53 protein-coding genes and 2 pseudogenes (2 of these 55 only partly in view) are annotated in these 56701 nt (G+C 63.6%); 33 read left to right on the top strand and 22 right to left on the bottom strand.

Translation table 11 applies throughout. The annotated features are described in order from the left end of the window. The 4 genes from A9K65_RS03810 to A9K65_RS03795 all read left to right on the top strand — a co-directional run. On the top strand, positions 1 to 18 hold the 3' end of the coding sequence (locus A9K65_RS03810; protein ID WP_064992726.1) for a hypothetical protein. 354 nt of this gene lie to the left of the window's left edge; 18 of the gene's 372 nt are visible here — the last part of the coding sequence; its start codon lies off the left edge, out of view; the stop codon is at positions 16 to 18. Between the two features lie 114 nt (positions 19 to 132). Then, the gene (locus tag A9K65_RS03805; RefSeq protein ID WP_064992727.1) at positions 133 to 759 is read left to right on the top strand and encodes a CDGSH iron-sulfur domain-containing protein; all 627 of its coding nucleotides are present in this window, start codon (positions 133 to 135) and stop codon (positions 757 to 759) included. 121 nt (positions 760 to 880) lie between these two features. Then, the gene (locus A9K65_RS03800) at positions 881 to 2923 is read left to right on the top strand and encodes a hydantoinase/oxoprolinase family protein (protein WP_064992728.1); all 2043 of its coding nucleotides are present in this window, start codon (positions 881 to 883) and stop codon (positions 2921 to 2923) included. Between the two features lie 98 nt (positions 2924 to 3021). Next, complete coding sequence (locus A9K65_RS03795) at positions 3022 to 5190, top strand: malate synthase G (protein WP_064992729.1); 2169 nt, start codon at positions 3022 to 3024, stop codon at positions 5188 to 5190. 66 nt (positions 5191 to 5256) lie between these two features. Here A9K65_RS03795 and A9K65_RS03790 read toward each other — a convergent pair whose 3' ends face one another. Beyond that, entirely contained in the window at positions 5257 to 5796 is a 540-nt protein-coding gene (locus A9K65_RS03790; RefSeq protein ID WP_013528603.1) for a J domain-containing protein, read from the bottom strand. A gap of 275 nt (positions 5797 to 6071) precedes the next feature. After that, positions 6072 to 7007, bottom strand: a pseudogene (locus A9K65_RS03785) (ATP-binding protein); the annotation flags it as partial. On the opposite strand from A9K65_RS03785, the gene A9K65_RS03780 reads away from it, so the two are divergent. The 3 genes from A9K65_RS03780 to A9K65_RS03770 are packed head-to-tail and all read left to right on the top strand — an operon-like array spanning position 7008 to position 9833. Then, the gene (locus A9K65_RS03780) at positions 7008 to 8561 is read left to right on the top strand and encodes a recombinase family protein (RefSeq protein ID WP_064992730.1); all 1554 of its coding nucleotides are present in this window, start codon (positions 7008 to 7010) and stop codon (positions 8559 to 8561) included. A 47-nt stretch (positions 8562 to 8608) separates the two neighbouring features. Continuing rightward, entirely contained in the window at positions 8609 to 9310 is a 702-nt protein-coding gene (locus tag A9K65_RS03775) for an SOS response-associated peptidase (RefSeq protein WP_064992731.1), read from the top strand. A gap of 7 nt (positions 9311 to 9317) precedes the next feature. Continuing rightward, positions 9318 to 9833, top strand: coding sequence for a DUF4145 domain-containing protein (locus tag A9K65_RS03770; protein ID WP_064992732.1), 516 nt, complete (start codon positions 9318 to 9320; stop codon positions 9831 to 9833). Between the two features lie 21 nt (positions 9834 to 9854). On the opposite strand, the gene A9K65_RS03765 is transcribed toward A9K65_RS03770, so the two are convergent. After that, on the bottom strand, positions 9855 to 10175 hold the full coding sequence (locus tag A9K65_RS03765; protein WP_064992733.1) for a hypothetical protein: 321 nt from the start codon (positions 10173 to 10175) through the stop codon (positions 9855 to 9857). Positions 10176 to 10276: 101 nt separating this feature from the next. On the opposite strand from A9K65_RS03765, the gene A9K65_RS35585 reads away from it, so the two are divergent. Next, positions 10277 to 10459 (top strand): hypothetical protein, encoded by a 183-nt coding sequence (locus A9K65_RS35585; RefSeq protein ID WP_064993011.1) that lies wholly within the window; start codon positions 10277 to 10279, stop codon positions 10457 to 10459. A 429-nt stretch (positions 10460 to 10888) separates the two neighbouring features. Continuing rightward, entirely contained in the window at positions 10889 to 11152 is a 264-nt protein-coding gene (locus A9K65_RS03750) for a hypothetical protein (protein WP_064992735.1), read from the top strand. Between the two features lie 21 nt (positions 11153 to 11173). Here the strand turns inward: A9K65_RS03750 and A9K65_RS03745 are convergent, their stop codons facing one another. Then, on the bottom strand, positions 11174 to 11431 hold the full coding sequence (locus tag A9K65_RS03745; protein ID WP_064992736.1) for a DUF982 domain-containing protein: 258 nt from the start codon (positions 11429 to 11431) through the stop codon (positions 11174 to 11176). Between the two features lie 490 nt (positions 11432 to 11921). Between A9K65_RS03745 and A9K65_RS35075 the strand changes: the two genes are divergently transcribed. From A9K65_RS35075 to A9K65_RS03720, 6 genes are all read left to right on the top strand, one after another. Next, positions 11922 to 12083, top strand: a complete 162-nt coding sequence (locus A9K65_RS35075; RefSeq protein WP_157678446.1) for a hypothetical protein — start codon at positions 11922 to 11924, stop codon at positions 12081 to 12083. Between the two features lie 123 nt (positions 12084 to 12206). Next, positions 12207 to 12845 (top strand): recombinase family protein, encoded by a 639-nt coding sequence (locus A9K65_RS03740; RefSeq protein ID WP_064992737.1) that lies wholly within the window; start codon positions 12207 to 12209, stop codon positions 12843 to 12845. Between the two features lie 110 nt (positions 12846 to 12955). Continuing rightward, positions 12956 to 13642 carry a hypothetical protein gene (locus A9K65_RS03735; protein WP_245321972.1) on the top strand — a complete coding sequence of 229 codons (687 nt, stop codon included), beginning with the start codon at positions 12956 to 12958 and terminating at the stop codon, positions 13640 to 13642. A gap of 29 nt (positions 13643 to 13671) precedes the next feature. Next, positions 13672 to 14496 carry a ParB/RepB/Spo0J family partition protein gene (locus tag A9K65_RS03730; protein ID WP_064992738.1) on the top strand — a complete coding sequence of 275 codons (825 nt, stop codon included), beginning with the start codon at positions 13672 to 13674 and terminating at the stop codon, positions 14494 to 14496. A 76-nt stretch (positions 14497 to 14572) separates the two neighbouring features. Beyond that, complete coding sequence (locus tag A9K65_RS03725; protein ID WP_348629602.1) at positions 14573 to 15070, top strand: very short patch repair endonuclease; 498 nt, start codon at positions 14573 to 14575, stop codon at positions 15068 to 15070. A 48-nt stretch (positions 15071 to 15118) separates the two neighbouring features. Then, entirely contained in the window at positions 15119 to 16432 is a 1314-nt protein-coding gene (locus A9K65_RS03720; RefSeq protein WP_064993014.1) for a DNA cytosine methyltransferase, read from the top strand. Here A9K65_RS03720 and A9K65_RS03715 read toward each other — a convergent pair whose 3' ends face one another. The 3 genes and pseudogenes from A9K65_RS03715 to gshB form a co-directional block, all read right to left on the bottom strand. Then, a complete protein-coding gene (locus A9K65_RS03715; RefSeq protein ID WP_157678444.1) occupies positions 16433 to 17287 on the bottom strand; it encodes a hypothetical protein in 855 nt (284 codons plus the stop codon). A gap of 140 nt (positions 17288 to 17427) precedes the next feature. Further along, positions 17428 to 18075: pseudogene (locus A9K65_RS03710) on the bottom strand (magnesium chelatase domain-containing protein); the annotation flags it as partial. 174 nt (positions 18076 to 18249) lie between these two features. Continuing rightward, a complete protein-coding gene (gene gshB / locus A9K65_RS03705; RefSeq protein WP_027161179.1) occupies positions 18250 to 19191 on the bottom strand; it encodes a glutathione synthase in 942 nt (313 codons plus the stop codon). 300 nt (positions 19192 to 19491) lie between these two features. Here gshB and A9K65_RS03700 point away from each other — a divergent pair, with 300 nt between their 5' ends. The 6 genes from A9K65_RS03700 to A9K65_RS03675 all read left to right on the top strand — a co-directional run bounded on the left by A9K65_RS03700 (position 19492) and on the right by A9K65_RS03675 (position 25543). Further along, the gene (locus A9K65_RS03700; protein ID WP_013528600.1) at positions 19492 to 20841 is read left to right on the top strand and encodes an EAL domain-containing protein; all 1350 of its coding nucleotides are present in this window, start codon (positions 19492 to 19494) and stop codon (positions 20839 to 20841) included. A gap of 267 nt (positions 20842 to 21108) precedes the next feature. After that, positions 21109 to 21876 carry an SDR family oxidoreductase gene (locus A9K65_RS03695; protein WP_063169668.1) on the top strand — a complete coding sequence of 256 codons (768 nt, stop codon included), beginning with the start codon at positions 21109 to 21111 and terminating at the stop codon, positions 21874 to 21876. Beyond that, positions 21873 to 22826 (top strand): 2-dehydro-3-deoxygalactonokinase, encoded by a 954-nt coding sequence (locus A9K65_RS03690; RefSeq protein ID WP_064992740.1) that lies wholly within the window; start codon positions 21873 to 21875, stop codon positions 22824 to 22826. The genes A9K65_RS03695 and A9K65_RS03690 overlap by 4 nt, the downstream gene beginning before the upstream one ends. Further along, on the top strand, positions 22823 to 23464 hold the full coding sequence (locus tag A9K65_RS03685) for a 2-dehydro-3-deoxy-6-phosphogalactonate aldolase (RefSeq protein WP_063173488.1): 642 nt from the start codon (positions 22823 to 22825) through the stop codon (positions 23462 to 23464). The genes A9K65_RS03690 and A9K65_RS03685 overlap by 4 nt, the downstream gene beginning before the upstream one ends. Further along, positions 23461 to 24342: an SMP-30/gluconolactonase/LRE family protein gene (locus A9K65_RS03680; RefSeq protein ID WP_024502161.1), complete on the top strand. Its 882-nt coding sequence runs from the start codon at positions 23461 to 23463 to the stop codon at positions 24340 to 24342. The genes A9K65_RS03685 and A9K65_RS03680 overlap by 4 nt, the downstream gene beginning before the upstream one ends. A 127-nt stretch (positions 24343 to 24469) precedes the next feature. Next, positions 24470 to 25543, top strand: coding sequence for a D-alanine:D-lactate ligase-like protein (locus tag A9K65_RS03675; RefSeq protein ID WP_064992741.1), 1074 nt, complete (start codon positions 24470 to 24472; stop codon positions 25541 to 25543). A gap of 43 nt (positions 25544 to 25586) precedes the next feature. Here A9K65_RS03675 and A9K65_RS03670 read toward each other — a convergent pair whose 3' ends face one another. From A9K65_RS03670 to dnaK, 9 genes are all read right to left on the bottom strand, one after another. Beyond that, positions 25587 to 25997 (bottom strand): GFA family protein, encoded by a 411-nt coding sequence (locus A9K65_RS03670; protein ID WP_027161173.1) that lies wholly within the window; start codon positions 25995 to 25997, stop codon positions 25587 to 25589. Between the two features lie 41 nt (positions 25998 to 26038). Then, the gene (locus A9K65_RS03665; protein ID WP_063169674.1) at positions 26039 to 26506 is read right to left on the bottom strand and encodes an SRPBCC family protein; all 468 of its coding nucleotides are present in this window, start codon (positions 26504 to 26506) and stop codon (positions 26039 to 26041) included. Next, on the bottom strand, positions 26503 to 26823 hold the full coding sequence (locus A9K65_RS03660; protein ID WP_064992742.1) for a helix-turn-helix domain-containing protein: 321 nt from the start codon (positions 26821 to 26823) through the stop codon (positions 26503 to 26505). The genes A9K65_RS03665 and A9K65_RS03660 overlap by 4 nt, the downstream gene beginning before the upstream one ends. A gap of 245 nt (positions 26824 to 27068) precedes the next feature. Next, the gene (locus tag A9K65_RS03655; protein ID WP_013528591.1) at positions 27069 to 27356 is read right to left on the bottom strand and encodes a DUF1330 domain-containing protein; all 288 of its coding nucleotides are present in this window, start codon (positions 27354 to 27356) and stop codon (positions 27069 to 27071) included. Between the two features lie 32 nt (positions 27357 to 27388). Further along, positions 27389 to 28087 carry an orotidine-5'-phosphate decarboxylase gene (gene pyrF, locus A9K65_RS03650; protein ID WP_013528590.1) on the bottom strand — a complete coding sequence of 233 codons (699 nt, stop codon included), beginning with the start codon at positions 28085 to 28087 and terminating at the stop codon, positions 27389 to 27391. Further along, positions 28084 to 28680, bottom strand: coding sequence for an NADPH-dependent FMN reductase (locus tag A9K65_RS03645; protein ID WP_064992743.1), 597 nt, complete (start codon positions 28678 to 28680; stop codon positions 28084 to 28086). Before A9K65_RS03645 ends, pyrF begins: the two co-directional genes overlap by 4 nt. Before the next feature lie 145 nt (positions 28681 to 28825). After that, positions 28826 to 29431, bottom strand: a complete 606-nt coding sequence (gene pmtA / locus A9K65_RS03640) for a phospholipid N-methyltransferase PmtA (protein ID WP_013528588.1) — start codon at positions 29429 to 29431, stop codon at positions 28826 to 28828. A gap of 167 nt (positions 29432 to 29598) precedes the next feature. Then, the gene (gene dnaJ, locus A9K65_RS03635) at positions 29599 to 30729 is read right to left on the bottom strand and encodes a molecular chaperone DnaJ (RefSeq protein ID WP_013528587.1); all 1131 of its coding nucleotides are present in this window, start codon (positions 30727 to 30729) and stop codon (positions 29599 to 29601) included. Positions 30730 to 30941: 212 nt separating this feature from the next. After that, positions 30942 to 32858: a molecular chaperone DnaK gene (dnaK, locus tag A9K65_RS03630; RefSeq protein ID WP_024502156.1), complete on the bottom strand. Its 1917-nt coding sequence runs from the start codon at positions 32856 to 32858 to the stop codon at positions 30942 to 30944. 213 nt (positions 32859 to 33071) lie between these two features. Here dnaK and A9K65_RS03625 point away from each other — a divergent pair, with 213 nt between their 5' ends. The 5 genes from A9K65_RS03625 to A9K65_RS03605 all read left to right on the top strand — a co-directional run bounded on the left by A9K65_RS03625 (position 33072) and on the right by A9K65_RS03605 (position 42912). After that, positions 33072 to 35315 carry a hypothetical protein gene (locus A9K65_RS03625; protein ID WP_064992744.1) on the top strand — a complete coding sequence of 748 codons (2244 nt, stop codon included), beginning with the start codon at positions 33072 to 33074 and terminating at the stop codon, positions 35313 to 35315. 10 nt (positions 35316 to 35325) lie between these two features. Next, positions 35326 to 39171 carry a DUF11 domain-containing protein gene (locus tag A9K65_RS03620; protein WP_064992745.1) on the top strand — a complete coding sequence of 1282 codons (3846 nt, stop codon included), beginning with the start codon at positions 35326 to 35328 and terminating at the stop codon, positions 39169 to 39171. Positions 39172 to 39393: 222 nt separating this feature from the next. After that, complete coding sequence (gene rpe, locus A9K65_RS03615; protein ID WP_027161168.1) at positions 39394 to 40071, top strand: ribulose-phosphate 3-epimerase; 678 nt, start codon at positions 39394 to 39396, stop codon at positions 40069 to 40071. 408 nt (positions 40072 to 40479) lie between these two features. Beyond that, positions 40480 to 41220, top strand: coding sequence for a GntR family transcriptional regulator (locus tag A9K65_RS03610; protein WP_013528582.1), 741 nt, complete (start codon positions 40480 to 40482; stop codon positions 41218 to 41220). A gap of 177 nt (positions 41221 to 41397) precedes the next feature. Further along, a complete protein-coding gene (locus tag A9K65_RS03605; protein WP_064992746.1) occupies positions 41398 to 42912 on the top strand; it encodes a malonyl-CoA synthase in 1515 nt (504 codons plus the stop codon). 27 nt (positions 42913 to 42939) lie between these two features. Here A9K65_RS03605 and A9K65_RS03600 read toward each other — a convergent pair whose 3' ends face one another. From A9K65_RS03600 to A9K65_RS03580, 5 genes are read right to left on the bottom strand one after another with little or no spacing between them, the layout of a single operon-like run. Continuing rightward, entirely contained in the window at positions 42940 to 44979 is a 2040-nt protein-coding gene (locus A9K65_RS03600; protein WP_013528580.1) for an ABC transporter ATP-binding protein/permease, read from the bottom strand. A gap of 51 nt (positions 44980 to 45030) precedes the next feature. Then, positions 45031 to 46209 (bottom strand): N-acetylglucosamine-6-phosphate deacetylase, encoded by a 1179-nt coding sequence (gene nagA / locus A9K65_RS03595; RefSeq protein ID WP_064992747.1) that lies wholly within the window; start codon positions 46207 to 46209, stop codon positions 45031 to 45033. Then, positions 46206 to 47240, bottom strand: coding sequence for an SIS domain-containing protein (locus A9K65_RS03590; RefSeq protein ID WP_064992748.1), 1035 nt, complete (start codon positions 47238 to 47240; stop codon positions 46206 to 46208). The genes nagA and A9K65_RS03590 overlap by 4 nt, the downstream gene beginning before the upstream one ends. 17 nt (positions 47241 to 47257) lie before the next feature. After that, positions 47258 to 48040 (bottom strand): GntR family transcriptional regulator, encoded by a 783-nt coding sequence (locus tag A9K65_RS03585; RefSeq protein WP_063169682.1) that lies wholly within the window; start codon positions 48038 to 48040, stop codon positions 47258 to 47260. Next, complete coding sequence (locus A9K65_RS03580; RefSeq protein ID WP_064992749.1) at positions 48037 to 48918, bottom strand: N-acetylglucosamine kinase; 882 nt, start codon at positions 48916 to 48918, stop codon at positions 48037 to 48039. Before A9K65_RS03580 ends, A9K65_RS03585 begins: the two co-directional genes overlap by 4 nt. A gap of 199 nt (positions 48919 to 49117) precedes the next feature. Here A9K65_RS03580 and A9K65_RS03575 point away from each other — a divergent pair, with 199 nt between their 5' ends. From A9K65_RS03575 to A9K65_RS03545, 7 genes are all read left to right on the top strand, one after another. After that, positions 49118 to 50077 (top strand): N-acetylmuramic acid 6-phosphate etherase, encoded by a 960-nt coding sequence (locus A9K65_RS03575; RefSeq protein ID WP_064992750.1) that lies wholly within the window; start codon positions 49118 to 49120, stop codon positions 50075 to 50077. A 2-nt stretch (positions 50078 to 50079) separates the two neighbouring features. Then, a complete protein-coding gene (locus tag A9K65_RS03570) occupies positions 50080 to 51339 on the top strand; it encodes an ABC transporter substrate-binding protein (protein WP_013528574.1) in 1260 nt (419 codons plus the stop codon). Positions 51340 to 51580: 241 nt separating this feature from the next. Beyond that, on the top strand, positions 51581 to 52510 hold the full coding sequence (locus A9K65_RS03565; protein WP_027161161.1) for a sugar ABC transporter permease: 930 nt from the start codon (positions 51581 to 51583) through the stop codon (positions 52508 to 52510). A 10-nt stretch (positions 52511 to 52520) separates the two neighbouring features. Continuing rightward, entirely contained in the window at positions 52521 to 53360 is an 840-nt protein-coding gene (locus tag A9K65_RS03560) for a carbohydrate ABC transporter permease (protein WP_064992751.1), read from the top strand. Beyond that, positions 53357 to 53824 (top strand): DUF4304 domain-containing protein, encoded by a 468-nt coding sequence (locus A9K65_RS03555; RefSeq protein ID WP_064992752.1) that lies wholly within the window; start codon positions 53357 to 53359, stop codon positions 53822 to 53824. Before A9K65_RS03560 ends, A9K65_RS03555 begins: the two co-directional genes overlap by 4 nt. Position 53825: 1 nt before the next feature. Next, on the top strand, positions 53826 to 54881 hold the full coding sequence (locus A9K65_RS03550; RefSeq protein ID WP_064992753.1) for a Gfo/Idh/MocA family oxidoreductase: 1056 nt from the start codon (positions 53826 to 53828) through the stop codon (positions 54879 to 54881). Between the two features lie 15 nt (positions 54882 to 54896). Continuing rightward, on the top strand, positions 54897 to 55895 hold the full coding sequence (locus A9K65_RS03545) for an ABC transporter ATP-binding protein (RefSeq protein ID WP_063173499.1): 999 nt from the start codon (positions 54897 to 54899) through the stop codon (positions 55893 to 55895). Positions 55896 to 56061: 166 nt separating this feature from the next. Here A9K65_RS03545 and A9K65_RS03540 read toward each other — a convergent pair whose 3' ends face one another. Continuing rightward, positions 56062 to 56701, bottom strand: partial view of a fumarylacetoacetate hydrolase family protein gene (locus tag A9K65_RS03540; protein WP_013528568.1) — the 3' portion only. 206 nt of this gene lie beyond the right edge of the window; the window shows 640 of its 846 coding nt (coding positions 207-846); its start codon lies off the right edge, out of view — the gene reads right to left on this strand; its stop codon occupies positions 56062 to 56064.

Here is a 56701-nt window from a genome sequence, read left to right as displayed (position 1 = left end):
ATCGAACTGGTCCCCTGACCGGTTTGCCAGCTTGACGGTCTTCGGGCCGGAGCCATAGCCTGTGCAAATACCCAGCGCGCGCCGCCTCGAACTGTTCAGACGCGACGTGCTTCAGGCAAAAGGAGCTCAGCTATGGCCGGCATGGTCGAAAGCGACAAGATCGACGTCGGGTTTTCCGGCAAGCGCTGCATCCATTCGCGCAACTGCGTGCTCGGCGATCCGCACGTCTTCGTGCCCAACGCGCCGGGCCAATGGATCCATCCCGAGGCGGCCAGCGTCGAGAAGATCGTGGCCATCGCCGAAAGCTGCCCGTCGGGCGCCATCACCTATGTCAGGAAGGATGGCGGGCCGCAGGAGCAAGCACCAGTGGTCAACACGGTGCGGCTGCGGGAAAACGGCCCGCTGGCAGTACACGCCGAAATCGTTCTCGACGGCGAGACTTCTTATCGTGCCACGCTCTGCCGCTGCGGCGCTTCGGAAAGCAAGCCGTTCTGCGACGGCAGCCACAACAAATCCGGTTTTGCCGCCACCGGCGAGCCGCAGCTGAAGGACACGCCGGCGCTCGAAGCGAGAAATGGTCCGCTGAAAGTGACGCCGACCACCAATGGCCCGCACAAGCTTGAGGGCAATCTCGAGATCGTCACCGGAACCGGCCATACGGTCGACCGTACGCAACGCGCCTTCCTCTGCCGCTGCGGCCATTCCGCCAACAAGCCGTTCTGCGATGGCACGCACAAGAAAGTGGGGTTTGTCGGGTAGGTTGGCGCTTCGGCCAACGCTGCCAATCTCCGCCTTGGCCCAGCGCTCGCAGCTTTATCGACCCGCCCGCATCGGCTAAAGGCAGGGGCAGACAGACTCCCCAGCCGGACCGCCGCCAAAAATGACAGCCAAGACCAAGCCAAAACCGTTGTTCCTCGGGATCGACACCGGCGGCACCTATACCGATGCCGTGTTGTGGTCTGAAACGGAAGGCCCGCAAGAAGGGCCGAACAAGGGCAAGGTGCTGGCCAAGGCCAAGGCGCTGACCACCAGGCATGATCTTGCCGTCGGCATTTCCGGCGCCGTCGACGCGGTGCTGCAGAAAGCCGGAACCGATCCGGCTGATATCAAGCTGGTGTCGATGTCGACGACGCTTGCCACCAACGCGCTCGTCGAGGGCCAGGGCGGCCGCGTCGCGCTGGTGATGATCGGCTTTTCCGAGGGCGACCTCGCCCGCGACGGGCTGAAGGCCGCGCTCGGCACCGATCCGGTGGTTTTTTGTCCGGGCGGCCACGACGTGCATGGCAATGCCGCCAAGCTCGATCTGTCCGGACTGGAAGCGGCGCTGCCGGAACTCGGCGCCTCGGTGTCCGGCTTTGCCGTCTGCGCCTACTTCGCCACCCGCAATCCGGCGCATGAGATCGCCGCCCGCGAGTTGATCCGCGACAAGTCCGGCCTGCCGGTCACATCGAGCCACGAGCTGTCGGCCAAGCTCGGCGGCCCGCGCCGGGCGCTGACCACTTTGCTCAACGCCAGGCTGATCTCGATGATCGACCGGCTGGTGGCAGCAACCGAAGGCTTCCTCGAGGCGCGCAACATCGCAGCACCGCTGATGGTGGTGCGCGGCGATGGCGCGCTGGTTTCAGCCGCTTTTGCCCGCCAGCGACCGATCGAGACCATCCTGTCCGGCCCGGCCGCCAGCCTGGTCGGCGCCCGCCACATGACCGGGCTCGACAATGCTGTGGTGTCCGACATCGGCGGCACCACCACCGACGTCGCCGTGCTCGACGGCGGCCGTCCCAGGCTAGATCCGGAAGGCGCCACCGTCGGCGGCTTCCGCACCATGGTCGAGGCCGTCGCCATGCGCACCTTCGGCCTCGGCGGCGATTCCGAAGTGGCGCTGGAGGATGGCGCGCTCAACCCCAGGATCCTGCTCGGGCCGCGCCGCCTGGTGCCGCTGGCGCTGGCCGGCATGGCGCATGGCGTAGCGGTGATTTCAGAGCTGGAGCGTCAGCTGCGGGCACCCAATCCCGGCCGTATGGACGGCCGCTTCGCGGTGCGCACCGGCGTGCCGGACCGGCTCGCCGCCGGCCTGACCGGCGCCGAAGCCAAGCTCTACGAGCTGATTGGTGCCGTGCCGCTCGCCGTCGACAGGCTTTTGACCTCGAACGCGCAGAACGCGACGCTGAACCGGCTGGTGTCGCGCGGGCTGGTGCATGTCGCCGGCTTCACCCCGTCGGACGCCGCCCACGTGCTGGGCAAGCAGGCGAACTGGGATCCCATCGCCGCGCGCCTCGGCGCCGAACTGTTCGCCCGCAAGCGTGACGGCCGTGGCCAGAACATCGCCGCTTCGCCGGAAGCGATCTCGGAACGGGTGCTGGTGACGCTGACGCGCTGGTCGGCCGAATATATCCTCGAGACCGCCTTTGCCGAGGATGGGCTCGACGGCGCCGCGACGGTGGCGCACGCCCTGGTGCAGCGCGCGGTCGACGCGCATCCCGGCATCGCCCGCCTGAGCGTTGCGCTCGACCGCCCGGTCATCGGCCTCGGCGCCTCGGCGCCGCTGCACTATGCCGGCTTGGCCGAGCTGATCGGCAATGACTGCGTGGTGCCCAGGGATACCGATGTCGCCAACGCGCTCGGCGCCGTCGTCGGCCAGGTCAGGGTTTCGGCCGAGGCGCGGGTCAGCCAGCCCATAGAAGGGCTGTTTCGTCTCGCCTCGGGCGAGACCGTACGCGATTTCCTCGACGAGGCAGCGGCAATCGCGGCGGCCGAGGCCGATGTCCGCGCCATCGTCGCGGAGCGCGCCAGGGATGCCGGCACCGACAGCGCCGAGATCGACGTCGCCACCGAATTCCGGGTCTCGACCGTCGAGGCCCAGCGCATGTTCATCGAGGCGCATGTCGTGGCCGTGGCCTCGGGTAGGCCAAGGATTGCGGTTTGAGCGACGCGGCGAAATACGCCACCTTCACCCTAAGCTGAATTGACCCGGCAAACCTGACATGCCAAAGGCCCGCAAAGCCTTTCATCTGGAGTAGCCTGATGACCGACCGCATCGAGATCGCCGGATTGCGGATTGCCCGCGAGCTGCATGAGTTCGTGGCCACGGAAGCGCTGCCGGGCACGGGGATCGAAGCGGACGCCTTCTGGAACGGTTTTTCGGCCATCGTCCATGATCTGGCGCCGAAGAACCGGGCGCTGCTGGCAAAGCGTGACGCCATCCAGGAACAGATAGACGGCTGGTATCGCGATCACGGCGCGTCGGTCGACATGGAGGCCTACAAGGGCTTCCTGAAAGAGATCGGCTACCTCGTTCCCGAAGGCCCGGCCTTCAGCGTGTCGACCGACAATGTCGACCCGGAAATTGCTGATGTTGCCGGACCGCAGCTGGTCGTGCCGGTGATGAATGCGCGCTATGCGCTCAACGCTGCCAATGCGCGCTGGGGTTCGCTCTACGATGCGCTCTACGGCACCGATGCCATCCCCGAAACGGATGGCGCCGAAAAGGGCAAAGCCTTCAATCCGGCACGCGGCGCCAAGGTCGTCGCCTGGACGAAGACCTTTCTCGACGAGGCTGCCCCGCTCACGTCCGGCAAATGGGCCGGCGTCAATGGCCTGTCGCTGGCGCAAGGTGCCTTGCGGCTGAGCGCCGGCGCCGGCTCGACGACGCTGGCCGACCCCAGGCAATTCGTCGGCTATCGCGGCGATGCCGCCAATCCCGATGCCGTGCTGCTTGTGCGCAACGGCCTGCACATCGAGATCGTGATCGACCGCAACAACCAGATCGGCCGCACCGATCCGGCGGGCATCGCCGATGTCATCCTGGAATCGGCGTTGACCACCATCCAGGACTGCGAGGATTCGGTCGCGGCGGTGGATGCGCCAGACAAGGTCATCGTCTACCGCAACTGGCTCGGCCTGATGAAGGGTGACCTAGCAGAAGAGATCACCAAGGGCGGCAAGAGTTTTGTCCGCAAGCTCAATCCCGACCGCGCCTACACTGCGCCCGCCGGCGGCAGGCTGACCGTGCCCGGCCGCTCGCTGATGCTGGTCAGGAATGTCGGCCACCTGATGACCAGCCCGGCGATCCTCGACCGCGACGGCAATGAGGTTCCGGAAGGCATCATGGATGCGGCGATGACGGCGCTGATCGCGCTGCACGATGTCGGGCCGAACGGCCGCCGCGCCAATTCCCGCGCCGGCTCGATGTATGTCGTGAAACCCAAGATGCATGGGCCGGAGGAAGTCGCTTTCGCCGTCGAGATCTTCGACCGCGTCGAAGCGCTGCTCGGCATGGCGAAAAATACCATCAAGATGGGCATCATGGACGAGGAGCGGCGCACCACCGTCAACCTCAAGGAGGCAATCCGCGCCGCAAAAGAGCGCGTCGTGTTCATCAACACCGGCTTCCTCGACCGCACCGGCGACGAGATCCACACCTCGATGGAAGCCGGCCCGATGATCCGCAAGGGCGACATGAAGCAGGCCGCCTGGATTTCCGCCTACGAGGCCTGGAATGTCGACACCGGGCTGGAATGCGGCTTGGCCGGCCACGCCCAGATCGGCAAGGGCATGTGGGCGATGCCGGATCTGATGGCTGCGATGCTGGTCGAGAAGATCGCCCATCCCAAGGCCGGCGCCAACACTGCCTGGGTGCCGTCGCCGACGGCGGCGACGCTGCATGCCACGCACTATCACAAGGTCGATGTTCACGCCGTGCAGGCGGCGCTGAAGAACCGGCCCAAGGCGAAGCTTGACGACATCCTGTCGGTGCCCGTTGCCGTGCGGCCGAACTGGTCGCCCGAGGATATCCAGAAGGAACTCGACAACAACGCGCAGGGCATTCTTGGCTATGTCGTGCGCTGGATCGACCAGGGCGTCGGCTGCTCGAAAGTGCCTAACATCAACGATGTCGGCCTGATGGAAGACCGCGCCACGCTGCGCATCTCCTCGCAACACATCGCCAACTGGCTGCACCACGGCGTGTGCAGCGAGGACCAGGTAATGGCGACGATGAAGCGCATGGCTGACATCGTCGACCGCCAGAACGCGGGCGACCCGCTCTACCAGCCCATGGCGGCCGATTTCGACGGATCGATCGCCTTTCAGGCCGCCTGTGATCTGGTCTTCAAGGGCCGCGTCCAGCCCAATGGCTACACCGAGCCGGTGTTGCACGCGCGGCGGCTGGAACTGAAGGCGCAGCAGGGCTGAAGAGGCCAGTCCCTGCCGTGAATGGGGCGGCAGGTCTTCGGCCTGACTTCCTCCGGAGGTGAGGCGTCAGGAAGCTGTATGGTCCAGGAGCCGGATGGTGGGATCGCGACGGTGTTCGGAGTTGACCCTATCGACGCCTTCCACCGTAATCGCGATCGTCCCGTTTTCCACTCTTGCTATCCAGCCCTTCGCTTTCAGATACCAGAGATGAAACTCGAGATGCTCTCGCGGACAGTCTGACAGGCGTTCGAGCTCCACATCCCCGATCCCGGGATTGCTGACGTCGTGCCGGCGCTTCGCGTAAAGCAGCGACAGCAGCCTGGCCTGGATCACGACATCCCGCTCGATGCCTTTGCTGTTGCTGGCTTCCTCGGTCAATTCGCGGCGAAGGCCGGCATGGTCCCTATACGCGATGTCGTATTGAGCGCGTTTGACCGGATCCTTGAGCGTGTTGTGGGCTTCCACGATTTCACTGAAGCGGGCTTCATCGCCGGTTTCGCGATTGTCGGGATGATAGCGCATCGCAAAATAGCGAAATATGCGCTCCAGCGTTTCCGAGTTGGCGTTCGGGCTGACTTCCAAAACTTCGTAGTAGTCAACGAACATAGCGGGCTCCCCGACCGCAATCATATTCACATTATCTAAATAAGGAATTCCCAATGCGGAGACCAAGACTTTGGTCCGATGCGATGACGTCCACGCCCCCGAAGACGGAGAAACGGCCGGCGCCCGGTCGGTGGGGGCAGTTGGGTGGTGAGGACGTCGACCAAGCGGACAATCAGGTCCGCGGCAGTGCGGAGATGGCCGATTCGTCGGATGACGGTTATGGCGTGATTGCGGAAGGTGGCGTGGCAAGGTCGGCTTGTCGGGCGGCGAGTGATCTACGCCGCCTGCGCCACCCGCTCCGAGCTCATGCGATAGGAAATCGCTTCGGCCAGATGGATGCGGCCGACGGTTTCGCTGGCGTCGAGATCGGCGAGTGTCCGCGCCACCTTCAGCACCCGGTGATAGGCTCGCGCCGAAAAGGCGAGCTTTTCGCTGGCGTCCTTGAGCAGCGACAGGCCGGCGGCGTCCGGCATGGCGATCTCCTCGATGACCGAGGGCGCGCAATGCGCGTTGGTGGTGGCGCGGGTGGCGCCGAGCCGCTCGAAGCGCTCGCGCTGGATGGTGCGGGCGCGTGCCACGCGCATCGCCACATCGGCACTTTTCTCCGCCCGGTCGGGCCGGATCAGGTCGCTGGCCGAGACCGCCGGCACTTCGATCCTGAGATCGATGCGGTCGAGCAGCGGGCCCGAAATGCGCGCCTGATAGTCGGTGCGGCAGCGCTCGCCGCGCAGGCAGCGATAACCAGGCTCGCCGGCCATGCCGCAGCGGCACGGGTTCATCGCCGCCACCAGCTGGATACGCGCCGGATAGGTGACGCGATGGTTGGCCCGCGCGATCATGCAGTCGCCGGTCTCCAACGGCTGGCGCAGCGCATCGAGCGTCTGCGGCGTGAACTCGGGAAACTCGTCGAGGAACAGCACGCCGTGATGGGCCAGCGACACCTCGCCCGGCCGCGCGCGGATGCCGCCGCCGACCATCGCCGCCATCGAGGCCGAGTGGTGCGGCGCGCGGAACGGCCGCCGGTCAGTCAATTTGCCTTCGCCGAGCTCTCCCGCCACCGACGCGATCATCGAGACTTCGAGCAATTCCTTCGGCGCCAGCGGCGGCAGGATCGACGGCAGCCGCTGCGCCAGCATCGATTTGCCCGAGCCCGGCGGGCCGATCATGAGCATGGTATGGACAGAAGACCTCCACCCTTGTAAGGCCCGTTCATGACGAAACATACCGCTCGCACCAACCGTCCTAAAGCCTACTCCTACATCCGGTTCTCGACCCCCGAGCAGTCGAAGGGAGATAGCTTGCGCCGTCAGATAGCCGCAGCCGAAAGGTACGCTGCGCTGCACGACCTCGCCTTGGACGACAGGCTGACTTTCCGAGACTTAGGCAATAGCGCCTATCGCGGAGCCAACGTGGAGACCGGACACCTTGGTGAGTTTCTGGCCTTCGTTGAGAGCAGGGACATCGAGCAGGGGAGTTACTTGTTGGTTGAGAGCCTTGATCGGCTTAGTAGGCAACCACCTATGAGGACACTGAAGCTCCTTAGCCGGATTTGCGAGGCAGGGATCACAGTCGTCACGCTTGATGACAGCCGAGTTTACACTGAAGAGGTTTTGGAAAGGGACGCGACGTCACTCTTGGTGGCGCTGATGGTCGCCGTAAGGGCGAACGAGGAGAGTGCGACAAAGGCGAGGCGGCTACGGGAGGCATGGGCGAACAAGCGGAACGGAGTTGCCGACCGTCCCCTATCATCACTCTGCCCCGGGTGGCTGCGCCTCAGGGAGGACAAGAAGGGTTTTGACCTCATACCAGAGCGGGCCGAGGTCGTGCGCCGTGTCTTTGACATGACGTTGGCAGGCAAGGGGCAGCATTCGATTGCCGAGGCGTTCAACAGGGAACGTGTTCCAATGTTTGGCCGTGGCAGTCATTGGCACCGGAGCTACATCAAGAAGATGCTGGCCGACGCCTCGACCATCGGAGCATTCACGCCCCACCGCGTCGAAACTGTGGGAGGCAAGAAGCGGCGCATTCCGACCGAAGCCGTGGAACGGTATTTCCCGGCGGTGATCGACCGCGAGGTGTTCGACAGGGTCAACGCTCTCTCCAGCGGGCGAGCCGTCAGGGAGACCAGCGGCGGCGGCATGGCGAACATCCTCGCCGGCCTCGCCAAGTGCCCGAAATGCGAGGCGACCATGACGCGCGTGAATAAGGGTGGCAAGAAGGGCGGCAAGCCCTACTTGGTATGCACCACGGCGAAGGCGGGAGCCGGCTGTGAGTATCGTCAGGTTCGCATGGGCGACGTTGAAGAAGCGATCATCAAGAACGCCGGATGGCTGAATGCATCATTGCCGGCCACGGATGGAGCCTTGCAGATGGAGCTGGAGGGGGCGACCAATCTAGACATGGCGGTGAGTGACGAGATTGAGAATGTGGTTGAGGCCATTGGGCAAGCGGGGCACTCGCCGGCATTGCTCGACCGCCTTTGGCAGAACGAAGCGGCACGGGAAGATGTCAGGCGAACCATTGCCGACCTTGAGCGGCGCATAGCGGACACCCTGACGAACCGCGTTCAGATGACTGCGGGGCAGTTTGTCGACGCTGCTGAGGCAGACGAACCGCGAGACGTGGCGCTGATCAACTCGACCCTCAGACAACTCTTCAGCAAGGTCGAGGTGAATTGGCCGAGCGGCCACTTGATGTTCCATTGGAAGCACGCCCCCGGGGAGACGACTGGGATCATGTACGCTTGGCCTAAGGAAGAGGGTTAGGCCTTGCCATGGCATCTAGGGCAGCCGTCTGTTGCACACTCACGATCATGTGCAACCTCTACAACATCACCACCAGTCAAGACGCGATCCGCGAGTTGACCCGTGCAATGCGGGACATCACGGGCAACCTTGAGCCCTCACTGGATGTCTATCCCAACATGCCCGGCCCCGTGGTCCGTAACGCCTCCGATGGTCAGCGCGAGCTTGCCAAGCTGCTCTGGGGGATGCCTACGCCGATAGAGCGGGTGAAGGGCAAGGCGGACTATGGCACCACCAACATCCGCAATCCTCAGTACGGCCATTGGCAGCAATACGTTGGCGCGGAGAACCGCTGTGTGGTGCCCGTGACCAGCTTCGCAGAGCCGAGCCCCAAGCCGAACGATAAGGACCCAGAGACGGGCATTCAGCGGAACTACTGGTTCGCCCGGAGTGGGGACCGTCCGCTGTTCTTCTTTGCCGGCCTTTGGACGCGCTGGCAGGGAGTTCGGAGGGTCAAGGATGGGCCGGGGGACTTCGAGCTGTACGGGTTCCTCACGACCAAACCTAACGCCCTCATCGCGCCGATCCACGAGAAGGCTATGCCGGTGATCCTGACGACGGGGGAAGAGGTGGAGGCTTGGTTGACGGCCCCGTGGTCCGACGCACGGCAGATGCAGCGGACAGCGCCAGACGATGCCTTGGTGATTGTCGATAAGCCGGCCACACAGATCAAGTTCCCCGCAGCACCCGCACAGGGCTCATTGTTCTAAGGCGCGCATGTCCGACGATCCCCACTTCAACCCGATCCGCAACATCATCCTTCCGGACGCCAAGAAGCAGCCTGACCGTTCGCTCGCCATCGTACTAGCTGCTGTAGTGGAGGATCAGCTTGGTGGGATGCTCCAGGCGAAAGTCGTGGACGACAAGAAGACCATCGAGAAGATGTTCTCAGGCATGGGTCCGCTTGCGACGTTCTCAGCTCAGATCGACCTTGGCTTCCTGCTTGGCTTCTACGGTGACGAGATACACAAGCTGCTGCATGCGATTCGCGTCGTGCGGAACACCTACGCCCATGAGATGAGACCACTCGACTTCACTTCCAACGTGATCACGACCAAGATGGGACCGTTTGAGTTCATCAACAGCTTCTCGCCGCACAGACCAAAACTCGGCAGAGAACTATACATCTTTGGGTGCGAGTTCTGTCTTGGAGCCACCTACACCGTCCGGACGGATGAGGGTCGCTTTCGCAAGCCGATAACGGGGCAACGGCCAACCGGTGCAACCTCGTAGCAGGGCAGCAGTAGTCTAACCTCAGTCCTCATCCTTCCACACCACCCGCCGAACCGTCCTGATCTCAGCAAGCCGGGTCACCCGAATGCCCTGCCGTTCTCGTGCCGATGGGTTTTGCGTCTCGGCGTGCATGTACTCGTTCTTGCCGCATCGTTTGCAGCTCATTTTGCTGCCCACCAAATCGGCCTCAACGTCCCCGAAGATTTCCCTTAGGTCACTCGGCAGGTACCAGCGTTTGACGTTACAAATGCCACAGCGGACGAGCACGAGCTGCCCGATCTCATGGGCATTGCCGAGCTTCCATTCCCCGCCGCGCTTTCGTCTTCCACCAGTATCAGGCATGGCCCAAAATAGGAACTCATTCCTCTCCGGGTCAATCCGTACTTGACATTCCTGTTCTCTTTTTGTTCGCTGTTGCTCATGCAGCGTTTGGAGTGATCGCCATGGACCACATTGTGACACTGGACAGCCGCCAAGAGGCCGCTCTCCAATCCGTCGCCGAGAAGTTCGTTGCCGTCCACAAGGGCGACGTGATGAAGGCGCTCAAGGAAATGATCGTTCTCAACGGACGCCTCCAGGACCAGCTCGACGCTCGCCCGGCACCGCGCAGGCGGCAGGGGTGGTAGCTGTGAGCGACGAAATCAGGGTTCCAATGCCGGAACACGTCACAGCGTCCGGCGTCCAGCACCATCGGTGCGAGCCATTCAAGCTGCGGCAAGGATGCTGGCTGGGGTTTCGCAAAACCGAAGCAGGCACCGCACTGGTTCTGCTTCGAGCATCGCGTCGATGGTGAGAGCTACCTTTGAGACAGACCCATGTCAGCCGAGCAAAAGCAAGTCGAGCCTTCCGCGATGGACTGGGAGCTTGCGGCCGATGACGTCATTGCAACATTCGGCGGGGACCCCAGAGAGGCCGTGAAGGCGCTCCTCGCCGCCAACGCTTCATTGGAACGTGAGGTGGCGCTGTGGGCTCCTGCGGTGAGCTATGGGTTCAGCCGGGGGTGGCATAGACGGAAGCGCAGCGGGACCGACTAACGGCCAACGGAAAGCATCATCATGTCAGACAACATCCTTCCTCAGCAGAAGGCACCCAAGCTGATCGTCGTCACCGCCTTTGACCGCGATGACACCGGCGACCTCCAGCCAGTCTACGGGCCAGCCGAGCAGCAAACCGAAGACCGGGCGATAAGGACCGCGAAGGGCTTGGCGGCGAAACATGCCGGGGTCATCGCGTGGTCGCGAGATGCGAACCCCTCGCTTGGTGAATACGGCGAGCCTACGACGCTCTTTGTTGGCGGCGACGTGCCCGACATGGAGTGACGTCGCATCGCTCGCAGATACTCAATCAGCCCCCTCATGAGCAGTGCGGAGCTTCCCCTCCTCAATTGCAGCAGCTCGGAACGCTTTGCGAACCTCCTGAGGTGTCGCTTGGTCAGCCAGGCAGGCCATGCAGACGCGCACCGCGTGGTTCCACTTAGGCCCACGCTTGGTCCACTGAAGGAGGAGTTCGGAGGCCGCCTCGACGGTGCTGACGTTGTGCGTCATGCCGGCGCGTTCGCCGCTTACAGGGACCGGAGGGTTGAACCAATGGAGAGCCATTAGGCGATCCTAATGGAGGTTCAGAATTTCTGGTAGAAATGTTTGAGCGGGGGATCGGATGACCTGCTCGCGCCGGCATTCCCCCGTGCCCCCTTCGGTTTGGGACAAATCCACGCCTGTCGCAGCCGGTGAGACGCAGTTCGAGGAAGGACGTGTCGCATCGACGATGGTCAGGTCGGCAACAAGACTCGTCACTGACCCCTTGTGTGTGCGACCGACGATCCCCACATCAACCATGATCAAGGACCGGTGAGGATAGACCAGAGCCGGTGGTCACGATGGCCTTCCGCCGCCAGTGTCCACGTTCTTGAAGCGCAACCCTCAGCAGTCGGTAGACTTCTTCGGATGATGGGTGCCACTCGTCCCCAGGATGGGATGGCACCGGCGGAAATCACCGGGAAGGCGAACCTTGACCCAACGTGGTCGAGAACGCCTTTCGGTGCGCATCAGCTCCAAAAGCATTCTCGACAAGAAGAGAAGGCTTTTGTGAATGCGCATTCCTCCCGTCCTGATCCCCATCGGCCTTACGTGCGCCATCGCGTACTTCGCTCTGGCCAGTTACGCCGGTACGTCGCCGTCGGCTGCCGGCCGCGACATCCTCCTCGCTGTCATCGCTGCGATTGCCGCCACGCTGGTCTCGAAGCTCGGATAGGCAGCTTGGTTCGCCGAGGTGTGCCCTTTCCGAACCGGCGCTATGGTGGTTCGATAAATGCCTCTTGACAGCCCTAAACGAACCGCCTATTAGCGAACCAGTCAAAACGAACTGGAGGGCATCATGTCATTCATCCGAGCGTATCTCAGAGCATCAACCAAGGAACAGGACGCGGGGCGCGCGCGAGGTGATCTTGAAGCGTTCTGCAAGGAGCGGGGGCTGACCATCGCTGCCACCTACGAGGAGAACGAGAGCGGGGCTTCGCTGCACAGGCCAGAGCTGTTCCGGCTGCTTAGAGATAGCAAGCCCGGCGACATCCTGCTGACCGAACAGGTCGACCGCCTCAGCCGCCTGTCGGACAAGGACTGGGATCAGCTCAAGCGTGAGATCAAGGACCGAGAGGTCAAGGTCGTGGCGCTGGACTTGCCGACCTCCCACATGATGATGAAGACCGAGGACGCCTTCACCGGGCGAATGTTCGACGCAATCAACGGGATGCTGCTCGACATGCTCGCGGCCATCGCCCGCAAGGACTATGACGACCGACGCCGCAGGCAGGCTCAGGGCATCGCCACGGCGAAGGCTGAGGGGCGCATGAAGGGCCGGCCAGAGGACGCCGAGCGGAACGAAGCGATCATGGAGATGCTGCGGAAGGGGCAGAGCTGGAACACGATTGTGCGGGCGACCAACTGCTCGCGGTCCACCCTCGCCAAGCTGGCAAAGCGCCTTGCGCCTTCCGGCGACCCCGTTGCGAGTTCGTGACGCTTGAGTAATCGTGGCTGGGACACATTGCCGGTTGTCCACGCCGCTTCCCCTGCTGTAGACGCTGGCCCTCCCGCCGATACGGGGTGGCTACTTTGAGGATGATGACGTTGACCAACTGGACGGCGATGCGCGAGCGGAAGGCCGAAGTGAAGGGCCGGGCGAATGAACCCAGCGCGATGTTCACTCGATGCCGTGTGGTCGGGTGCAGTAGACCGGCTCGCGCGGGCACAGGAGACGGCCTGGACACGCGGTTCTGCCGTTCCCATGCTGATCATTACGCGCGCCATGGGAGCCCTTACAGGCCGTCCTATGGGGCGCGGCAGATCAACCCCTACCGGGCCGCCGCGCTGGCATGGCTTGAGGCGAACCAGAGCGACACCTACGTGGCCAATGCGGTCGACCGAGTGGCGACGCTTCTGCGGACCGCTGGGCCTCACGTGGAGGCCTTCCGGTTGCGCGGGCTGTCACCGCAGGAGCGCGCCAAGGCCGCTTGGGCGAGGCTGCGCAAGGCTGGCATCGAGCCGCATCGCGTGGTCGCCGCTTGGCTGGCAATCGAGATGATCGGAAGAGATGACCCGCAGGCCGAACGAAAGGCTGAGTTCAAGCAGGTGCAGGCCGCCAAGCTCGTCCACCGAATGGCCTCTGGTACGCACAAGCGATGGGGCGAGGGTCCGACCGCGACCGAGCTGCACGTCTATCCGAGGCCGCGTGGCCGGGTCCTGAGACACATGGGCGAGGCACTGGAGCAAGCCTGCGAGCTTCTGGTCGAACACCGTGGAGCAAGCCTGTTTTGACGACAATCATAGTGGGATCAAAAAAAGACATGGAAGCGATAGCCACCAAGGCGACCCAAGAGGCCACGCCCGCCGGGGAGAACCTGTTTGAGCCCGCAAGGCTCTTGGCCGAGCTTGCCTCGGAAACGGCAGGAGAAGCGCCGCACCTAACCTCTGGAGAGTTGGCTCTTGCCGACATTACTCTCATGCCCGTCCTGTTCCAGCCTCGGGGCATCAGCGAGAAACACATCGGTGACCTTGCCCGAGCCATTCAGAACTTCGGCCAAGTCGAGCCGGTAACGGTCTTGGCGGTCGGGCGAAAGGCAGTTCTTGTCGACGGCCATCACCGCATAGAAGCCTACAAGAAGGCCGGCAAGACCGATTGTATCCCCGTCAGGTACTTCAAGGGAACGCCAGAAGAGGCAGTACTGGAGGCCGGTCAAGCCAACTCCAAAGTCAAGCTACCGATGACGCCGGCAGAGCGCCAGAACTACGCTTGGCGACTCGTTCTGATAGGCCAGTTCAGTAAGGCGAAGATCGCCGAGGCGACGGGCGTATCTGCAGCCCAAGTGGCAAACATGCGAGTGGTCCTACGGAAGCTCGGCGAGGCTGCTGTCGAGCACGGGTCGTGGTTGCAGGCCCGCTTCGCAGCAAAAGGCCCCCGCGACGCCTTCAGCGAAGACGATCTGGAACAATGGAAGCAGGACAAGGCTGACGAGATGGCGGATCGTCTCGCACGGACGTTCGCGACCGCGCTCTTGGACAATCCCGAAATCACCGCTATGGCTTTGGCGAGCTACTTCGGACGACGCCTTCCGGAAGTGGTCGCCGAACTAAGAACGTTCGTTCCGGAGGACGATGACGACGACTTCTGAGCGCGCCCTATCCACGCATTACGGTGTCTATTTTGGATAGGCTACAGGGTCCGACCATGCCGTGGTAGGCCTCGTGATGCCAGAGCGGAGGCCGGTGAGCGAGAACTTGGAGACAATGGACACTCGATCCCCCCAACAGCGGCGCAGAATCATGCAGTCCGTTGGCACACGCGACACCGGCCCAGAGATGGCCGTTCGACGCCTGTTGTTTCGCGCCGGCTTCCGATTTCGGGTTGGGGTCAAATCCCTGCCAGGCACCCCAGACATAGTCCTGTCCGCCAGACGGAAGATCTTGTTCGTGCATGGGTGCTTTTGGCACGGGCACGGTTGTGCGAAGGGCAAACCTCCAAGAAGCAGGCCGGAGTACTGGCTTCCAAAGATCGCCGGCAACCGTGAGCGCGACGCCAAGAACGTTCTGAAGCTCAACCAGCTCGGCTGGGACGTGATGGTCGTATGGCAATGTGAAGTCAGTGATCCTGACGGCCTGCTTCAGCGGCTCACGGACTTCGTTTGCGAGCCCTGCAGCTCTCAAAAAAACGATCGACTTTCGGGGCGGAATGACTTAGCCTCCTGATTCGCAATGCAGCCTCGGGCGAATGCCCTAAATGGTGATCGAGGGAACATGACACGACCGGTGGGAATTGACCTATTTGCCGGCGCGGGCGGAATGAGTCTCGGATTTGAACAAGCAGGGTTCGACGTTGTCGCTGCCGTTGAGATCGACCCTATTCACGCCGCAGTCCATGCGTACAACTTCCCGCATTGCAAAGTGATTTCGCGGTCGGTCGTTGGACTGGAGGCAGGCGAAATAAGGAGGGCTGCGGGCCTTGGACACCGCAAGGTCGATGTGGTGTTCGGCGGGGCACCATGCCAAGGCTTCAGCCTAATAGGTCAGCGAGCGATTGACGATCCGAGGAACGCCCTCGTGAAGGAGTTCGTGCGACTTGTCGTCGAGCTTGACGCCTCATACTTTGTCTTTGAGAACGTCAAGGGACTCACGGTCGGCCGGCACGTCGAGATACTGTTCGACATGATCGCCGAGTTTGCGGCGCGCGGCTACGACGTTGTTCAGCCTTGGCGAATCTTGAATGCCGCGTGTTTCGGCGTGCCGCAAAATCGTGAACGGCTGTTCCTGATGGGGGCAAAACGAGGGCAGTCCCTACCCGGATACCCGGACCAGATCACACGCCCAGCGGGCTCTCTCAAGGCCTCGGCTCTTCCAGAGGGGCCTTCTTGTCACGATGCGCTCAGTGACATCCCGGACGCGGAGAAATACAGAGTCCTGCTCGCTTCCGATTCATGTAAGGTTTCTTGGGGTTCGCCAAGCACCTACGCCATGGGGCTGCGAGGCTTGACGAATGACGCGAACGGTCTGGGCTACGGCCGCCACTGGGATGCAGGGCAACTCACCAGCAGTCTCAGGACCGACCACACCGAGTTGTCGCGCCGAAGATTCGCACAAACACCGGGCGGTGAAGTGGAGCCGATTTCTCGGTTCTACAGGCTCCCCCGTGGAGGCGTCGCTAACACTTTGCGGGCGGGCACCGACTCTGCTCGCGGAGCGTTCACAAGCCCCCGTCCGATTCACTACAAGTACCCACGCTGCGTGACCGTAAGGGAGATGATGCGCCTGCACGGGTATCCAGACTGGTTTCGGATGCATGCCACTAAGTGGCACGGCGCGCGGCAAGTGGGGAACTCCGTACCTCCGCCGCTGGCTCAAGCCGTGGCCAGCATGGTCGTCGCGGCATCAGGGTTCAACCCGACCGTCCCCCACCAAGTTGTCACTCTCGGGGACCCTCGCCTCCTGACGATGGAAATGACCGAGGCAGCGTCCTTCTTCGGTATCGCAGTGCCGATCAAACAGCGCACCCGCAAAGTCACAAGCCGCAGCCTGCCCCCATCAGACGAGCAAAGCTCCATAGCTGCCGAGTGACTAAATTCCCGGAACCGGCGGCATGAAGACGAACATGGCATCCCGGTGGAACTCGGGAGAGATGAACGTCTCAAGATCGGCCCGGCGAACCGCCTTGAACTCGACGGCGTAGATTCCTTGGCCCCGTACAGCCGCAAGGGCAAGCGGGATCACTGTCTCGGCCTCGCTGGATTTGAACGCCGCGTGGACCTGTCGTGCGATCTGCTCGGGTAAGATGCGCTGGTTGTCCTGCTTGGCCTCGACCGTCACCAAAGCCTGTTTGCCCTTGGTGCCAAGCCCGCCGAGCGTTGCGAGAAACAGTGCATCGATCTGCACGTTGCGGAGCTTGATGTCCATTTGCAGGTGTGTGACTTCAGCGATTTCGGCTTGACGGTTCTCGCCGATGGCTAAGTGCGTCTCGACGATCCGCAAGTTCACCGCAACCTGCAGGAGCCACGACTCATCGCGGCGGCCAAACACCTTTGAGGCCAGTGGGAGGCTTAGACTCTGGACTACCGTCCGGGGTGTCGACGCGGTGGGCTTGAAGTCGGCCTGAAGATTGTCAGGCGTGCCGACAGACCATGGAACAAACTCAAAGATCGCCCCATCTCCGGTCCGCTGCTGACCGCCCCATCCAAGAGTCCGCAGTCGTTCTGGCCAGATGCTGTGCGCGCTCTTTCCACGCACGATGTCCTTCATAAAGTTGAAGGCTTGGCCCCCAGGCTTGAAGTTCGTCCCTTGATGTGTGTTGCAGTACTCTTTGGCCTCCTGCACATCGGTCGAAGAGACCACTGTGCGAGACAGCGTCTTAGTGGCAGGGTCGTACAGCAGATCGAAGATTCGTTCGATGACGATCGTCTTTTGACTCTTTGGCAATGCGTGCCTCTCCCGCCGCTGGCAAGCAGCGTCCTTTGAGGCCGCCATATTGAGCGATTCGCCCTCTACCTCAATGGTGCAAGATCAGCCATCCGCGCAGCAATGGCGAACTGTCGACGCAATCGAGGGTCTTTTGTCCACATCATGAGAAGATTATGCCCGCCGGCGGCCGCCACTTCCAGCGCCCGCTTGGCGGTCTCCTGGCCCTTGATGTCGGCGAGGTCGGGCAAATCCAGCGCGGCGGCGTGGATGCCGGCCTCGGGGCGCGACAGCACCTGCGTGCCGCGAAAATGATTGGCGATGGCAATCAGGCTGCGCGGTGCCAGAATGTCGAAATCCTTTCCAGCCCAGGCCGCCTCAGGTCCGCAGGCGAACGGGCAGATCAGGCCCTTGCCCTCGGCATTGGCGGCGATCGCCGCCGGCAAGGCGCCGGCGACCGCGGCAATCGTGCCGTCGAGGGACAATTCTCCAAGCACGACATAGCCGGCCAGCATGTCGCCCGGAATGGCGCCAAGCGCAGCCATCAGGCCAAGCGCGATCGGCAGGTCGTAGTGACTGCCTTCCTTCGGCAGGTCGGCCGGCGCCAGATTGACCGTGACTTTCTTCGACGGCATCGACAGGCCTGAAGCATGCAGTGCGGCCTGCACCCGCTCGCGGCTTTCGGCCACCGCCTTGTCGCCCAGGCCGACGATGTGCATGTTGACCTTGCCGGGCGCGATCATCACCTGCACGTCGACCGGCACGGCCTCGATGCCCTGGAAAGCGACCGTGCGAACCCGCGCCACCATTTCTTTGCCCCCAGGCCACAACCCACGCGATGGCCAAGAAATGGCCCCACGGGCAGACAATCACAAATCCTCGGTCAAATCAAGAACATTACGGGAACATGTGAGCGCGTGGGTTGCAGCCGAATTGAGCGCGGTTGCAAAAACGGAACATGGTTAAGACAAAATGAAAACGGCTTACCCGCGCTTGCCTTCGACTGCATCCCAGAACAGGCTGGCGATGTCGGCGCCGCCGAAGCGTTTGACCTCGCGCACGCCGGTCGGCGAGGTGACATTGATCTCGGTCATGTAGTCGCCGATCACGTCGATGCCGACCAGGATGAAGCCACGCTCCTTCAGCGAAGGCCCGATGCGTGCGCAGATCTCGCGTTCGCGCGCCGTCAGTTCGGTCTTTTCGGCGCGGCCGCCGACATGCATGTTGGAGCGGGAATCATGTTCGGCGGGCACGCGGTTGATGGCGCCGACCGGCTCGCCGTCGATCAGGATGATGCGCTTGTCGCCCTTGCGCACGTCCTTGAGATAGCGCTGCACGATATAGGGTTCGCGAAACATCTGGCCGAACATTTCCAGCAGCGAGGCCAGGTTGCGGTCGCCCTCCAGCAGATGGAAGATGCCGGCGCCGCCATTGCCGTAGAGCGGCTTGACGATGATGTCGCCGAACTCCTTGCGGAAGGCGGCAACTTCGAGTGGATCCTTGGTGATCAGCGTGTCCGGCATCAGGTCGGCAAATTCGGTGACGAAGATCTTTTCCGGGCTGTTGCGCACCCAGGCCGGGTCGTTGACCACGAGCGTCTTCGGGTGGATGCGCTCCAGGATGTGCGTGGTGGTGATGTAGTTCATGTCGAAGGGCGGATCCTGGCGCAGCAGGACGACGTCCATCTCCGACAGATCGGTGCGCACCTTCTCGCCCAGCGAATAGTGGCTGCCCTTCTCGTCGCGCACCTGCATTTCCTCGATGCGGGCAAACACCTTGCCGTCGCGCAGCGACAGCCGATCCGGCGTGTAGTGGAACAGCTCATGGCCACGCCGCTGCGCTTCCAGCGACAGCGCGAACGAGGTGTCGCCGGCGATCGACACGGTGGAGATGTGGTCCATCTGGACGGCGATTTTCAGCTTCATGGCGGGTCTCCGGCGGCTCGGATGGGCGACTGTCCTGCCTGTACAGGCTCACTGCCCGTCTGCCAATCGCGACCTTTTGAAGATTGGCATCAGCAAGTCGCAAGCTCGGCCCTGCCGGTCATTCCGTGACAGGAGCCAGGCTGCGCGTCTTCGTTGTTCCTTGAGCCCGAATGCACACCTCACATCGATCCTTCGAAACAGGTCGCGGTTGCCCATGGAAAATCGATTTCGCGATACGTTTCCTAAAGGGTTTGCTGCCAGTCTGAAAATAAATTCCGAAGTCACAAAACAGGGACACCGATGCAAACTTCGTTTGGCACCGGTCAGGCAAACAGGGAGAGCACGGATCTGGCATTCACCGATCCGTTGACCGGGCTTGGCAACCATCGCCGCTTCTTCGACAAGGTCGATCGGCTGATCGCCGACCGAGCCGACGATCCCGCGCCCTTTACCGTCGGGATTCTCGACCTCGACGGCTTCAAGCCGATCAACGATCTGTTTGGCCACAAGGCCGGCGACGACATCCTGATCCAGGTCGCGATGCGGCTGCGCGCCTCTATGGACGGCTATTCCACGGTCTGCCGCATCGGCGCCGACGAATTCGCTTTTCTCTATCCGATGGTATTCAGCGAGGACGCTGCGGCCGAAAAGTCGCGCATGCTGATCGAGATCCTGTCGGCGCCCTACGATGTCGGCGAACGCACCGCCAGGCTTTCGGCCTCGGTCGGCTGCTCGTTGTTCTATTCGGGCGACGAGACCACGGAAATCCTCATCAACAAGGCAGAGACGGCACTCTACCACGCCAAGCGTTCCGGCCGTGGCCGCGTCGTCGTCTACACCCGTGAGATGGAAGAAGCGGCCAAGCGCGTCACCCGCATCGAACAGGCGCTGCGCCGGGCTGTCTCGGCCGGCGAGGTGGAGCCGCATTTCCAACCCATCGTCGATCTCGCCACGCGCCGCACCATCGGCTTCGAGACGCTGGCGCGCTGGACCGACCGCGACCTGGGTTCCGTGCCGCCGACCGTCTTCATTCCCATCGCCGAGGAGCGTGGCATCATCGGCCCGTTGTCGCAGCTGGTGCTGCGCAAGGCGACGGAGGCCGCCAGAAGCTGGCCGAAGGACCTGTTCCTGTCGTTCAACCTGTCACCCTCGCAGCTCGTCGACCAGAACACCGGCCTGCACATACTGGCGATCCTCGACCGCACCGGCTTCGATCCGCGCCGGCTGGAGATCGAGATCACCGAGACCGGCCTGATGAACGACCCGGCCTCGGCCGCGCAGATCGTCGAGGATCTGCGCCGCGTCGGCATCCGCGTCTCGCTCGACGATTTCGGCACCGGCCAGTCCTCGCTCGGCCGCTTGCGCGAATTCCATTTCGACAAGCTCAAGATCGACCGCGCCTTCGTCTCCTCCATTCTCGACGACAGGCCGTCGGAACACATCATCCGCGCTATCCTCGCAATGTGCGAAGGGCTCGGCATGGACGTCGTCGCCGAAGGAATCGAGCAGGAAGCGCAGGCCGATCGCCTGGTCCAGTTTGGCTGCGCCGGCGGACAGGGCTATCTGTTCGGCAAGCCGGTCGATGCCGACGCCACGCTCGGCTATCTCCGCGATTCTTTCCGCGGCGCCCTGCGCGCCAAGGCGATCTGACCGGCGATCCTCCGCAATCCCCAACCCCGACGGTGCTGCCGTGCGCATCCGGTGCGGCGCATTGTCGTTTTGTCTGACATAAGCCCTGAAATTCGGCGGTTCGCCCTTGCCCGCGCGCCTTGCGCGGCTAGGATGCGCGCCGATCACGCTACAGCGCCGCGCGTCTTTCAAGACGCGCAAAGGACGCTGTAGCATTTAACATTTGCGCATGATCCCTTTCCGAAAATCGATCCGATTTTCGGGGTCATACGCTGGGAGACAACAACGATGATGCCATCGGCGCATTTTGCCGACCTCGAAGGAGCCTCGGTGCTGATCACCGGCGGCGGCTCCGGAATTGGCGCGGCACTGACCGAGGGTTTTGTGCGCCAGGGCGCCAATGTCGCCTTCATCGACATCGCCGACGGCCCAAGCACAGCTCTTGCCGACCGCATCGAGAAAGAATTCGGCCGCCGGCCGCTCTACCTCAAGACCGATTTGCGCGATGTCGAGGCCCTGCGGGCGTCCGCCGCGAAGGCTGCCGAGGCGCATGGCGATGTCACCGTGCTGGTCAACAATGCGGCCTGGGACGAACGCCACGCCGTCGAAGACGTGACGGTCGAGTTCTGGGACAACAACCAAGCCATTAATCTGAGGCCGCATTTCTTCACCGCGCAAGCGGTGGCGCCGGGCATGAAGCGGGCCGGCGGCGGCTCGATCATCAACTTCACCTCGACGTCCTATCTGATCAACCACCCCGACATGCCGTCTTACACGGCCGCCAAGGCCGGTATCCTTGGTCTGACCAAGGGGCTGGCCGGCAAGCTCGGTGTGGACGGCATCCGCGTCAACGCCATTGCGCCCGGCTGGGTGATCACCGAGCGGCAGAAGGAGCTCTGGGTGACCGAACAGGGGCTTGCCGCCCATGTCGCCAAGCAGTGCATAAAGCAGGTGATGCAGCCGGACGACATCGTCGGCACGGTGCTGTTCCTGGCCTCGGACGCTTCGCGCATGCTGACGGCGCAGATGCTGATCGTCGATGGAGGTTTCCTGTGAGCCAAGCCGGCAACGCACCGGCGGTCGCCGCCGTCGACTGGGGCACGACCCGCATGCGGGTCTGGCTGATCGACGGGCAAGGCAAGATGCTTGCCGAACGCCGCGGCGATGACGGCCTGATCACCGCGCAGCAAAAGGGCTTTTCGACCATCCTCGAAGGGCATCTGGCGGCGATGGGAGCACCAGCGGCGCTGCCCGTCATCATCTGCGGCATGGCCGGGTCCCGCCAGGGCTGGCTCGAAGCGCCCTATGTCACCGTGCCGGCGCCGCTTACCGCCATCCTTGCGGGCGCCGCCAGCGTGCCCGGACAGAGCCGTGACATCCGCATCGTTCCGGGTCTGGCCCAGCGGCTGACCGACGCGCCCGACGTCATGCGCGGCGAGGAAACCCAGCTTGCCGGCGCCGGCCTGCCGGCCAGGGGGCGCCAGTTGGTCTGCATGCCCGGCACCCATTCGAAATGGGTGCTGGTCGAGGATGGCGCCGTTACCGGCTTCGGCACCTGGCCGACCGGTGAGCTGTTTTCCGTGCTTGCCGCGCATTCGATCCTGCGCCACTCGCTCGGCGAGCACCCCAAGCCGGTCACATCGGACAATCCGTTCTTCCGCCGCTGGTGCGAAACCGCATTGGGCGAAGGCGGCGATGTCGCCTCGCGGCTGTTTTCCATCCGCGCCGCCGGCCTGCTGCAGGATCTGAAAGCCGACGATGCCGCCGCCTGCCTGTCCGGCCTTTTGATCGGCGGCGAGATCGCCTCCGCCAGCCGCCGGCATGGCGCCGGTGCCGAACCCGTGGTGCTGATTGCCTCCGGCGCGCTGGCCGCACTCTACCAGGCCGCACTTGGTCTTGCTGGGCTTGAGGTCCGGGCCGTCGACGCCGACGAGGCAGTGCGTGCCGGTCTCGTCGAGGCGGCGCGCGAGAACGGCATGATCGCCAGAATTGGAGCAGCCCGATGAGCCAGACCGCACCGTTTCCAAAACTCAAGCGCGGCCTGGTTGCCATCCTTCGCGGGCTCAAGCCCACCGAGGCGATGGCCATGGGCCAGGCGCTGTTCGACGCCGGCATCGAGGCGATCGAAGTGCCGCTCAACTCGCCGCAACCGTTCTCGTCGATCGCCCGCATCGTCCAAGTGCTGCCGAAAACGGCGCTGGTCGGCGCCGGCACGGTGCTGACCCCGGCCGATGTCGATGGCTTGCACCAGGCCGGAGGGCGGCTGCTGGTCAGTCCCAACATCGATGCCGAGGTGATGGCGCGCGCCATGCATTACGGCATGGTGACGATGCCCGGCGTGTTCACGCCGACCGAAGCCTTCCAGGCGATCAAGCTCGGCGCCTCGGCCCTGAAATTCTTCCCGGCGAGCGTGCTGGGTGCCGGCGGCATTTCCGCGATGCGCGCGGTGTTGCCGGCGCAGACATTGGTCGGCGCCGTCGGCGGTGTCTCTGAAAAAGATTTTGCCGGCTACAAGGCTGCCGGCGTGACCGCCTTTGGTCTGGGCTCCAGCCTGTTCAAGCCGGGCATGAGCGTCGACGAGGTGGCCGCGCGTGCGCAAGCTGCCGTCGCGGCCTGGGATGCGGTGTTCGGAGAAGCAGGATGAGCGAAGCGATCGTTTCGGTTTTTTCCGATCACGTCTGCCAGCTCGGCGAGGGGCCGAGCTACGATCCCGCCACCGATACGCTCTACTGGTTTGACATCGTCAACAGCCAGCTTCTGGAAAAGCGGCTGTCCGGCGGCGCGACCACCGTCCATGAGCTTGGCCAAATGGCGAGCGCCATCGCCGTCATCGACGACAAGCGCCAGCTGATCGCCGCCGAGACCGGCCTTTATGTCCGCGATGTCGCGACCGGCAAGCTGACGCTGCACACGCCTGTCGAGGCCGACAATCCGGTCACGCGCTCCAACGATTCCCGCGTCCATCCCTGTGGTGCCCTGTGGATGGGCACCATGGGCAAGGGCGAGGAAAAAGGCGCGGGTTCGATCTACTGGTTTTTCAAGGGCGAACTGCGCCAGCTGTTTTCGGACATCACCGTCTCCAATTCGATCTGTTTTACCGAGGATGGCGCGATCGCTTACTACACCGACACCTCGACCGGGCTGCTGATGCGCGTCGCCTGCGACCCGGCGACCGGTCTGCCTGCCGGTGAGCCCAAGCTGTTCGTCGACCACCGCTCGGCCAAGGGCTATGTCGACGGGTCGGTGCTCGACCGCGACGGCATCCTGTGGAACGCCGTCTGGGGCGGCAGCGTCATCGAAGCCTACGGACCCGACGGCAAGCTCGTCCGCACGGTCGCCATGCCGGTGACGCAGCCATCCTGCCCAGCCTTCGTCGGCGCCAAGGCCGACCGGCTGGCGGTCACCTCCGCCTGGTCGGGCAAGGATGAGAAGCAGCGTCTGCTGGATCTGCAGGGCGGCATGACCTTTCTGCTCGATATTCCCGTCAACGGCCGCTTCGAGCCGCGCGTGCTGATCGCCTGATCGAACTGGATTCTATGGTCGGACGGTGCGTTGTCACGCCACCGCCCGCACCGTGTCGGTTTCGCGAGAGCCTGACGTCTCGACCATGCGATGGTAGGTGATCGTACCGCCGGGAATCGTTCATCTCATGCCAAGCCGTAAGCCGAAACTGATACTCGTCCATGAGCCGGAAAAGGCTTGTTTCGACCGTCTGGTCGCCGACGGCCATGCGCCGCAGCGCGCAACCGAAATCGCGTCCTATCTGGCGCAGTCGACCGATCTCGCTCCTGAATTCGAGGTGCTTGGCCGTGCCTGCCAGGCACGCGGCCTGTCGTTCGCGCCGGTGGCGCTCGACGACGCCGCAAGCGTCCTCGCCGGTGAGCACCCCAGCATAACGCTGGTCTGGACGCTGACCGACGGCATTGCCTATTTTCGCGGCGGGGCGGCGCCCGCTTTGGCGCGACTGGGCGGTTTCAAGACAATCGGCGCCGACGATGCGCTGTTTGCGCTCTGCCAGGACAAGTTCCGCTCCGGCGCCGTGCTCGGCGCGCTCGGCCTGCCGGTGCCACAGGCTGGGCTCGCGCGTGACGGCCAATGGCTGGTCGAGCCGCCGGCCTCGCCCGCCGGCTGGTTCGTCAAGCCCAACCGGCTCGGCGCCAAGATCGGCATCTGGCCGGAGTCGCGCTGCAGCGATCTCGCCCACGCTTTGGAGCTCAGCCGGCGCGTCTTTTCGGCCTATCGCGACGATGTCGTCGTCCAGCCCTACGTCGCCGGCCGCAACGTGCGCGCCAGTTTCCTTAGCCTGATGCCGGGCGCGGGAGTCGAAGTGCTTGGCGTGGCCTTTGTCGATTCAGGCGCCGATTTCCAGACCATGGCCGACAGCCTGGCGCTCTACGGCGACACTGGCGAGGCAGCGAAAGCGGCGGGACATTACGCCGAGCCGGAGCTCGTCGCGGTCGCCGACAGCCAGCCGGCCGCCGACGCCAGGATTCGTGCGATCGCCGGGCGGCTGATGAGCGGGCTCGGCCTGCGCGACGTGTTTTCCATCGATCTCAGGGTCGAGGCCGACAACACCGTCCACCTCATCGAGTTCGAGGTCTGCCCCGGCCTGCCCTGCTTCGATTTCCGCGCCTATTGCCGCCAGCAATGGAGCCTCGAGCTTGCCGATGCCATAGCCGAGACAGCGGCGAGCCGGCTGATCGGCCAAGAGCATCGCGCCTGAAGGCGCTACGGCAGATCGCGGGCCGACCGGCGGACGCGTTTCACTACGGCATTCGCTCGACCGCCTGCAAGGCGGGATCCATCTTGTCCCAGGCATGGCCGTGGCTCGTGTAAGTCACCATCTGTGGGCTGAACTGTTCCGGATCGTCGAGGCTGGCCGCATGGACCGCTATGAATTCCGGCATGGCGACGGATATCAGAAAGACCGGCGTTCCGCAGGTTGGACAGAAGGTGTGGATTTTTTCATTGCCGCTGGCGCCCGCCACGCGCCAGGTGCTCACCTCCCCGGTAATGGCCATATCGGCACGCTGGCCGAAGGTCAGGTAGGATCCGTGGCCGGTGCCTGAGCGCTTCTGGCAATCGCTGCATTGGCAGTGGTTCTGGAAGATAGGCTCGTCATTGGTCTCGTAACGGATCGCGCCGCATGCGCAGCCGCCGGTATAGTGGTTGGTCATTGTCGTTCTCCACGGGTCTGATTCTGCTCGAGGTCGCAACATCAGGCCGATTTCGGCTTGGCGAAAATGTCGATGCCGCTGCCGGTTTCAAGGAAGGATTTCAAGCTGGACAGCACCGCCGGCCAGCCCTGGCTGACGCCCTTCGCCATGCCGCTGCCGGCCTCGAGCTCGTCATGGCTGACGGTCAGCCGCACCATGGTGTCGTATTCCTCGATGGCGAACGTCACCCGGCTGGTTTTCGACGGATCGTCTGCCTGCGAAGCGTTCGCCCAGGTGATGACGAGGCGGGTCGGCGGCGAAATCTCGACGACCTTGCCGACGAGTTCGACGGTCCGTTCGTCATTGGCGCGGATGTGTTCCCATTTCGAGCCCGGCGTCCATTCGGAGACGTTCTCGTGGCCCCAGTAGCGTTTTGCGATCTCGGGCTTGATTATCGCCTCGAACACCTTCTGCGGCGTCGAGCGGATATAGGTCACGTAGACAAAGCTCGTGGTCTCTCTGGTGGTCATTGGTCTTCTCCTTCGAGTTCCTGCTTCAGGTCGTGCAGCAGGCTGAGCCGCTGCCGTTCGAATTTCCGTACCCAGCGCTCGTAGACTTCGTGCAGCGGCACGGGATTGATGAAATGCAGCTTTTCGCGGCCGCGCTTGACCGTGCTCACCAGGTTGGCCGCCTCCAGCAGGTCGAGGTGCTGGGTGGCGGATTGCCTGGCCATGTCCAGATGATCGCAAAGCTGACCGAGCGTCTGCCCGTTCTGCTCGCACAGAAGGTCGAGCAGCCTTCTGCGCGTCGGGCCGCCCAGCGCTTTGAAAACCTTGTCGGCGTCCATCTGCCTCACTCTGTTGTAAGGCAGAATATGCAGGTAAATACCTGCATGTCAACCGGCAATCCGACCGGCGTTGAATGACCGCTCGTCGGCACGGCTCCGCACCTGGCAACTGCGCCAGGCAGATCACCGTGAAATCGCGGAGCAAAGATATGTAAAATGAGCCTGCGAGGCTTCAAACGCCGCCAGGCTCTATCCGATTTTGAGCACGTCTCCGGCTAAAACCGGAACTATGCTTGCAGGGGACCTCAGGCGCCCTCGACCAGGACGATCTCGCCGTCGGCGACCTTCTGGCGGATGGCGGCGGCGCGCTGGTATTCCGGCGAATGGTAGCAATCGTGTGCGGCCGCGAGCGATTCGAACTCGATGATGACATTGCGTGCGCGGCCGGGGCCTTCGGCCTTTTCGTGCTCGCCGCCGCGCGCCAGGAACTTCGCCCCGAAGCGCTCGAAGGCAGGTTTGGCGGCGGCGACATAGTCCTTGTAGCCTTCCGCGTCGCGCACATCGACACGAGCGATCCAATATCCTTTGGGCATTTTCTTGGTCTCCGAACTTGTTCCTGGAAATCTCAGGCCGAGCGCATCTCGTCGAGGATGGCTTCGGCCGCTTCCCGTTTGTTGGCCGCAGCAATGATCGGACGGCCGACGACGAGGTGGCTGGCGCCGTTGCGAATCGCCTGGCCCGGCGTCACCACGCGCTTCTGGTCGCCATGGTCGCTGCCCGCCGGCCGGATGCCGGGGGTCACCACCGCCATGTCGGGTCCCACGATCCGGCGCACCGCCTCGGCCTCCGCGGCCGAGCAGACGATGCCGCCCATGCCGGCATGCAGCGCCTGTTCCGAGCGCCTAAGCACCAGCGTATGCGGATCGTACTCATAGCCGACGTCGATCATGTCCTGCTCGTCCATCGAGGTCAGAACGCTGACGGCAAGCAGGCAAAGGTCGCTGCCTCTGGCCGCCTCTACGGCGGCCTGCATAGCCTTGGGATAGGCGTGGATGGTCAGCATGGTCACGCCCATCTTGACGATGTTCTCGACACCCTTGGCCACCGTGTGGTCGATGTCGAGCAGCTTCATGTCCAGGAAGACGTTGGTGCCGCCGCTGGCCAGCTCCCTGGCGAAGTCGAGCCCGCCGGCGAAGGCAAGCTGGTAGCCGATCTTGTAGAAGGAGACGATGCCGTCGAGTTCGCGCACTGCCTGCTCGGCTTGCTTCACTGTCGGCACGTCGAGGCCGACGATGAGCCGGTCGCGCATGCTATTGGCGATCATGCCTCGATCCGGGTGGACAGCAGGCGCGAGGTCTCGATCAGCGTGCGGCATAGGTGCTCCATCGATTTGTGCAGTCTTTCGTCACGGAAATTTCCATCCTCGTCGAAGGCGTCACCGCCGTCGGGCACCGAGCATTCCGGCGTCACCACCTCCATCTGGCAACGCACCAGCACCGCGCGCAGATGGTTGATGCAGCGGATGCCGGCAAAGTGCCCGTTGGAGGACGAGCAGAGGCCAACGACCTTGCCGGCCAGCGGCCTGACTGGCCGGCCACCATCCCTGCGCACCCGGCTCACCCAGTCGATCGTGTTCTTGAGCAGCGGCGGAATGGAGCCGTTGTATTCGGGTGTAGCGATCAGCAGCCCGTCATGGGCGACAATCAGACGGCCGAGTTTCTGGGCGTTTTCGGGAACGCCTTTTTCCTTTTCCAGGTCCTCGTCCATGATCGGCAGGGGGTATTCGGCGAGCGAGATGCGGGTCACCTCGGCACCTTGCATGGCGAGTTCCTTTTGCGCCACGTCGGCGGCCCTGCCGCTATAGGCGCCGCTGCGCACCGAGCCGGTGAAGACGAGGATTTTCGGGATCACTGCCATTGGCCACCCTTGTTCCCGGACAGGTACAGCCAAGGACGGCTCAAATCAACGGCTGGATAGGGGAATAGGGCAGTAGGGGAATATGGGAGTAGAAAATAGCCTGGAAATGGAACCCTACTCCCCTACTCCCCTACTCCCTTCTCACTTAGTGCGCTTCGCGACGATAGATCCACAGCTGCGTCGGCGGAATGTTGCGGAGGATGAAATCGAAATGTTTGACCGTATAATTGCCGCGGCCGGGTGGGATCGGCGACATCGGGCCATAGGTCAACTGCACGATCGGCCGTCCGGCCGGGATGCGGTCGAGCAGGCTCTCGATATAGGCGATGCGCTGGGCGACCGGAAAGTTGAGCAGCGGCACGCCCGAAACGACGGAATCGAAGATCATCCCGCTCTTGTCGCCAAGCGTGGCGTTGAGGTTGAAGGCGTCGCCCTCGATGACGTTGACGCCGGGATAGAGCCGCCGCAGGTGACGAACGAAATCCGTGGAATATTCGACAGCGTAGAGGTTTTCGGGGCGTACGCCCTGGGCGAGAATGGCGCGGGTGATGACGCCGGTACCGGGACCGACCTCGAGCACTGGCAGGCCGGATTTAGGATTGACGATCGAGGCCATTTTGCGCGCGGTGATCGAACTGGTCGGCACGATCGAGCCAACCGTCTTCGGCTTGTCGATCCAGCCCTTGAAGAATTTGAGTTCGTCGTCGAACTTTTCGACAAGCGCCTTCCGCAGTCCAGGGCCACGTGTCATGCAAGCTCTCCTCAGCGCTCCCCGCAAAGTTACTTAGCACCTGAGCGGTGCTAGGCAAGGCGCGGCCGGACGCATGTCGTGGATAAGATAATTTTCGTCGCGTCTCAAGGGGCGACGCGATTCAAGGATTTACGCGTGGCAAATCGGCTTACGCGGGCCAAAGCGCATCAACGCTCGCCGAAAGACTCGAAGAAATCCTTCATACGGGCGAAAAAGCCGCTCGATTGAGGCGAATTGTCCTGCGAGGAGAGCTGTTCGAACTCCTCCAGAAGTTCGCGCTGGCGCCGGGTCAGGTTCTGCGGCGTCTCCACCGCGGTCTGGATGTAGAGGTCGCCGACATTAGGCTGGCGCAGCACAGGCATGCCCTTGCCCTTGAGGCGGAACTGGCGCCCGTTCTGTGTGCCTTCGGTCACCTTGACCTTGGTCTGCGTGCCGTCCAGCGTCGTCACCTCGAAGGAGCCGCCAAGGGCTGCCGTCGTCATCGAGATCGGCACCTTGCAATACAAGTCGGCGCCGTCGCGCTGGAAGAACTCGTGCGGTTTGACCGCCAGGAAAATATAGAGGTCGCCCGAGGGCCCGCCGCGCAGGCCGGCTTCGCCCTCATTGGCAAGGCGGATGCGGGTGCCGTCCTCGATGCCGGCCGGGATATTGACCGACAGCGAACGCTCCTCGGTGACGCGGCCCTGGCCGGCGCATTTCGGGCACGGATCCTTGATCGTCTGGCCGCGCCCCTGGCATTGCGGGCAGGTCCGCTCGATCGAGAAGAAACCTTGCGTGGCGCGCACCTTGCCGTGGCCGTTGCACATCGAGCAGGTGACGGGCTGGGTGCCGGGCTTGGCGCCGCTGCCCGAACATTCAGAGCACGAGATCGACGCCGGCACCCGGATCTGAGCGGTCTTGCCGGCAAAAGCCTCTTCCAGAGTGATTTCCATGTTGTAGCGCAGGTCGGCGCCGCGCTCGCGGCCGCCTGACGAGCGGCGCTGGCGCCCGCCCATCATGTCGCCGAAAATGTCCTCGAAAATGTCGGCGAAGCCGCCGGCGCCAAAGCCCTGGGCCCCGCCATTCATGCCGCCCTGTTCGAAGGCGGCGTGGCCGAAGCGGTCATAGGCCGCGCGCTTCTGCGGGTCTTTCAGCGTCTCGTAGGCTTCGTTGATTTCCTTGAACTTGTGCTCGCAGGAATGGTCGCCGGGGTTGCGATCGGGATGGAATTGCATGGCGAGCTTGCGGAAAGCGCTCTTGAGCTCCTTCTCATCGGCGCCTTTTTGCACGCCCAGCGTCTCGTAGAAATCAGCTTTCATTTTTTCCCGCTGTCCGGATGCTCAACGTCTTGAAGCATTGTTGCGTCTCTTGCCGGCACTGACGCTTCGATTTAGGTGCGATGGAAGGGGGATGCCAGTGTCGACGCGGCTTTGCCTGCATTTTTTCAGCAAGGCCCGCTGTTTTTCTGCAAGGGGTTGCAAAAAAGCCCGGCCTTCGCCGGGCTTTTCGCTTTATCTTGCCGTCAAACGGTTCAGGCCGACTTCTTCTTGTCGTCGTCCTCGTCGATTTCCTCGAAATCGGCGTCGACAACGTCACTGTCCTTGGCGGCGTCCGCCTTGGCGTCGGCTTCCGCCGCTTCCTTCTGCGAAGCCTCGTACATGGCCTGGCCAAGCTTCATAGAAGCCTCGGCCAGCGCCTGGCTCTTGGCTTCGATGTCGGCCGCGTCGTCGCCTTCGGTCGCGGTCTTCAGCGCCGCGATCGCGTCGGAGATCGCCGTGCGCTCGCCTTCCGAAACCTTGTCGCCATATTCCTTCAGCGACTTCTCCGAGGAATGCAGCAGCGCTTCGGCCTGGTTGCGGGCCTCGACCAGCGCACGCCGCTTCTTGTCGGTCTCGGCATTGGCCTCGGCGTCCTTGACCATCTTCTCGATGTCGGCGTCCGAAAGACCACCCGATGCCTGGATGCGGATCTGGTGCTCCTTGCCGGTCCCCTTGTCCTTGGCCGAAACGTTGACGATGCCGTTGGCGTCGATGTCGAAGGTGACCTCGATCTGCGGTACGCCGCGCGGCGCCGGCGGAATGCCGACCAGGTCGAACTGGCCGAGCGCCTTGTTGTCGGCGGCCATTTCGCGCTCACCCTGGAAGACCCGGATGGTCACTGCCGACTGTGAGTCCTCGGCCGTCGAGAACACCTGGCTCTTCTTGGTCGGGATCGTCGTGTTGCGTTCGATCAGGCGGGTGAACACGCCACCCAGCGTCTCGATGCCGAGCGACAGCGGCGTCACGTCGAGCAACAGCACGTCCTTGACGTCGCCCTGCAGCACGCCGGCCTGGATGGCGGCGCCGAGAGCGACGACCTCATCCGGATTGACGCCCTTGTGCGGCTCCTTGCCGAAGAACTGCTTCACGATTTCCTGGATCTTGGGCATGCGGGTCATGCCGCCGACCAGGACGACTTCGTCGATCTCGCCCGCCTTCAGGCCGGCATCCTTCAACGCCGCCTTGCAAGGGGCAATCGTGCGCTGGACGAGGTCGTCGACCAGCTGCTCGAACTTGGCGCGCGTCAGCTTCAGCGTCAGGTGCTTCGGCCCGGTCGCGTCGGCGGTGATGAAGGGCAGGTTGATTTCGGTCTGGGTGGTCGACGACAGCTCGATCTTGGCCTTTTCAGCCGCCTCCTTGAGGCGCTGCAGGGCAAGCTTGTCGTTCTTCAGGTCGATGCCCTGTTCCTTCTTGAACTCGGCCGCCAGGTATTCGACCAGGCGCATGTCGAAATCCTCGCCGCCGAGGAAGGTGTCGCCATTGGTCGACTTGACCTCGAACACGCCATCGCCGATTTCGAGCACCGAAATGTCGAACGTGCCGCCGCCAAGGTCATAGACGGCAATGGTCTTGCCTTCCTTCTTGTCGAGGCCATAGGCAAGCGCTGCCGCGGTCGGCTCGTTGATGATGCGCAGCACTTCAAGGCCGGCGATCTTGCCGGCATCCTTGGTCGCCTGGCGCTGGGCGTCGTTGAAATAGGCCGGAACGGTGATGACCGCCTTCTCGACCTTTTCGCCGAGATAGGCTTCCGCCGTCTCCTTCATCTTCTGCAGGATCATGGCCGAAATCTGCGAGGGCGACTGCTTCCTGCCGCCGGCTTCGACCCAGGCATCGCCATTGTCGCCCTTGACGATCTTGTAGGGGACAAGCTTCTTGTCCTTCTCCGTCACCGGATCGTCATAGCGGCGGCCGATCAGGCGCTTGACCGCGAAGATGGTGTTTTCAGGATTGGTGACCGCCTGGCGCTTGGCCGGCTGGCCGACCAGACGTTCGTCGTCGCCCGAGATGGCGACGATGGAAGGCGTCGTGCGCGCGCCTTCCGCATTCTCGATTACCTTGGGCTCCTTGCCATCCATGATGGCGATGCAGGAGTTGGTGGTGCCGAGATCGATACCGATTACTTTTGCCATTTCTCTAGTCTCTCCGCTAAGCAGGCTCTCAGGACCCGTACAGGCGTTCCGACGAAAGCCCCTGTTCACAAGAAATCCCGTTCCGGCAACCGGCATTCCGGCGCCGAACGGCTTGGCGCGTATATAAGAACAGGCGGCATCGCGCGCAAGCATTCTGCGCAGGCCTTCCATGAACCTTTCCATCTCCGCCCGCGACTGATCTCCAGGTGCCGCATGGTGCGGCCCGGAAAGGAAGCCCCCATGACCAATAACCCAGAGGCTCTGAGGTCTCCGGGAACAACAGGAGCTCGGCGCGACCACCGCCTTCGGGACGGGGTCGATGCGCTGGGCTTTCCGCTGATTCCGTTGACCCTGCGTAAGACCAGGCGTATCGTCGTCTTGAGGAAAGCAGACAAGTCGATCAGGGAAGAACGAGCCGGACCGCCGCGCCTTGCCCTGATTTGCGCGGCCAGCCCCGACGTTCTCCCGTCGACTACGGGGGGTAGTGTCATGTCTCGCATCCGCGGCTCGTTCGTGTCGTCTCTTGATGGCGGCTTGCGCCGTGCTGTGCATCCAGGCGGGTTGCTGGCGCTGGCACTCGGCCTGTGGCTGGGCGCCGCGCAGGCGCAGGAAACCCGGATCATCTATCCCGGCTCGATGGCGGTGACCGGATTCTCCGGCACCATCATTCCCAATTTCGACCCCCCTGATTCCGAAAAAGAGGGCCTGCCGCCCGGCGTCGATCCGGTCGACGAAACCTTCATCGACCCCACGCGCGCCACCTTGCGCGTGTTCGACGTTTCGCATCTGGGCGGCCCAGCCTCCGGCCAGCTGGTCAACACGCCGCCGCCCTTCGAGGTGACGGCGGAGCAGATCGGCCAGGTGTTCGGCGTCACCTATGATGACGGCGTGCGCGACGGCGTTCCATCGGGCATTCCCAATCTCTATGCCGGCGCCACCTCGCTGCACGGCATCCGTATCGTCACCCCGGATGCCGACGATGACGGCCGCCCCGAGAGGCAGCGCCGCGGCGCTGCCGGCGCCACCTTCATGGATGGCCAGTTCGGCACCGAAAACGGTGGCGGGCCGGGCACCGTCTGGAAGATCGACGGCATCACCGGCCAGGTCTCCAAATTCGCCGACATCGACACCAACAGCGGTCCCGGCATCGGCAATCTCACTTTCGACGCCACTCACCGCGAGTTCTTTGCGTCCGATCTCGACACCGGCCTGATCCATCGCATCGACGCCGAAGGCAGACTGATCGACAGCTTCGATCACGGCGTTGCCGGCCGGCCCACGCATGGGCTCGCTCCCGTCGCCGACGATGGTTCGGTGATGGACATACAAGGTGCCGCCTTCGATAGCGAAGACCCCGACAGCTGGGGCTACACGCAGGACGAGCGCCGCGTCTGGGGTGTCTCCTACCATGGCGGCCGGCTCTACTATTCGGTCGGCGAAAAGTCGGAAATCTGGTCGGTGGGCATCGCTCGCGACGGCAGTTTTGCCGGTGACCCGCGCTGGGAACTGACGGTCAGGGCCGACAAGGACTACGCCGTCACCGACATCGCCTTCGACAACAGCGGCTTCATGTACCTGGCCCAGCGCGGTCCGGTCGAGAACCGTTACGATTACAGCCAGTTCGCCGATTCCGGTAAAGGCGAGGTCATCCGCTACTTCCGGGAGAACCCGGACGATCCGGAAACGGAATCGGTCTGGGTCGAAGTGCCGCAGGAATATGCGGTCGGCTTCCCCCAAGGCAACCGGCAGTCGGCCGGCGGTCTTGATCTGCAATATGGCTATGATGCCGACGGCAATCTCGACAGCTCCGTCTGCACGCAGACGCTGGTCAACACGGGCGACAAGCTGCGCGACAATCCTTCACTCGCCGAACAGCTCGCAGCCGGCGGGCCGCTGGCCGTACACGGTGTGCAGATCACGCCGAAAGAGCTGGTCAAGCCGGCCAATGTGCCGCCCTTCGGCTCATGGTTCGTCGACTTCGACGGTTATTTCGAAGACCCGGAGGTCGAGGGCCATGTCGGCGATGTTGCCGTCTGGCACCCTTGCGAGGGCCGCGCCGGCTATTACGAGGAAATCCCGGGCGGCTACCTGCCCCCCTTCTACCCGCCGGATTTCCCACCACCCGGCAACCTGCCTCCATGTCTCGACGTCGACGACGTCCAGTATTACTGCACGCCTTCCGGCCTCGAGGCCGATCTCTATCTCCATGACCATGCCGGCTTCGGCGGCGATTCGATCAAGGTCCAGTCCAGGACGCCAGGCGTCGGGGTGACATCATCCCAGTCGCATGCGCCCGGCAAGCCCTACACGATCGACATCACCGGCCACTATCCGGGCGACACAGTCGATGTCGGGCTCTGCTTCTACAGGAAGTCCGACAAGGACAAGGGTGGCTATTACCCTTGCTGCAAGATGACTTTGCCGCTCAGAACCCCAGCCGCCAGCTGCGAACGTTGAGGAGGGGAAGATGAAAAATCTCGCACTCTCCCCGCTCGCAACGAACGCCCAAACAACCGTCATGGAGACGATCATGAAACCCCTGTCATACGCCAGGCGCGGCGCGCGCTGGCTGATGGCGGCCGGTATCGCGGTCGCCATGTTCACCCCGGTGCAAGGCTTTGCAGAAGACGCTGCCTCGATCACCCCGGAGCTGAAGCTCGATCTTGACAGTTCGCGCGTCGTCACTCCGAGGCCTGACCAGGTGGTGCCTTTCTTCACCAAGACAGGCACTCAAAGAGGCTGCGACTACGTCGTCTACTCGCTGAGCTTCGGCTTGCGCGGCGATCCGCAGGGCCTTGCCGACCCGAGCCTCGAGGCCAGGCTGAAGAAGGTCAGGATCGACTTCAAGGACCAGCTTCCGCACGGCCTTGCGATCATCAACGTCAACGTGTCCGGCGACGGCACGGATTCGTCCGGCGGACCACTGCCGGGTGCAACGATCAGCACTTCGGCAAATCCGAACGATACTGCCACGGTTTCCGATTTCCGCATCTCCACGTCCGATCTCGACGGCGTCGGCGCTGCCAACGAGCGTGTGATCAACTTCGCGATCACGGCCAAGATCGATCGTGCGGCATTTCCCGCGCCGACGATCGTCGACAACCAGGGCATGATCAAGGTGACGGCCGGACCGGGCACCGGGACCATCATCCCGTCGCAGGATCCGGGCAAGCCCGACGACGGTGACTTCAAGACCGGCGTGAAGACCTCGATCAAGATCGACGTCACCAAGTGCAATCCGCCACCGCCACCTCCGGGCAAGGAATGCTTCAAGGTGGAACGCGGCACGGTCGACTGCGTGCCCGGCGGCGGCGCCTTCATCTACCACATGCCGGTCGGCCCGGAGATGGGCGGCAAGTGGGTGCAGGTGTCGACGAGCACGCCCGGCATCAACATCATCCCCGATACCCAATTGGTGCCGGCGGGCGGCGGTGTGCTCAACTGGAAGATCGTCGGTGCCTCGCCCGGCGACGTCATCCACCTCATCGTCACCGGCATCGAAACCTATGCCGGTCCGAAGGAAGGCTGGGGCCTGTGCTGCACGCAGACGATCGACATCGTCATCCCGCGTGACCAGAGGTGCCCGCCCAGGGACAAGGAGCCGGACCTCAAGGTCGAGAAACGCGCCGACGTGACGCGTTGCACGATGGGCGGCGGCTGCGACTTCACCATCAGGGTCACCAATGTCGGCACCGGAGCCTACCACGGCAAGATCGTGCTCGACGAGGTGACGCTGCCGGCCGGCTCGACGCTCGATTCAGGGCCAAATCCACCTTGGGTCTGCGTACCCGGAACCACCCCGATGACCTGCACCTATCCGGTGACCACGCTCAATCCGGGGGCCTCCGTCGACCTCAAGCTCGGCTTCAAGCCGGCCGGAGGCTGGCAAGGCGGTGCTTTACGCAACTGCGCCACCTACAATTATGGCGCCAGCGGCAAGCCGCTGTTCGGCAGCCAGTCGAACGATCGCGGCTGTGCCTCGATCCCGATCTGCCGGCGCGGCGACCGTGACCGCGACTGCCGGCCGCCGGTGGAGAAGAAGGTCGACCTGATCCTGAAGAAGCGTGCCCGCGTCCCGGTCTGCTCGGCCGACGGCATCTGCACCTTCGTGATCGACATCATCAACAACGGCACATCGACCTATAACGGACCGCTGACGGTGATCGACAATTATCCCGGCGGCGCGCCGTCCTCCTCGACCTTCGGGCCGAGCCCGCCCTGGACATGCGGACCGAACGGCCCCGGCCAGTTCCGCTGCGACAATGCCGGCATCTCGCTGCCTGCGGGCGCCTCGACGCCGATCTTCGTGAAGGCGGTCATGCCGGCCGGCTACCAGTCGGACACTGTCGAGAATTGCGCTGAGGTGAAGCCCATCCCCGGTGAAAGCGACCTCACCAACAACAAGGCCTGCGCCAAGGAACGCTTCCGTCATCCCAATGGCGGCAAGCCGACCCTGCGCATCACCAAGGTGTGCAACGGCTCGCTCGCCGGTGCCGCGGTCGTCTCTTGCCGCATCACCGTCATCAGCCTTGGCACCGCTGCCCCCACCGGTCCGGTGCGGGTCAACGATGCCGCCACGCTGGTGGCCGGCGGCGCGCCCGTCCAGATCCAGACCGTCACCCCCGACGGCGCGGAATGGGCGTGCGGACCGGTTCCGGCCAATGCGCTGTCGTGCCAGATTCCCGGTGCCGTCATGACACCTGGAACCAGCCGCCACTTCGACGTGACGGTCTCGGCGAATGGCGCGTTCGAAAACTGCGCGCGCGGCTCCTATGGGCCTGCGCCGGGCGACGACGTCGTCTATCCCTTTGGCCAGGCCTGCGCCAAGGGCGGCGGTTCTTCGACCATCCGTGTCGAAAAGACCGGCGACCGCGAATGCAGGCTCGGCCAACCCTGCTCGTTCGAGATCACCATCACCAATGACGGAGCGACCGCCTTCTCCGGGCCGGTCCGCATCGGCGATGCGATCGGCGTGGAGGGGCTCGGCAGGCTGGAAGGCGTTGAGATCACCTCGATCGATCCGCCCTTCGGCTGCTCGCCGGAACCGGCAACCTTGCCTGCGTCCTGCATTGCCAACCTGACGCTCGGCGCCGGCGAAAGCCGGGTACACCATGTCACCGTGGTCATTCCCGACGACGGCCGCCTGGCCAATCTGCAGGGCAATGTCAGCGGCCAGAATTGCGTCGGCGTGCTGTCTCCCGACACACGGGTGCAGGGCGGTGGCGACGTGCTTGGCGGCGATCAGATCAATGTGCAGGGCGATCGCGGCAAGGCCTATGCCTGCCATCCCTTCACCATTAGCCAGGAGACGAGGAAGGAATGCTCGCAAGGCTTCGTCATGAACGATGCCGGCCGCTGCGTTTGCCCCGAAGGCACCACCTACCGCAACGGCCAGTGCTCGCCGGGCGGTGGTATCGTGCCGAAGCCGGAACAGCCGAAACGCTGTGTGCTGCTCGAGGGCCAGATCCGCACCGAGGACGGACGCTGCGTCTGCCCACGCGGAACCGGGCTCGAGAACGGCAGGTGCGTCAGGACCGACAAGCCCGAGCAGTGCACTATCCGTGGCCAGGTCCACAATGCGGATGGCGATTGTGTTTGCCCCAGGGGAACCGAGATCAGGGGCAATGCCTGCCGCCCGATCCAGCCAAAGCCGGAGCAGTGCACGATCCGTGGCCAGGTCCACGATGCCGATGGAGACTGTGTCTGCCCGCGAGGGACCGAGGTGCGCAATGGCGCCTGCCGTCCGATCCGGCCGAAGCCTGAGCAGTGCATCATCCGTGGCCAGGTCCACGACGCCGACGGAGACTGCGTCTGCCCGCAAGGCAACGAGGTCAGAAACGGCGCCTGCCGCCCGATCCGGCCAAGGCCTGACCAGTGCACCATCCGTGGCCAGGTCCACGACGCCGACGGCAATTGTGTCTGCCCGAGGGGTACCGAGGTGCGGGGCAATGCCTGCCGGCGCAAGCAGCCGACGCAGGAGCAGTGCGACATACGCGGCCAGGTCCACAACAAGCGCGGCGAATGTGTCTGCCCGCGCGGCACCGAGGTGATCAACGGCGCATGCCGCAGGCAGGAGGTGGAATGCGCACCGGGCTCGCAGATGATCGATGGCCAGTGCCAGCCGATCATCAGGAGGCGCTGCCCAGAAGGCACGATCGGGCGCTACCCGAACTGCCGGGCGGTCCGCGGACAACCGTCGCTGGAGCTGAACCCCGGCCTGCTGCTGCAGCAGGTGCTGCCACGGCGCAGGCCGCAAGTCGAACAGCGGCAGGACCAGGTTCCAGACAGAATCCTGAAGCTCCAGCAGCAATAACCACCTGCTCGACACGAGACCAGAAACCCCGCCGGAGCAATCCGGCGGGGTTTTCTTCGCAGCTGTGGGGACAAGCGGGAATTGGCCGCACCATGATCGCGGATAACGGCACGCGTCCCAGCCTGCGCGTCGACCGCGCCTGCACCCTCGACAAGTCGGCTGCGGCGCATTAGGCAGTCGATAGGGTGGCCAACGAGAAGGACACTCGGAAAGGCCGCATCCATGAGCAGAAAGACCCTGATTGCACCATCGGTGCTGGCATCGGATTTTTCCAAACTCGGCGACGAGGTCGAAGCGGTAGCGGCAGCCGGCGCCGATTGGATACATCTCGATGTTATGGACGGGCATTTCGTGCCCAACATCACCTTTGGCCCGCCAGTGATCAAGGCGATCCGCAACCGCACCAAGGCCTTCTTCGACTGCCATCTGATGATTGCCCCGGCCGACCCCTATCTGGCCGCTTTCGCCGAGGCCGGCTGCGACGGTTTGACCGTCCATGCCGAGGCCGGCCCGCATCTTGACCGCTCGCTGCAGACCATCAGGAACCTTGGCAAGAAGGCCGGTGTGTCGCTCAATCCGGCGACGCCGGAAAGCGTGGTCGAATACGTGCTCGACCGGCTCGACCTGATCCTGATCATGACCGTCAATCCGGGCTTCGGCGGCCAGGCCTTCATCCCAGCGATCGTCGACAAGGTGAAGCGGGTCAAGGCCCTCATCGGAGGCCGGCCGATCCGAATCGAGATCGACGGCGGTGTTTCAGCCGAAACCGCGCCGCTGGTCACCGCTGCCGGCGCCGACGTGCTGGTGGCGGGCGCCGCCATCTTCAAAGGCGGCAGCGTCGAGGCTTATCGGCAGAACATCCAGGCGATCAGGACGGCAGCCGATAAGGCAGCCGGTTGACCAGCAGTGTTCCCGCGTCAGCCCTGCATGCCGGCTAAGGTTCTGGTGCCGGGCGGGTTTGTGAAGCTTTTGGGGCAACGGCATCGGATGTGAGCGATTGCCTGATTCGGTTTTCAGCTCCGTCGTCTATGCCCAAAGCAGACAGTTGATCTCGCGCGAATACAAAAGAACAAAAAGAACAGATTCTCCTGCGTGCATACAAAACATGTTAAGTGCCCGCAGGTTGTGAAAAAGCGCGGAATTACAGCACTGAACTCCGAAATGCCGCATATTCCTTTGTGCTAAAGTACAATAACGTGATCTTCTGCTTGAGCAGGCGAATCTTCGCGCTGTATGGTACAAGTACGAGAAGGCGAATGCTTTCGGACTCGAATCGCCCGGGACAAGTCCTAGGGACAAGGAGTCGCTTTGACATACGGAGCTGCCAATCTGAACGACGACGCTGCCGGACCGAAGAGCACGCTTGCCACTACGGTCTATCAGCAATTGCGGGACGATCTTCTCGGCGGTGTCCTTGAAGCCGAGAGCAAGCTGCGGGTCGAGTGGGTGGTCTCCAAATATGGAGCCGGCGCCTCGCCTGTCCGCGAAGCCCTCAATCGCCTCGCCTCGGAAGGGCTTCTCGGCCGGCACGACCAGCGCGGCTTCTTCATCATGCCGGTCAGCGCCTCGGAACTCGAGGAGCTGACGCGCACCCGCTGCTGGCTCGAGGAGCGAGCGCTTCGCGAATCCATCACCCACCGCACCGCCGAATGGGAAGAACAGCTCGTGCTGGCGCTGCATCGCCTGGGACGCGCGTCACGCCTGGCACCGCAGAATCTCTTCTCGCTCAATCCCGATTGGGAGAGGCTGCATCGCATCTTCCACAGGGTGCTGATTTCGGCCTGCCGGTCGCAATGGCTGGTGGGGTTTTGCGACCAGCTCTCCGATCACGCCTATCGCTACCGGCAAATGGCCAATGATGGCGAAGGCGTCCAGCGCGACGATTTCGGCGAGCATCGTCTGATCGCCGAATATGCCCTGGACGGCAATGCCGACGGTGCCGTCGAGGCCCTGCTCAACCACTACCGGTTGACTGCGGCCATGTGCATGAAGCGCTTCGAGCAGGACGAGGAAACGAAAGAAATCGCCGGCAAACGCGCTCGGCGATAGCAGTCGTTTCCTGGCGGGTCTCTTGTGCTCGTTTCTTGCACGCAACCTGCGTCGGCGCGGCCGGCGTGAACCGCTGTCGGCGGGCTTGACGGCGCGGCCAAGAACCGCGAACTCTCGCCGCCGAGGCATGCCGCGACAGGCGCATGCTCAGCGCCGCAGCACCCCAGGGAAGCCTTCATGAGCAATCATCTGTTCGATGCGTTCCGGTTCCGGATGCCGGCGCCAGCGCGCTTGCTGATGGAAACCGATGATGGCCGCTCGATCACCTATGGCGATATGCTGGCCCGCTCGGCGCAGCTTGCGCATGCGCTCCTGCAACTGGATGTCGAGCCCGGTGACCGCGTTGCCGTGCAGGTCGAGAAGAGCCCGGAAGCGGTCATGCTCTATCTCGCCTGCCTGCGCGCCGGCGCCGTCTTCCTGCCGCTCAACACCGCCTACACGCTGGCTGAGCTGGAGTATTTCTTCGGCGACGCGGAACCACGCCTGGTCGTCTGCGATCCGGCAAGAGCGGCCGACATCGGCGCGCTGGCGGAAAAGACGGGCGCCGTCACCGTCACGCTCGGCCGCGATGGCCGGGGATCGCTGACCGAGCAGGCCTCGCGGCTGCCGACGGATTTTCATGACGTGGCGCGCGGGTCGGATGACCTCGCGGCAATCCTCTACACGTCGGGAACCACCGGCCGTTCGAAAGGCGCCATGCTCAGCCACGAGAACCTTGCTTCGAACGCGCGCGTGCTGGTCGAGCACTGGCGTTTCACCGGAGACGACGTGCTGATCCACGCATTGCCGATCTTCCACACGCACGGCCTGTTCGTCGCCACCAACGTCGTCCTGATGGCCGGCGCCTCGATGCTGTTCGAGCAGAAGTTCGATCCGGCCCGCATCGTCTCGCTGCTGCCGCGTGCCACGGCCTTGATGGGGGTGCCGACCTTCTACGTGCGCCTGCTGCAGCATGAGGGGCTGGGCCATGAGGCGGCGAAAAACATCCGTGTGTTCATTTCCGGGTCGGCGCCGCTGCTGGCCGAGACGCACAAGGCCTGGCGCGAGCGCACCGGCCACGCGATCCTCGAACGCTACGGCATGACCGAGACCAACATGAACACCTCGAACCCCTATGAGGGCGAGCGGCGCGCCGGCACCGTCGGTTTCCCCTTGCCCGGCGTCACGCTTCGCATCACCGATCCAGACAGCGGCGCAGCGCTTGCGCAGGGCGAGGTCGGCATGATCGAGGTGAAGGGCCCAAATGTTTTCGGCGGCTATTGGCGCATGCCGGAGAAGACCAAGGCGGAATTCCGCGCCGGCGGTTTTTTCATCACCGGCGATCTCGGTACGATCGACGCCGACGGTTATGTCCACATCGTCGGCCGCGGCAAGGACCTGATCATATCGGGCGGCTACAACATCTACCCGAAGGAGCTCGAAAGCGAGATCGATGCGCTCGACGGGGTTAGCGAAAGCGCCGTCATCGGCGTTGCCCATCCGGATTTCGGCGAAGGCGTCACCGCCGTCGTCGTGCGGGCGCCGTCATCGCGGATCACCGGTGCCGAAATTCTCGGCGCCATCGCCGGACGGGTGGCGAAATACAAGCATCCGAAGCGGGTGATCTTCGTCGATGAACTGCCGCGCAACACCATGGGCAAGGTACAGAAGAACCTGCTGCGCGACACCTACAAGGACATATACGCATCATAGTTGCGCGGAGCCCGGGGCAGCGGCGCCTTACTCCTTGCGCGCCCTTTCGACCCGACTGCCGGAGCCCCACAAGGCGCGCTTCAGCAGGTTGCGCTTGCGCGGCACGAGGTTGATATCGCTGACAAGCTTGGCGCCGCCCTCGCGCCGTTCGAGGGTGATCTTGCGGCTGTGGAAGGCTTCCAGCTCGGCACGGTGCGCCACGCTGATGATGGTGACATCGGGCAATTCGCGGATCACCGTCGCCATCATGGCGTCCTGGCTCTTCTCGTCGAGCGCCGAGGTTGCTTCATCCAGCACGACGATATCGGGGCGGTGCAGCAGCAGGCGCGCGAAAGCGAGACGCTGCTTTTCGCCGCCCGACAGCGTCTGGTCCCATGGCGCTTCTTCCTTGATCCTTTCGGCAAGATAGGCCAAGCCGACCTTGTCGAGGGCGGCCTTGATCTGTTTGATCGTCCACTTGTCCGCGGCCGCGGGATAGGCGACCGCGCGGCGAAGCGTGCCCGAGGGGATGTAGGGACGTTGCGGCAGCATGAACAGTCGCCTGTCGGCATGAAAATTGACGCTGCCGCCGCCCCATGGCCACAGGCCGGCAACGGCCCGCACCAGCGTCGACTTGCCCGAGCCGGATTCGCCAGCCACCAGCACACGCTCGCCCGGTTCGATCGCAACCTCGGTTTCCTTGACCACGGAGGTGCCGTCGTCGAGCGTGACGGAGAGATCGTCGAGGCTGAGCATCGCACCGTCTTCGGTTTCGCCGTGCTGGATGCGTCCGAGCGCGTCGCTCTGCTCCGCACGCTCGAGCCCGTCGAGCGACATCATCAGCGAGGCGATGCGTCGCGCCGAGGCGTTCCAGTCGGCAAGACGCGGGTAGTTGTCGACCAGCCATCCGAACGCGCCCTGCACGATGGCGAAGGCGGAGGCAGCCTGCATCACCTGTCCGAGCGACATCGAGCCTTCGAGGAATTTCGGCGCGCAAAGCAGGACCGGCACGACCGGCGCAAACAGGCTCGATCCCTGCGACACCAGCGCCGTGCGCATGTGCTGGCCCGTCAGCAGCGCCCATTGCCTGAGCACATGACCGAAATTCCTGTCGATGCCGCTGCGCTCCTCCTCCTCGCCGCCGAGCAATGCGATGCTCTCGCCGTTTTCGCGTACCCGCGTCAGCGTGTAGCGGAATTCGGCTTCCGCCTGGTTCTTCTGCTCGGAGAGGCGGACGAAATGCCGGCCGATGACCACCATCGACGTGGAGGTGATGGCGGCATAGATGACCGCGGTGATGACGAGGAAGCCGGGAATGGTCAGGTTTTCGCCACCGATCGGCAAAGTGAGCGCGCCGCCGATCGTCCACAGCACCACGATGAAGGTCGAGGCCGACAGGAACGCATTGAGGACGCCGGAGATGAAATCGACGGGTGACTCGGTGGCGATCCGCAGATCCTCCGTGAGGCGGGCTTCGGGGTTCGAGTGGTCGCCGGCGACGAGATTCAACTGGTAGTAGCGGCCATTGGCAAGCCAGCGTGCGATGACGGCGGTGGTCAGCCAGGAACGCCAGCGGCGCTGGATCGTCATGCGCAGATACACCTGCGCGACCACAAGGCCCGCGCTTCCAGCGACGAGCGGCAGGAATATGGCGCTAAGCACATAGACGGTGTGGACGTTGCGTTGCTCGATGGCGTCGAAGAAGGAGCGGTTCCAGACGTTGATCCCGTACTGAAAGCCGACATTGACGCAGATCAGGATCAACAGCCCGATCGTGAGCGGCCAGGCAAGCCCATCGCCCCGCCTGGCCCAGTAGCCGCGCCCGCTGATCCAGAAACGCCGCAGCAGGTATTTCCGGCGCGCCTGCTCGGCTTCTTCGGGCGTCAGTTGCGGATCCGGCTCGACAGCCTCCGGTGGCGGTCCCGGCTGGCCGTCGACCTCGGGGGCAGCTTCGGCAGTCGGCGGTTTTTTTTCGCGCAGATCCTCGTGGCGCGGCCTGTGGTCACGCGGCGCTTGCTGTCGCGGCTTCAAGGCACCGCGCGGTTTGATGCCGTCGGCCTGTTTCAATTTGGGTTTCGCCTCGGACATACGCTCCGACAACGACCTCAAAATCAAAAGGTTTCACGACGACAGCCGATATCAATGCGCAGTGCCGGAGCCGGCTCCAAAAACCTTTTCGCCGCCGATCCAGACGCCCTTCGGGTCGAGATCGTCCGACAGCGCGACAATATCCGCAGCCGTGCCGTTGGCGAATCGGCCAAGCCGGTGCGACTGGCCGATTGCTTGCGCCGGATAGAGCGAAGCCATGCGCAAGGCCTCGGAAAGCTCGACCCCGATGACGCGGTGGGTGAAACGAATGGCCGAGATCATGTCGAGATCGGCGCCCGCCAGCGTTCCGTCGCCGAGCCGCAGGCTGCCATGCCTGCGATAGATGGTACGGCCGTTGAGCGTGAACGACGTCATGTCGGTGCCGATTGTCGCCATGGCGTCGGTGACCAGAACGATCCTGGCCGGCCCCTGCTTGGCGCGCAGTGCGATCTTGATGGTGGCCGGATCGACATGGATGCCGTCGGCGATGAGACCGGCCGACAAGGTGCCGATGTCGATGGCGGCGCCCGCCAGGCCAGGCTCGCGATTGCCGATCTGGCTCATCGCATTGAACAGGTGGGTAACCATCGAGGCGCCCGCCGCGGCAAAGGCGCTGGCGGTGGCGTAGCCGGTGTCGGAATGGCCAAGGCTGACGATGACGCCGGCCTTAGTCAGCGCCGCGACGCGAGCCGGCTCGACGGATTCGGGCGCGATGGTGGTCAGCAGCACCGGCACCTTTTGCCGCGCCGCGATCAGCATCGCCTGGTCGGCATCGGTCATCGGCCGGATCAGCGCCGGATCATGCGCACCCTTGCGGGCGACCGACAAATGCGGGCCTTCGAGATGCAGCCCGAGAAAGCCAGGCACCTTCTGGCGCGCCGCTGCCTCACCGGCGGCGACAGCGGCGGCCGTGATTGCAGGCGTGTCGGTGATCAGCGTCGGCAGCAGCGCCGTCGTGCCGAAGGGCGCGTGCGCGCGGCAGATGGTCTCGATGGAAGCGACATCGGGATGGTCGTTGAGCATGACGCCGCCGCCGCCATTGACCTGCAGGTCCACGAACCCCGGCACCAGCAGGCCGTCACCGGCGTCGACGAGGGCGATGTCCGAGGGGACGGCGCCCGTGGGCAAAATGGCCTCGACGAGACCGTCGCGCACGACCAGCGCGTGGCCTTCATGCCAATCGTCGCCGTCGAAAATCCGGGCGCCAGTCAGGGCAAAGCGATTGCTCATACGGTCTCCGTCACCTTGCGAAGATTGCGCGGCGTGTCCGGGTCGAGACCGCGATGGCGGGCAAACGCCTCGACGAACATGTAGAAGGAGACGATCAGCGTCAGCGGATCGGTCAGCGGATGGCCGGTGGCGACATGCGGCAGGCGCACGGCGCGTTGGGCAAGTGCCGAGGTGACGAACACCGGCGCGCCCTTGGCCGCCAGGCTGTCGGCGGCCTCGGCAATCGACGGTTCGGACGCGTCGCGCGCGGCCAGCGCCAGCACCGGAAAATCAGGGCCGACCAGCGCCAGCGGGCCATGCATGACCTCGGCGGCGCTGTAGGCTTCCGCATGCATGCCGCAGGTCTCCTTGAATTTCAGCGCAGCCTCATTGGCCATCGCCGCCGACGGTCCGCGGCCGAGGATGAACAACGACTTCTGCTTCTCGATCGTCTCAGAGAGCACGCTCATCCAGTCGCAGGCGATCGCCTTGCCGAAATGCTCCGGCAGGCGGGCAAGCGCCGCCAGCAGCGCATCGTCGCCGGTGGCATGCGCCATCAGAGCGAGGCCGGCGACGGCCGAATTGATGAAGGTTTTGGTGGCCGCGACGCTGCGCTCGGGGCCGGCCAGGATATCGATCGCATAGTTCGAGGCACGCGCCAGCGGCGAATCGGCGGTGTTGGTGATGGCGACGGTCAGCGCGCCTCCCGCCCGCGCGGTTTCGGCCATGGCGACGATGTCGGGGCTCTTGCCCGACTGCGAGATCGCCAGGCAGGCCGAGCCGGCGAGCCTGAGCTTGCGGCCATAGATCGAGGCGATCGACGGCCCGACCGATGCGACGGCCAGGCCCGCGGTCAGCTCGACGGCGTATTTCATGAAGGTGGCGGCATGGTCGGACGAGCCGCGCGCCACGGTGACGACGAACTGCGGGTCACGTTCACGGATGCCGCGTCCGGCTTCGGTCAGCACGGCGCCGGAGCCGTCGAGCAGGCGGGCGACGGCCTGCGGGACCTCCTCGATCTCGCGCCGCATATGGGTCATCTCTGTCGACATGGTCGGCTCTGTCGTGCTCATGGTCGGCCCTCTTCGCTCGGCCCTGTCAGCCGCAGTTCGGCGACGAAATCATAGGCGTCGCCCCGGTAGATAGAGCGGGTGAATTCGATCACCTTGCCGCTCGCCAGATAGGAAATACGTTCGATGTGCAGGCCGGCAATGCCTGGCGGCACTTCGAGCAGGCGCGCGTCGCTGTCGCCGAGATTGGCGGCGGAAATGCGCTGCACCGCCCGCACCGGCCGATTGCCGGTCAATTCCAGCGCGGCATAGAGCGAGGAGCCTATATCGGCCGGGTCGGGCAACACGCTGGCCGACAGCGAGGCCCGCTCGATCGCCAGCGGCGTGTCGTTGGCAATGCGCAGGCGCGCCACGCGCGCCACCAGTTCGTTCGACGACAGGCCGAGCACCATCATTTCGTCGGGCGAAGGTGCGTAAAGGCCGCGGTCGAGCCATGCCGAACGCACCACCATGCCGCGCCGCGCCATGTCCTCGGTAAACGAGGTCAGCCGCGACAGCGACTGTTCGACACGCTCCATGCGCGGCGCCACGAAGGTGCCGGAGCCGTGGCGCTGCACCAGGATGCCGCCCTTGACCAGGTCCTGCACCGCCTTGCGCACGGTGACCCGCGAAATATCGGCCTTGGTGGCGATGTCGCGCTCGGAGGGCAGCGCGTCGCCCGGCCCGATCAGGCCGCGATTGACCGCGTCCTCGATGCTCTTGCGCAGCTGCAGATAAAGCGGCGCGCCGCTTTGCGCCTGATGTTTCAGCGTGGCGAAGATCTGGTCGGCGGCCTCGCTCATCGAGTTGCCTCCGCGTGACCGGCAAGGAGGCGAACCGCCATCTGCACCGCGCCGCCCAGCGCGTCGTCGAGCGGCGGCTTCAGCAGCGCCCGGTAGCGGGCAGACAGGCGCGGCGCGTAGAGCGGCGCCAGCCCGCCGAGCAGGCAAAGCGGCGCGTCGTCGGCGAGATCGAGCGCGCCGAGCGAGGCTTCGACATCGGCAACCACCCTGTCGAGGATCCAGTTGGCGACGCTGTCGCCCTTCTCGGCGTGTTCGAACACCTTGGGTGCGAAGCCGCCGAAATCGCCGGGCTTGGCATTGGTGGTGAATTCGACGACATCCTCCGGGTTGTTGCGGAAGACGGCCAGCATGCTCTGCGTCAGCGGCGAGCCCGCGCGGACGCCGTCATAGGCAAGCAGTGTCTGTTCGAGCAGGTCGCGGCCGATACGGGCGCCGCTGCCCTGGTCGCCAACCTGGAAGCCCCAGCCGCCGATGGCGCGCGATTTGCCTTGTCTGCGCGCCATATAGGCGGTGCCGGTGCCGAGGATCGCCATGGCGCCGTCACCGGCGCCGACAGCGCCTTCCAGCGCGATTTCGGCGTCGGTCTCGACGCGGCTGATGCTGAATGGCAGGATCGCCTCGAGCTGCTGCCGGTAGGTGCCGACATTGGCGCCGGCAAGGCCGAGAATTGCGGGCGTTCGCGGGATCAGTTCCGGATCCTGCCCGGCGACGAGGAACGCCTGCCTGGCGGCCTCGACGATGTTCGAGCGGGCGCCGGTCAGGTCGGTGCGGATGTTGGCGGCGCCGCTTTTGGCGCGGCCGATCACCGTGCCGTCCGCCGTTGCCAGGGCGGCCCTGCAGCTGGTGCCGCCGCCATCGATTCCGAGCACGAAATTCACGTTGATTTCTCCTCCGGGCGGATAATACCAATAAAATACCAATAGCCAAGGGTCAATTTCCGTTTCAAAAAGTTTAAGCCGTATTTTATTGAAAAATCTGCGTATTTCGGCGGCTCAGCGATTTCCGGCCCGCGAATTCGTTAATGCGTGTGGACAAGTGGTATTTTTTTGGTATTGTTCTGGTATTGGAGGAACCGGGATGGCCGAAACGCGCACCGAAGCGCTTCACAAAAATGCCGAGGGGCTGGATATCCAGCCTCCGGACGCCATCCTTTCCTATTTGGCCGATGCGCAGATCGAAGCCGCCAAGGTGGTGCGCCATGCCATTCCATCCATCGCCAGGGCCGCCGAGATCATCGCCGGCAGGCTGAAGGGCGGCGGCAAGCTTGCCTACGCCGCGGCCGGCAGCTCAGGCCTGATGGCACTGGCCGATGCGCTGGAGCTGCCGGGCACCTTCGGCATTCACCGCGACCGCATCGCCATCCTCATCGCCGGCGGCGACGACGCTTTCCGCACGCTGGCCGGCGGGCCGGAAGACGATACCGAGGAAGCCGCGGCAGCGGTCGCCGAGGCCAGCCTCGGCAAGGGCGACTGCCTGATCGCCATTTCCGCCAGCGGCACGACGCCCTATGCCGTGCGGGCCATCGAGGAGGCTGCCCGCCGCGGCGCTGCCACCATCGGCATCGCCAACAACAGGGACTCTGCGCTGCTGCGCCAGGCACAAACCGCCATCCTGCTCGAAACGCCGCCGGAACTGATCGCCGGCTCCACGCGCATGGGCGCCGGCACTGCCCAGAAGATCGTGCTCAACATGCTGTCGACGCTGACCGCCATCCATCTCGGCCATGTGCATGACGGCTACATGGTCAATCTCATGGCCGACAACATCAAGCTGCGCGACCGCGCGGCGCGTATCGTCGCCGCCGTCAGCGGCCGCGGCACGGACGAAGCGGCCCGCCTGCTCGAAAAGAGCGGCGGCGCGGTCAAGACCGCCATTCTGCTCGCCGCCGGCGCCGACAGCACTGACGCGGCGCAGAAGATACTGGAAGAGGCCGGCCAGAAGTTGCGGCCGGCCCTTTCCGCTATAGAGGGGAGCAAGGGCTCAAAAGCCTCTGTTCTCATCAAAACCGAACCTGAAAAAGGTCAACAGGGAGACTGAGCATGACAACGAAACTACTGACGGCACTGCTTTTGGGCACCAGCATTCTCGGCTCGGCCGGGTTGGCTCACGCCGACGACGTAACGCTCAACATCGAAAGCTGGCGCGGCGACGACCTTGCCATCTGGAAGGACAAGCTGATCCCGGCTTTCGAAGCCAAGAACCCGGGCATCAAGGTCGTGTTCGCACCCTCGGCTCCGACCGAATATGACGCCGCGCTCGGCGCCAAGCTCGCCGCCGGCTCGGCGGGCGACCTGATCACCTGCCGCCCGTTCGACAAGTCGCTTGAGCTGTTCAAGAAGGGCAACCTTGCCGATCTCTCGGCGCTGCCTGGCATGGAGAACTTTTCGCCGGTGGCCAAGTCCGCCTGGCAGACCGACGACGGCAAGGCGAGCTTCTGCGTGCCGATGGCCTCGGTCATCCACGGCTTCATCTACAACAAGGACGCCTTCGACAAGCTCGGCATCAAGGTGCCGGAGACCCGCGACGAGTTCTTCGCCGCGCTCGACAAGATCAAGGCCGACGGCACCTACATCCCGATGGCGATGGGCACCAAGGATCTCTGGGAAGCCGCGACCATGGGCTACCAGAACATCGGCCCCAACTACTGGAAGGGCGAGGACGGCCGCGCGGCGCTGATCAAGGGCGATCAGAAGCTGACCGACAAGGACTGGGTCGCGCCGTATGAGGAACTGGCCAAGTGGAAGCCCTATCTCGGCGATGGCTTCGAGGCGCAGACCTATCCGGACAGCCAGAACCTGTTCACGCTCGGCCGCGCCGCCATCTACCCGGCCGGCTCGTGGGAGATCGGCCTGTTCAACACCCAGGCGCAGTTCAAGATGGGCGCCTTCCCGCCGCCGGTCGAGAAGGCCGGTGACACCTGCTACATCTCCGACCATACCGATATCGGCATGGGCCTGAATGCGGCTTCGAAGAACGCCGATGCGGCCAAGACCTTCCTGTCCTGGGTCGCCTCGCCGGATTTCGCCACCATCTACGCCAACGCACTGCCGGGCTTCTTCAGCCTGAACTCCTCGCCGGTGAAGATGGAAGACCCGCTGGCGCAGGAATTCGTCTCCTGGCGCGGCAAGTGCAAGTCGACGATCCGCTCGACCTACCAGATCCTGTCGCGCGGCACGCCGAACCTCGAGAACGAGACCTGGGTTGAATCGGCCAACGTCATCAACGGCACCGATACGCCGGAAGCGGCGGCCAAGAAGCTGCAGACCGGCCTCGACAGCTGGTACCATCCGGCCAAGTAAGAGCTCAGGCAACGGAACCGGCCTGGCGCATGCCTGGCCGGTTCCGGACTACCTCATTCAAAGCCTATTCAGATTGCGATTGTCGGCACCGCCTCCCGGCCTTACCCTTTCTTCGGGGAAGGCTAGCTGATCAGTCGCAGGCCTTTGTTCCTGCCGCATCGGCAGGAATGGTCGGGCCGTGCATCGAGGCATCATCTAGATCGATACCCTTTGGAACCGAGAGACGGCGGGGACCGAACTCATGGCCGCAGATATCAGAGCGAAAAGACCGTTCCGCTGGCATATAGGCGTCTTCCTGGCGCCGGCGGTGCTTGTCTACACGGCAATCATGATCCTGCCGCTCGCCGGCACGCTGCAGCTCTCGCTGTTCCGCAACATCGAGCAGCACCAGGTCTTCGTCGGGCTGGAAAACTTCCGCATGCTGTTCGGCGATCCCAACTGGTCGGTGGGTTTCTGGAACGCGCTGAGGAACAACACCTGGTTCTTTATCATCCACATGCTGGTGCAGAACCCGATCGGCGTCATGCTGGCCGCGCTTCTGTCCAGCCCGAGACTGAGGTTCGCGGCCTTCTACCGCACGGCGATCTTCGTGCCGACCATCCTGTCCTTCGTCATCGTCGGTTTCGCCTGGAAGCTGATCCTGTCCCCGTTGTGGGGCGTGGCGCCGCATCTGATGGATCTCGTCGGCCTGAAAAGCCTGTTCACGCCATGGCTCGGCAAGGAGCAATATGCGCTCACCGCACTCAGCCTGATTTCGGTGTGGCAGTTCGTCGGCATCCCGATGATGCTGATCTACGCTGCCCTGCTGTCGATCCCCGAAGAGGTGATCGAGGCCGCCGAATGCGATGGCATCACCGGCCTGGCGCAGTTCTGGAAGATCAAGCTGCCGCTGATCCTGCCGTCGATCGGCATCATCTCGATCCTCACCTTCGTCGGCAATTTCAACGCCTTCGACCTGATCTACACCGCGCAAGGCGCGCTCGCCGGGCCGAACTATTCGACCGATATTCTAGGCACTTTCCTCTACCGCGCCTTCTTCGGCTTCCAGCTGCAGGTCGGCGACCCCAATATGGGCGCAGCGATCGCCACGATGATGTTCCTGATCATCCTCGGCGGTGTCTGCGTCTATCTCTTTCTCGTCCAGACGCGCCTGCGTCGCTACCAGTTCTGAGGGCCGAGAGATGAGCACCGCCACCCGTTCCGTGCCCCGCACCATCGGCGCCCATGCGATCCTGTTGACCTACACGGTGATCGCGCTGTTTCCGGTGATCCTGGTGATCATGAACTCGTTCAAGTCCCGCGCCGGCATCTTCGGCGCGCCGCTGACGCCGCCGACGCCAAAGACCTTCGACCTGATCGGCTACACCACCGTCATCGGCCAGGGCGACTTCTTCCACTATTTCCAGAACAGCCTCGTCGTCACTGTCGCCTCGCTGTTCTTCGTGCTCCTGTTCGGCGCCATGGCGGCGTTTGCGCTGTCGGAATACCGCTTCCGCGGCAATTCGCTGATGGGGCTCTATCTGGCGCTCGGCATCATGATCCCGATCCGGCTGGGCACCGTCGCCATCCTGCAATTGATGGTGGCGAGCGGGCTGGTCAACACGCTGACGGCGCTGATCCTGGTCTACACCGCGCAAGGCCTGCCGCTTGCCGTGTTCATCCTGTCGGAGTTCATGAAGCAGGTGTCCGACGATCTGAAGAATGCCGGCCGCATCGACGGCCTGTCGGAATACACCATCTTCTTCCGCCTGGTGCTGCCGCTGGTCAGGCCATCGATGGCAACCGTCGCCGTCTTCACCATGATCCCGATCTGGAACGATCTGTGGTTCCCGCTGATCCTGGCGCCGTCGGAGGACACCAAGACCGTGACGCTCGGCGCGCAGCTGTTCCTCGGCCAGTTCGTCACCAACTGGAACGCTATCCTGGCGGCGCTGTCGCTGGCGATCATGCCGGTGCTGATCCTCTACGTCATCTTCTCGCGGCAGTTGATCCGCGGCATTACTTCCGGAGCGGTGAAGTGAGCGGCGGGGAAGAAGCTATCGTACAGGCCCTCGTCGAGACAGCGAGCCACTATGGATTCCGGGGCGTTCGCGCCAAAAATTTCTACCGAGAGTGGCCGGAGACGACCTGTGTGCTGAACCTTCAGAAGTCTTCCTGGGGTCCGCAATTCTATATCAACGCTGCTGTCTGGTTTGCACGGCTTGGGCCGGAGCGCCGGCCGAAGGAATACAATTGTCACATTCGTTGGCGCGTCAATTCCCAGATGGAAGACGAGCAGTCGAAAGCGTTCGAGCAGGCGCTCAACCTTGAGCATCCCTTGCCTGATGATCAGAGGCTTTCACTGATCAAGGACGGAGTTGATGCCTATGGCTTTCGACTTTTGTCCCGGTGTGACAGCGAAGAAGCAGCCCTGCGGGTCGCAGATGAATGTGAGCCACAGGTGATGGTGGCTCTCGCAGCCCGCAGTCAAGAAAAGGCGAATTGAAATGGCCCAACCCCTGCGTGTCGTCGTCGCCGGCCTCGGCAATATGGGTCGCAGCCATGCGCTGGCCTACCATACCAATCCAGGTTTCCAGATCGCGGCGCTGATCAACCGCTCCGACGTGCCGCTGCCGGACGGGCTGTCGGGTTACGGCATCAGGCGATCCTTCGATGAGGCATTGCGCGAGGAAAAGCCCGATGTCGCCTGCATCGCCACCTATTCCGACAGCCATGCCGACTATGCGGTGAAGGCGTTCGAGGCCGGTTGCCACGTCTTCGTCGAAAAGCCGCTGGCAACGACGGTGGCCGACGCCAGGCGCGTCGTCGCAGCGGCCAAGGCCAACGGCAGGAAGCTGGTGATCGGCTACATCCTGCGCCATCACCCGTCCTGGATCCGGTTGATCGCCGAAGCGCGCAAGCGCGGCGGCCCCTACGTCTTCCGCATGAACCTCAACCAGCAATCCTCGGGCAATACCTGGGAGACGCACAAGCAGTTGATGCAGACGACCTCGCCGATCGTCGATTGCGGCGTGCACTATCTCGACGTCATGCTGCAGATCACCGATGCGAAGCCCGTGGAAGTGCGCGGCATGGGCGTGCGGCTGACCGACGAGGTCGCGCCCTCGATGTACAATTACGGCCACTTGCAGGTGCTGTTCGATGACGGTTCGGTCGGCTGGTATGAGGCCGGCTGGGGGCCGATGATTTCGGAAACCGCCTTCTTCGTGAAGGACGTCATCTCGCCCAATGGCTGCGTGTCGATCGTCATGAAGGAAGGTGTGAAGTCCGATGACATCGACACGCACACCAAGACCTCGACCATCCGCCTGCACAATGCGGCGACCGGCGCGGACGGCAAGTTCGCCAAGCCAGACGAGATGTTGTCGATGGAGGGCGAACCCGGCCATCAGGACCTCTGCGACCTCGAACAGGCCTTCGTGCTGAAGGCAATCCGCGAGGATCTCGACCTCACCAAACATATGGACGACGCGGTCAAATCGCTCGCCGTCTGCCTTGCCGCCGACGAGAGCGTGCGCAGTGGCGCCGCCGTCAAACTCTAGAACAGGGACGAAGCCGTGGGCTCGCTGAACATCGAGAACGTGAAGAAGGCCTTTGGGCCGGTCGAGGTGCTGAAGGGCATCAACCTCGAAGTGAACGACGGCGAGTTCGTTGTCTTCGTCGGCCCCTCCGGTTGCGGCAAGTCGACCTTGCTCAGGGTCATTGCCGGACTGGAGGATTCGACCTCGGGCCGCGTCGTCATCGATGGCGCGGACGTCTCGGCCACGCCGCCGGCCAAGCGCGGCATCGCCATGGTGTTCCAGACCTATGCGCTCTATCCGCATCTGACGGTGAAGAACAATATGGGCCTTGGCCTCAAGCAGGCCGGCACGCCGGCGGCCGAGATCGAGCGCCGCATCGGCATCGCCTCGTCGATGCTGTCGCTGGAGCCCTATCTCGAAAGGCGGCCGGCCGAACTCTCCGGCGGCCAGCGTCAGCGCGTCGCCATCGGCCGCGCCGTGGTGCGCGAGCCGAAGCTGTTTCTGTTCGACGAGCCGCTGTCGAACCTCGATGCCGCGCTGCGTGTCAACACGCGGCTCGAGATCGCGCAATTGCACCGCCGGCTGAAGGCGACGATGATCTACGTCACCCACGACCAGGTCGAGGCGATGACCCTGGCCGACAAGATCGTGGTGCTCAACGCAGGGAAAATCGAGCAGATCGGTGGCCCGATGGAGCTCTACAATTCGCCGGCAAATGAGTTCGTCGCCGGCTTCATCGGCTCACCGAAGATGAATTTCGTCGACGGCGCCCGTCTCGGCGAAACCGCCAGGACCATCGGCGTGCGGCCGGAACATCTGACGGTCGATCCGAAATCCGGCGCCTGGAAGGGAACGGTGGTGCACGCCGAGCATCTCGGCGCCGACACCAACCTCTATCTTGACTGCGAGAAGGCCGGGCTGATCACCGTGCGGATTTTTGGTGTTTATGATGCCGAGCCGGGTGCCACGCTGTATGCGACGCCGGATCCGGCGAAGACGTATCGGTTTGGTGCGGATGGGAAGGTGCTGAAGTAGATACGCCGGCGCAGCCCCCTCACCCAGCCTCCGCTTCGCTCGGCTGACCTCTCCCCGAGGGGAGAGGAGATTGTCAGCGCCGACGCCAGTCTCTTCTCCCCAGCGGGGAGAAGGTGGCCGCGAAGCGGCCGGATGAGGGGGCAGCGCTGACCCCGAAATGTACTGCCTAAACGTCCGCCTTGAACGTCTGCTTCTGCTGCCCCAGGCCTTCAATGCCCAGCTCCACCACATCGCCGGCCTTCAAGAACACCGGCGGCTTCATGCCCAGCCCGACGCCGGGCGGCGTGCCGGTGGAGATGATGTCGCCGGGATGCAGCGACATGAATTGGCTGAGATAGGACACCAGATACTTGACGCCATAGACCATGGTCTTGGTCGAGCCGTTCTGCATCGTCTTGCCGTTGACGGTCAGCCACATTTTGAGGTTCTGCGGGTCGGCCACTTCGTCTTTGGTCACCAGCCATGGGCCGGTCGGGCCGAATGTGTCGCAGCTCTTGCCCTTGGTCCACTGGCCCTGCCGCTCGGCCTGAAAGGCGCGCTCTGAGACGTCGTGGGCAACGCTATAGCCGGCGACATAGTCGAGCGCATCGGCCTCGCTGACATATTTGGCGGTTTTGCCGATGATCACGGCCAGCTCGACTTCCCAGTCGGTCTTCTCCGAGCCGCGAGGGATCAGCACGTCGTCATCCGGCCCGACAATGGCCGAGCTCGCCTTCATGAAGATGATCGGCTCCGGCGGCACGGTGGCGCCGGTCTCGGCGGCGTGGTCGGAATAGTTCAGGCCGATACAGATGAACTTGCCCGTG

Source organism: Mesorhizobium sp. WSM1497, assembly GCF_001672455.2.
GTDB classification, from domain to species: Bacteria; Pseudomonadota; Alphaproteobacteria; order Rhizobiales; family Rhizobiaceae; genus Mesorhizobium; species Mesorhizobium ciceri.
This window is presented reverse-complemented; position numbering and strand designations above follow the sequence as displayed.

Bases quoted from the DNA above. Each gene is read 5' to 3' on its own strand.
- A9K65_RS03620 (WP_064992745.1), top strand. From the start codon at position 35,326: ATGAAAAATCTCGCACTCTCCCCGCTCGCAACGAACGCCCAAACAACC.
- A9K65_RS03800 (WP_064992728.1), top strand. From the start codon at position 881: ATGACAGCCAAGACCAAGCCAAAACCGTTGTTCCTCGGGATCGACACC.
- A9K65_RS03660 (WP_064992742.1), bottom strand. From the start codon at position 26,823: ATGGACGCCGACAAGGTTTTCAAAGCGCTGGGCGGCCCGACGCGCAGA.
- A9K65_RS03795 (WP_064992729.1), top strand. From the start codon at position 3,022: ATGACCGACCGCATCGAGATCGCCGGATTGCGGATTGCCCGCGAGCTG.
- A9K65_RS03675 (WP_064992741.1), top strand. From the start codon at position 24,470: ATGCCAAGCCGTAAGCCGAAACTGATACTCGTCCATGAGCCGGAAAAG.
- A9K65_RS03730 (WP_064992738.1), top strand. From the start codon at position 13,672: ATGGAAGCGATAGCCACCAAGGCGACCCAAGAGGCCACGCCCGCCGGG.
- A9K65_RS03790 (WP_013528603.1), bottom strand. From the start codon at position 5,796: ATGTTCGTTGACTACTACGAAGTTTTGGAAGTCAGCCCGAACGCCAAC.
- A9K65_RS03775 (WP_064992731.1), top strand. From the start codon at position 8,609: ATGTGCAACCTCTACAACATCACCACCAGTCAAGACGCGATCCGCGAG.
- A9K65_RS03725 (WP_348629602.1), top strand. From the start codon at position 14,573: ATGCCAGAGCGGAGGCCGGTGAGCGAGAACTTGGAGACAATGGACACT.
- A9K65_RS03780 (WP_064992730.1), top strand. From the start codon at position 7,008: ATGACGAAACATACCGCTCGCACCAACCGTCCTAAAGCCTACTCCTAC.
- dnaJ (WP_013528587.1), bottom strand. From the start codon at position 30,729: ATGAAAGCTGATTTCTACGAGACGCTGGGCGTGCAAAAAGGCGCCGAT.
- A9K65_RS03570 (WP_013528574.1), top strand. From the start codon at position 50,080: ATGACAACGAAACTACTGACGGCACTGCTTTTGGGCACCAGCATTCTC.
- A9K65_RS03685 (WP_063173488.1), top strand. From the start codon at position 22,823: ATGAGCCAGACCGCACCGTTTCCAAAACTCAAGCGCGGCCTGGTTGCC.
- A9K65_RS03745 (WP_064992736.1), bottom strand. From the start codon at position 11,431: ATGGCTCTCCATTGGTTCAACCCTCCGGTCCCTGTAAGCGGCGAACGC.
- A9K65_RS03605 (WP_064992746.1), top strand. From the start codon at position 41,398: ATGAGCAATCATCTGTTCGATGCGTTCCGGTTCCGGATGCCGGCGCCA.
- pmtA (WP_013528588.1), bottom strand. From the start codon at position 29,431: ATGACACGTGGCCCTGGACTGCGGAAGGCGCTTGTCGAAAAGTTCGAC.
- A9K65_RS03700 (WP_013528600.1), top strand. From the start codon at position 19,492: ATGCAAACTTCGTTTGGCACCGGTCAGGCAAACAGGGAGAGCACGGAT.
- A9K65_RS03765 (WP_064992733.1), bottom strand. From the start codon at position 10,175: ATGCCTGATACTGGTGGAAGACGAAAGCGCGGCGGGGAATGGAAGCTC.
- A9K65_RS03680 (WP_024502161.1), top strand. From the start codon at position 23,461: ATGAGCGAAGCGATCGTTTCGGTTTTTTCCGATCACGTCTGCCAGCTC.
- rpe (WP_027161168.1), top strand. From the start codon at position 39,394: ATGAGCAGAAAGACCCTGATTGCACCATCGGTGCTGGCATCGGATTTT.
- A9K65_RS03720 (WP_064993014.1), top strand. From the start codon at position 15,119: ATGACACGACCGGTGGGAATTGACCTATTTGCCGGCGCGGGCGGAATG.
- A9K65_RS03670 (WP_027161173.1), bottom strand. From the start codon at position 25,997: ATGACCAACCACTATACCGGCGGCTGCGCATGCGGCGCGATCCGTTAC.
- gshB (WP_027161179.1), bottom strand. From the start codon at position 19,191: ATGAAGCTGAAAATCGCCGTCCAGATGGACCACATCTCCACCGTGTCG.
- A9K65_RS03590 (WP_064992748.1), bottom strand. From the start codon at position 47,240: ATGTCGACAGAGATGACCCATATGCGGCGCGAGATCGAGGAGGTCCCG.
- A9K65_RS03600 (WP_013528580.1), bottom strand. From the start codon at position 44,979: ATGTCCGAGGCGAAACCCAAATTGAAACAGGCCGACGGCATCAAACCG.
- A9K65_RS03770 (WP_064992732.1), top strand. From the start codon at position 9,318: ATGTCCGACGATCCCCACTTCAACCCGATCCGCAACATCATCCTTCCG.
- A9K65_RS03575 (WP_064992750.1), top strand. From the start codon at position 49,118: ATGGCCGAAACGCGCACCGAAGCGCTTCACAAAAATGCCGAGGGGCTG.
- A9K65_RS03560 (WP_064992751.1), top strand. From the start codon at position 52,521: ATGAGCACCGCCACCCGTTCCGTGCCCCGCACCATCGGCGCCCATGCG.
- A9K65_RS03625 (WP_064992744.1), top strand. From the start codon at position 33,072: ATGGTGCGGCCCGGAAAGGAAGCCCCCATGACCAATAACCCAGAGGCT.
- A9K65_RS03695 (WP_063169668.1), top strand. From the start codon at position 21,109: ATGATGCCATCGGCGCATTTTGCCGACCTCGAAGGAGCCTCGGTGCTG.
- A9K65_RS35075 (WP_157678446.1), top strand. From the start codon at position 11,922: ATGCGCATTCCTCCCGTCCTGATCCCCATCGGCCTTACGTGCGCCATC.
- A9K65_RS03665 (WP_063169674.1), bottom strand. From the start codon at position 26,506: ATGACCACCAGAGAGACCACGAGCTTTGTCTACGTGACCTATATCCGC.
- A9K65_RS35585 (WP_064993011.1), top strand. From the start codon at position 10,277: ATGGACCACATTGTGACACTGGACAGCCGCCAAGAGGCCGCTCTCCAA.
- A9K65_RS03550 (WP_064992753.1), top strand. From the start codon at position 53,826: ATGGCCCAACCCCTGCGTGTCGTCGTCGCCGGCCTCGGCAATATGGGT.
- A9K65_RS03645 (WP_064992743.1), bottom strand. From the start codon at position 28,680: ATGGCAGTGATCCCGAAAATCCTCGTCTTCACCGGCTCGGTGCGCAGC.
- nagA (WP_064992747.1), bottom strand. From the start codon at position 46,209: ATGAGCAATCGCTTTGCCCTGACTGGCGCCCGGATTTTCGACGGCGAC.
- A9K65_RS03655 (WP_013528591.1), bottom strand. From the start codon at position 27,356: ATGCCCAAAGGATATTGGATCGCTCGTGTCGATGTGCGCGACGCGGAA.
- A9K65_RS03750 (WP_064992735.1), top strand. From the start codon at position 10,889: ATGTCAGACAACATCCTTCCTCAGCAGAAGGCACCCAAGCTGATCGTC.
- pyrF (WP_013528590.1), bottom strand. From the start codon at position 28,087: ATGATCGCCAATAGCATGCGCGACCGGCTCATCGTCGGCCTCGACGTG.
- A9K65_RS03565 (WP_027161161.1), top strand. From the start codon at position 51,581: ATGGCCGCAGATATCAGAGCGAAAAGACCGTTCCGCTGGCATATAGGC.
- A9K65_RS03805 (WP_064992727.1), top strand. From the start codon at position 133: ATGGCCGGCATGGTCGAAAGCGACAAGATCGACGTCGGGTTTTCCGGC.
- A9K65_RS03585 (WP_063169682.1), bottom strand. From the start codon at position 48,040: ATGAGCGAGGCCGCCGACCAGATCTTCGCCACGCTGAAACATCAGGCG.
- dnaK (WP_024502156.1), bottom strand. From the start codon at position 32,858: ATGGCAAAAGTAATCGGTATCGATCTCGGCACCACCAACTCCTGCATC.
- A9K65_RS03740 (WP_064992737.1), top strand. From the start codon at position 12,207: ATGTCATTCATCCGAGCGTATCTCAGAGCATCAACCAAGGAACAGGAC.